The 55,446-nt window shown below is 68.5% G+C and carries 51 protein-coding genes, 1 pseudogene and 1 riboswitch (1 of these 53 only partly in view); of the genes and pseudogenes, 17 read left to right on the top strand and 35 right to left on the bottom strand.

Annotation, left to right across the window (positions count from 1 at the left end; translation table 11 throughout):
- On the bottom strand, positions 1-222 hold a 222-nt coding region (locus BM060_RS28620; RefSeq protein ID WP_177224366.1), incomplete at its 3' end, for a helix-turn-helix domain-containing protein.
- A gap of 372 nt (positions 223-594) precedes the next feature.
- Here BM060_RS28620 and ligB point away from each other — a divergent pair.
- Positions 595-2,259 carry an NAD-dependent DNA ligase LigB gene (gene ligB / locus BM060_RS28625; protein ID WP_074985410.1) on the top strand — a complete coding sequence of 555 codons (1,665 nt, stop codon included), beginning with the start codon at positions 595-597 and terminating at the stop codon, positions 2,257-2,259.
- A 4-nt stretch (positions 2,260-2,263) separates the two neighbouring features.
- Here ligB and BM060_RS28630 read toward each other — a convergent pair whose 3' ends face one another.
- Positions 2,264-3,565 carry a ferredoxin reductase family protein gene (locus tag BM060_RS28630; protein WP_074985412.1) on the bottom strand — a complete coding sequence of 434 codons (1,302 nt, stop codon included), beginning with the start codon at positions 3,563-3,565 and terminating at the stop codon, positions 2,264-2,266.
- A gap of 170 nt (positions 3,566-3,735) precedes the next feature.
- On the opposite strand from BM060_RS28630, the gene BM060_RS28635 reads away from it, so the two are divergent.
- Entirely contained in the window at positions 3,736-4,479 is a 744-nt protein-coding gene (locus tag BM060_RS28635; protein WP_074985415.1) for a metallophosphoesterase, read from the top strand.
- Here BM060_RS28635 and BM060_RS28640 read toward each other — a convergent pair.
- The gene (locus BM060_RS28640) at positions 4,458-5,447 is read right to left on the bottom strand and encodes a CE1 family esterase (protein WP_074985417.1); all 990 of its coding nucleotides are present in this window, start codon (positions 5,445-5,447) and stop codon (positions 4,458-4,460) included. The genes BM060_RS28635 and BM060_RS28640 overlap by 22 nt on opposite strands.
- A 149-nt stretch (positions 5,448-5,596) precedes the next feature.
- Here BM060_RS28640 and BM060_RS28645 point away from each other — a divergent pair, with 149 nt between their 5' ends.
- Complete coding sequence (locus BM060_RS28645) at positions 5,597-5,983, top strand: DUF1090 domain-containing protein (RefSeq protein WP_074985420.1); 387 nt, start codon at positions 5,597-5,599, stop codon at positions 5,981-5,983.
- Between the two features lie 88 nt (positions 5,984-6,071).
- Here BM060_RS28645 and BM060_RS33435 read toward each other — a convergent pair.
- The 4 genes and pseudogenes from BM060_RS33435 to BM060_RS28660 all read right to left on the bottom strand — a co-directional run.
- A pseudogene (locus BM060_RS33435) lies at positions 6,072-6,140 on the bottom strand (hypothetical protein); the annotation flags it as partial.
- A gap of 186 nt (positions 6,141-6,326) precedes the next feature.
- On the bottom strand, positions 6,327-6,785 hold the full coding sequence (locus BM060_RS28650; protein ID WP_074985423.1) for a c-type cytochrome: 459 nt from the start codon (positions 6,783-6,785) through the stop codon (positions 6,327-6,329).
- Positions 6,786-6,916: 131 nt separating this feature from the next.
- Entirely contained in the window at positions 6,917-7,303 is a 387-nt protein-coding gene (locus BM060_RS28655; protein ID WP_074985425.1) for an MAPEG family protein, read from the bottom strand.
- Between the two features lie 119 nt (positions 7,304-7,422).
- Positions 7,423-8,253 carry an EamA family transporter gene (locus tag BM060_RS28660; protein WP_074985427.1) on the bottom strand — a complete coding sequence of 277 codons (831 nt, stop codon included), beginning with the start codon at positions 8,251-8,253 and terminating at the stop codon, positions 7,423-7,425.
- 154 nt (positions 8,254-8,407) lie between these two features.
- Between BM060_RS28660 and BM060_RS28665 the strand changes: the two genes are divergently transcribed.
- Positions 8,408-9,022 carry a LemA family protein gene (locus BM060_RS28665; RefSeq protein WP_009613681.1) on the top strand — a complete coding sequence of 205 codons (615 nt, stop codon included), beginning with the start codon at positions 8,408-8,410 and terminating at the stop codon, positions 9,020-9,022.
- A gap of 2 nt (positions 9,023-9,024) precedes the next feature.
- Positions 9,025-9,915, top strand: a complete 891-nt coding sequence (locus tag BM060_RS28670; protein ID WP_245322946.1) for a TPM domain-containing protein — start codon at positions 9,025-9,027, stop codon at positions 9,913-9,915.
- 3 nt (positions 9,916-9,918) lie between these two features.
- On the opposite strand, the gene BM060_RS28675 is transcribed toward BM060_RS28670, so the two are convergent.
- From BM060_RS28675 to BM060_RS28695, 5 genes are all read right to left on the bottom strand, one after another.
- Positions 9,919-10,695: an ABC transporter ATP-binding protein gene (locus BM060_RS28675; protein WP_043268432.1), complete on the bottom strand. Its 777-nt coding sequence runs from the start codon at positions 10,693-10,695 to the stop codon at positions 9,919-9,921.
- Positions 10,695-11,501 carry an ABC transporter permease gene (locus BM060_RS28680; RefSeq protein WP_009613685.1) on the bottom strand — a complete coding sequence of 269 codons (807 nt, stop codon included), beginning with the start codon at positions 11,499-11,501 and terminating at the stop codon, positions 10,695-10,697. Before BM060_RS28680 ends, BM060_RS28675 begins: the two co-directional genes overlap by 1 nt.
- A 60-nt stretch (positions 11,502-11,561) precedes the next feature.
- Positions 11,562-12,569 carry an ABC transporter substrate-binding protein gene (locus tag BM060_RS28685; protein ID WP_074985432.1) on the bottom strand — a complete coding sequence of 336 codons (1,008 nt, stop codon included), beginning with the start codon at positions 12,567-12,569 and terminating at the stop codon, positions 11,562-11,564.
- Positions 12,570-12,709: 140 nt separating this feature from the next.
- Positions 12,710-13,117 carry an acyl-CoA thioesterase gene (locus BM060_RS28690; protein ID WP_074985434.1) on the bottom strand — a complete coding sequence of 136 codons (408 nt, stop codon included), beginning with the start codon at positions 13,115-13,117 and terminating at the stop codon, positions 12,710-12,712.
- A gap of 100 nt (positions 13,118-13,217) precedes the next feature.
- On the bottom strand, positions 13,218-14,126 hold the full coding sequence (locus BM060_RS28695) for a LysR family transcriptional regulator (protein WP_074985436.1): 909 nt from the start codon (positions 14,124-14,126) through the stop codon (positions 13,218-13,220).
- Between the two features lie 214 nt (positions 14,127-14,340).
- Here BM060_RS28695 and BM060_RS28700 point away from each other — a divergent pair, with 214 nt between their 5' ends.
- The 6 genes from BM060_RS28700 to rhlE2 all read left to right on the top strand — a co-directional run bounded on the left by BM060_RS28700 (position 14,341) and on the right by rhlE2 (position 22,880).
- Positions 14,341-15,522 (top strand): acyl-CoA dehydrogenase, encoded by a 1,182-nt coding sequence (locus BM060_RS28700; protein ID WP_009613692.1) that lies wholly within the window; start codon positions 14,341-14,343, stop codon positions 15,520-15,522.
- 91 nt (positions 15,523-15,613) lie between these two features.
- The gene (locus BM060_RS28705; RefSeq protein WP_074985437.1) at positions 15,614-16,837 is read left to right on the top strand and encodes a CaiB/BaiF CoA transferase family protein; all 1,224 of its coding nucleotides are present in this window, start codon (positions 15,614-15,616) and stop codon (positions 16,835-16,837) included.
- A gap of 149 nt (positions 16,838-16,986) precedes the next feature.
- A riboswitch (S-adenosyl-L-homocysteine riboswitch) is annotated at positions 16,987-17,090 on the top strand.
- A gap of 22 nt (positions 17,091-17,112) precedes the next feature.
- Positions 17,113-18,522 carry an adenosylhomocysteinase gene (gene ahcY, locus BM060_RS28710; protein ID WP_074985439.1) on the top strand — a complete coding sequence of 470 codons (1,410 nt, stop codon included), beginning with the start codon at positions 17,113-17,115 and terminating at the stop codon, positions 18,520-18,522.
- Between the two features lie 123 nt (positions 18,523-18,645).
- Positions 18,646-19,494 carry a methylenetetrahydrofolate reductase [NAD(P)H] gene (gene metF, locus BM060_RS28715; RefSeq protein ID WP_009613698.1) on the top strand — a complete coding sequence of 283 codons (849 nt, stop codon included), beginning with the start codon at positions 18,646-18,648 and terminating at the stop codon, positions 19,492-19,494.
- A gap of 69 nt (positions 19,495-19,563) precedes the next feature.
- Positions 19,564-20,628, top strand: coding sequence for a hypothetical protein (locus tag BM060_RS28720; RefSeq protein WP_074985441.1), 1,065 nt, complete (start codon positions 19,564-19,566; stop codon positions 20,626-20,628).
- 248 nt (positions 20,629-20,876) lie between these two features.
- Entirely contained in the window at positions 20,877-22,880 is a 2,004-nt protein-coding gene (gene rhlE2, locus BM060_RS28725) for an RNA helicase RhlE2 (protein ID WP_135499816.1), read from the top strand.
- Positions 22,881-23,288: 408 nt separating this feature from the next.
- Here rhlE2 and BM060_RS28735 read toward each other — a convergent pair whose 3' ends face one another.
- From BM060_RS28735 to pip, 7 genes are all read right to left on the bottom strand, one after another.
- Positions 23,289-24,023, bottom strand: coding sequence for an amino acid ABC transporter ATP-binding protein (locus BM060_RS28735; protein ID WP_074985446.1), 735 nt, complete (start codon positions 24,021-24,023; stop codon positions 23,289-23,291).
- Entirely contained in the window at positions 24,016-24,978 is a 963-nt protein-coding gene (locus tag BM060_RS28740) for an amino acid ABC transporter permease (protein WP_074985447.1), read from the bottom strand. The genes BM060_RS28735 and BM060_RS28740 overlap by 8 nt, the downstream gene beginning before the upstream one ends.
- A gap of 72 nt (positions 24,979-25,050) precedes the next feature.
- Positions 25,051-25,848 (bottom strand): transporter substrate-binding domain-containing protein, encoded by a 798-nt coding sequence (locus BM060_RS28745; RefSeq protein WP_074985448.1) that lies wholly within the window; start codon positions 25,846-25,848, stop codon positions 25,051-25,053.
- A 236-nt stretch (positions 25,849-26,084) separates the two neighbouring features.
- On the bottom strand, positions 26,085-28,670 hold the full coding sequence (mdoH, locus tag BM060_RS28750) for a glucans biosynthesis glucosyltransferase MdoH (RefSeq protein ID WP_074985449.1): 2,586 nt from the start codon (positions 28,668-28,670) through the stop codon (positions 26,085-26,087).
- A complete protein-coding gene (locus BM060_RS28755) occupies positions 28,663-30,237 on the bottom strand; it encodes a glucan biosynthesis protein G (protein ID WP_135499815.1) in 1,575 nt (524 codons plus the stop codon). Before BM060_RS28755 ends, mdoH begins: the two co-directional genes overlap by 8 nt.
- Positions 30,238-30,452: 215 nt before the next feature.
- Positions 30,453-30,890, bottom strand: a complete 438-nt coding sequence (dtd, locus tag BM060_RS28760; protein WP_074985451.1) for a D-aminoacyl-tRNA deacylase — start codon at positions 30,888-30,890, stop codon at positions 30,453-30,455.
- Positions 30,887-31,858 carry a prolyl aminopeptidase gene (pip, locus tag BM060_RS28765; RefSeq protein ID WP_074985452.1) on the bottom strand — a complete coding sequence of 324 codons (972 nt, stop codon included), beginning with the start codon at positions 31,856-31,858 and terminating at the stop codon, positions 30,887-30,889. Before pip ends, dtd begins: the two co-directional genes overlap by 4 nt.
- A gap of 111 nt (positions 31,859-31,969) precedes the next feature.
- On the opposite strand from pip, the gene BM060_RS28770 reads away from it, so the two are divergent.
- The 4 genes from BM060_RS28770 (at position 31,970) to BM060_RS28785 (ending at position 33,905) form a co-directional block, all read left to right on the top strand.
- Complete coding sequence (locus BM060_RS28770) at positions 31,970-32,404, top strand: hypothetical protein (protein ID WP_074985453.1); 435 nt, start codon at positions 31,970-31,972, stop codon at positions 32,402-32,404.
- Positions 32,401-32,874, top strand: a complete 474-nt coding sequence (locus BM060_RS28775) for an NUDIX domain-containing protein (protein WP_074985454.1) — start codon at positions 32,401-32,403, stop codon at positions 32,872-32,874. Before BM060_RS28770 ends, BM060_RS28775 begins: the two co-directional genes overlap by 4 nt.
- 44 nt (positions 32,875-32,918) lie before the next feature.
- The gene (locus BM060_RS28780) at positions 32,919-33,380 is read left to right on the top strand and encodes a M23 family metallopeptidase (protein WP_167858372.1); all 462 of its coding nucleotides are present in this window, start codon (positions 32,919-32,921) and stop codon (positions 33,378-33,380) included.
- A gap of 93 nt (positions 33,381-33,473) precedes the next feature.
- Entirely contained in the window at positions 33,474-33,905 is a 432-nt protein-coding gene (locus BM060_RS28785) for a hypothetical protein (RefSeq protein ID WP_074985457.1), read from the top strand.
- Between the two features lie 353 nt (positions 33,906-34,258).
- On the opposite strand, the gene hutG is transcribed toward BM060_RS28785, so the two are convergent.
- The 8 genes from hutG to hutU form a co-directional block, all read right to left on the bottom strand.
- Entirely contained in the window at positions 34,259-35,062 is an 804-nt protein-coding gene (gene hutG / locus BM060_RS28790) for an N-formylglutamate deformylase (RefSeq protein ID WP_074985459.1), read from the bottom strand.
- Complete coding sequence (gene hutI / locus BM060_RS28795) at positions 35,055-36,263, bottom strand: imidazolonepropionase (protein ID WP_074985461.1); 1,209 nt, start codon at positions 36,261-36,263, stop codon at positions 35,055-35,057. The genes hutG and hutI overlap by 8 nt, the downstream gene beginning before the upstream one ends.
- Complete coding sequence (gene hutH, locus BM060_RS28800; protein ID WP_043313140.1) at positions 36,260-37,792, bottom strand: histidine ammonia-lyase; 1,533 nt, start codon at positions 37,790-37,792, stop codon at positions 36,260-36,262. The genes hutI and hutH (BM060_RS28800) overlap by 4 nt, the downstream gene beginning before the upstream one ends.
- Before the next feature lie 13 nt (positions 37,793-37,805).
- The gene (locus BM060_RS28805; protein WP_074985463.1) at positions 37,806-38,621 is read right to left on the bottom strand and encodes a quaternary amine ABC transporter ATP-binding protein; all 816 of its coding nucleotides are present in this window, start codon (positions 38,619-38,621) and stop codon (positions 37,806-37,808) included.
- The gene (locus BM060_RS28810) at positions 38,618-39,472 is read right to left on the bottom strand and encodes an ABC transporter permease (RefSeq protein ID WP_061563013.1); all 855 of its coding nucleotides are present in this window, start codon (positions 39,470-39,472) and stop codon (positions 38,618-38,620) included. Before BM060_RS28810 ends, BM060_RS28805 begins: the two co-directional genes overlap by 4 nt.
- A gap of 62 nt (positions 39,473-39,534) precedes the next feature.
- Positions 39,535-40,503 carry an ABC transporter substrate-binding protein gene (locus BM060_RS28815; RefSeq protein ID WP_074985466.1) on the bottom strand — a complete coding sequence of 323 codons (969 nt, stop codon included), beginning with the start codon at positions 40,501-40,503 and terminating at the stop codon, positions 39,535-39,537.
- A gap of 74 nt (positions 40,504-40,577) precedes the next feature.
- Positions 40,578-41,993 (bottom strand): purine-cytosine permease family protein, encoded by a 1,416-nt coding sequence (locus tag BM060_RS28820; protein WP_074985468.1) that lies wholly within the window; start codon positions 41,991-41,993, stop codon positions 40,578-40,580.
- 137 nt (positions 41,994-42,130) lie between these two features.
- A complete protein-coding gene (gene hutU / locus BM060_RS28825) occupies positions 42,131-43,807 on the bottom strand; it encodes a urocanate hydratase (protein ID WP_074985470.1) in 1,677 nt (558 codons plus the stop codon).
- A gap of 535 nt (positions 43,808-44,342) precedes the next feature.
- Between hutU and hutH (BM060_RS28830) the strand changes: the two genes are divergently transcribed.
- Complete coding sequence (hutH, locus tag BM060_RS28830; RefSeq protein WP_074985472.1) at positions 44,343-45,872, top strand: histidine ammonia-lyase; 1,530 nt, start codon at positions 44,343-44,345, stop codon at positions 45,870-45,872.
- Positions 45,873-46,107: 235 nt separating this feature from the next.
- Here hutH (BM060_RS28830) and BM060_RS28835 read toward each other — a convergent pair whose 3' ends face one another.
- Complete coding sequence (locus BM060_RS28835; protein WP_074985474.1) at positions 46,108-46,695, bottom strand: HutD/Ves family protein; 588 nt, start codon at positions 46,693-46,695, stop codon at positions 46,108-46,110.
- Entirely contained in the window at positions 46,692-47,402 is a 711-nt protein-coding gene (hutC, locus tag BM060_RS28840) for a histidine utilization transcriptional repressor HutC (RefSeq protein ID WP_074985492.1), read from the bottom strand. Before hutC ends, BM060_RS28835 begins: the two co-directional genes overlap by 4 nt.
- A gap of 257 nt (positions 47,403-47,659) precedes the next feature.
- On the opposite strand from hutC, the gene BM060_RS28845 reads away from it, so the two are divergent.
- Positions 47,660-49,024: a formimidoylglutamate deiminase gene (locus tag BM060_RS28845; protein ID WP_074985476.1), complete on the top strand. Its 1,365-nt coding sequence runs from the start codon at positions 47,660-47,662 to the stop codon at positions 49,022-49,024.
- A 341-nt stretch (positions 49,025-49,365) separates the two neighbouring features.
- Here BM060_RS28845 and BM060_RS28850 read toward each other — a convergent pair whose 3' ends face one another.
- From BM060_RS28850 to BM060_RS28875, 6 genes are all read right to left on the bottom strand, one after another.
- Positions 49,366-49,926, bottom strand: a complete 561-nt coding sequence (locus BM060_RS28850; protein ID WP_074985478.1) for a lipocalin family protein — start codon at positions 49,924-49,926, stop codon at positions 49,366-49,368.
- A gap of 1 nt (position 49,927) precedes the next feature.
- Positions 49,928-50,182 carry an outer membrane protein assembly factor BamE domain-containing protein gene (gene bamE, locus BM060_RS28855; RefSeq protein WP_009613753.1) on the bottom strand — a complete coding sequence of 85 codons (255 nt, stop codon included), beginning with the start codon at positions 50,180-50,182 and terminating at the stop codon, positions 49,928-49,930.
- 69 nt (positions 50,183-50,251) lie between these two features.
- The gene (locus tag BM060_RS28860) at positions 50,252-50,860 is read right to left on the bottom strand and encodes a DUF924 family protein (RefSeq protein WP_074985480.1); all 609 of its coding nucleotides are present in this window, start codon (positions 50,858-50,860) and stop codon (positions 50,252-50,254) included.
- Complete coding sequence (locus tag BM060_RS28865; protein WP_074985482.1) at positions 50,860-51,870, bottom strand: class 1 fructose-bisphosphatase; 1,011 nt, start codon at positions 51,868-51,870, stop codon at positions 50,860-50,862. Before BM060_RS28865 ends, BM060_RS28860 begins: the two co-directional genes overlap by 1 nt.
- A 169-nt stretch (positions 51,871-52,039) precedes the next feature.
- Complete coding sequence (estP, locus tag BM060_RS28870; protein ID WP_074985484.1) at positions 52,040-53,956, bottom strand: esterase EstP; 1,917 nt, start codon at positions 53,954-53,956, stop codon at positions 52,040-52,042.
- A 134-nt stretch (positions 53,957-54,090) separates the two neighbouring features.
- Positions 54,091-55,446 carry the 3' portion of a DUF3999 domain-containing protein gene (locus tag BM060_RS28875; RefSeq protein ID WP_074985486.1) on the bottom strand. 9 nt of this gene lie beyond the right edge of the window, so 1,356 of the gene's 1,365 nt are visible here — the last part of the coding sequence; its start codon lies off the right edge, out of view; its stop codon occupies positions 54,091-54,093.

Below are 55,446 nucleotides of genomic sequence, written 5' to 3' on the forward strand. Positions count from 1 at the left end.
CTCATGCAAGGCCAGGACAGCGTGCTCCAGGTCCTCGCTGCTACGGCGGGGGCAACTCAAGGGACGCCGGGACTTATCCAGCAATCCCGGTTCGCCTTGCTCTCGGTAGCGTCGAAGCCACTTGTAGGCTGTTTTCGGACTGATCTCGAAGCGCCGGCACAGCTCCCGCACGTTGGCATCAGGCTGTTCTGCCAGGAGAACGAACTCATATCGACTGGACACAGGTGTGCACTCCTTCCACGGCATCGCTCGATCTCCCGATACGGCAATTCCGTGATCCTAAATGCGTTACCTATGTCTCCCGACACCTGTTACCCATGTCTCCCGGCAGAACACAAGCTCAACCCATCCTACGAAAAGCAGCTCGGCGCAGTCGGTGAGACAGTTGCTCCTACGATTCAGGGAAGCTTGGACGTAGGAGCGGACTCTGTCCGCGATTGGATTCACCGCTTGGCGTGAAGTGAAATCACGACGCTCCCTGAATCCTGTTCGCGATAACGCCACATCCCGGAAACCTCCCACACTCCACCCGGCCCCTTCGCGGCGGCGGCGCACCTAGCCTGGAACCCCCTCCAGGCGCAAGGAAGCCCGCCGATGAAAGCCCTGCTCGCCTCAGCCCTGCTGCTCCTCCCTCCCCTCTCCCTGGCCTGCCCCGGCTGGCCCGAACAGCGCGCCGGCGAAGAGCTGCTGGGCCTGCGCCAGCAACTGGATGCCTGGGACCAGGCCTACCACCAGCGCGGCGAAAGCCCGATCGCCGACGAACTCTACGACCAGGCCCGGCAGCGCTTCAGCCTTTGGCGCGGCTGTTATCCACAGCTCGCCATCGAGCCGCCCCCGCCGCTGCCGGCCAGCCGCGGCAAGCTGCGTCACCCCGCGGCCCATACCGGCCTGGACAAGGCCGCCGACGCCAGCGAAGTCCGCCAGTGGATGGCCGGGCGCGAGGACCTCTGGGTGCAGCCCAAGATCGATGGCGTGGCCGTGACGCTGGTCTACCAGGACGGTGAACTGGTCCAGGCCATCAGCCGCGGCGATGGACTCCACGGCCAGGACTGGACCGCCAACGCCCGCCGCCTGCCGGCCGTGCCGCAACGTCTGCCCGCCGCGGGCCGGCTGGTGTTGCAGGGCGAACTCTACTGGCGCCTGCCGGGCCACGTGCAGGCGCAAAGGGGCGGCCTCGGCGCCCGCGGCAAGGTCGCCGGGCTGATGGCGCGCAGCGAGCCGGGCAAACAGGTTTCGCAGGTCGGCCTGTTCGTCTGGGAGTTGCCGCACGGCCCCCAAAGCATGGCGCAGCGCCTGGAGCGCCTGAAGGCGCTGGGCCTTGCTGATAGCGCAGCCCTGACGCTGCCGGTGGCGGGCTTCGAGGACGCCCAGCGCCAGCGCGAGCATTGGTACCGCAGCCCCCTGCACTTCGCCAGCGATGGCATCGTCGTCCGCCAGGGCTCGCGCCCCGCCGCGAAGGCCTGGCAGGCCGGCAGCGCCAGTTGGGTGCTGGCCTGGAAATACCCCTACCGCCAGGCCCTGGCCGAGGTGCGCCGGGTGCATTTCCGAATCGGCCGCACCGGGCGGGTGACGCCGCTGCTGGAGCTGCAACCGGTGACGCTGGACGACCGCCGCATCGCCCAGGTCAGCCTCGGCTCGACGCGGCGCTGGCAGGCCCTGGACATCCGCCCCGGCGACCAGGTGGCCATCGCCCTGGCCGGCCTGACCATCCCGCGGCTGGAAAGCGTGGTCTGGCGCTCGCCGCAGCGCCTTGCGGTAGAGCCTCCAGAGTCCGGGCGCTACCACGCGCTCAGCTGCTGGCGGGCAACGCCCGGTTGCGAAGAACAGTTCCTCGCCCGCCTCACCTGGCTGGGCGGCGAACAGGGTTTGGCCCTGGAAGGCGTGGGACCGGGCACCTGGCAGGCACTGCTGGAAGCCGGCCAGTTATCCGGCCTGCTCGACTGGCTGGAACTGCCGCCGGAAACCCTGCGCCAATTGCCGGGCTTCGCCGAGCACAGTGGCGAACGTCTGCACGCCCAGTTCCGCGCCGCGCGACAGCGTCCCTTCCAGCACTGGTTGCGGGCGCTGGGCGTGCCCCAGGTCGACAGCCTGCCGGCCACCGCAGACTGGGCCGAACTGAGCGCCCGGCAGGCCAGCGACTGGCGCCAGCTGCCGGGCGTCGGGCCGGTCCGGGCCCGACAACTGCAGGCCTTCTTTGCCGACCACGAGGTGCAGCGCCTGGGCGCGCAACTCGCCGCGGCCGGGGTAGCCGGCTTCTGAGCCCTCAGCGCAGGCGGAAGGCTTCCTGGTGGAAATTGCGCGCCGGCATGCCGCGCCGGCCGAGGTCGCGCCGCAGCAGGTCGGCCAGGCCCTGCGGGCCGCAGAACCACAGGCTCGGCCAGCGACCGGAGGCGTCCGGCGCCATGCTCAGGTCGTCGCCGCGCAGGTAACCTTCCTCGGCGCTGTAGTGGACCTTTAGCGCCACGCTGGGCAGGCCGTCGCACAGCTCGCGCAGGCGCCCGGCGTAGATGGCGTCGGCGGGACTGCGCACGCAGTAGTGCAGCTCCACTTCCGGCGCATCGGCCGGGTGCTGCTGCAGCGCCTCCAGCCAGGCCAGGAAGGGCGTGATACCGATGCCGCCGGCGATCCACACCTGGCGCTCGCCGCCGCGGCGGAAGTCGAAGCAGCCATAGGGCCCCTCGACCTTCACCGCATCGCCCAGCGCCAGGGCATCCTGCAGGCGCCGGGTGTAGTCGCCCAGGGCCTTGATGCTGAAGCGCACCTCGCCATTTCCCTGGTCGGCGCTGGAAATGCTGAAGGGGTGTTGCCCTTCCAGGCGGTCGCAGGTGAGGAAGGCGAACTGCCCGGCCTTGTGCCGCCAGTTGCGGCCGAGCCGGCAGGTGACCTCCAGCATGCGCTCGCCGGGCCGCGCCACCGCCACCACCACGCCCTGGTACGTGCGCCGCCGGCCGATGCGCCCGCTCAGGGCGATCAGCGCGCACACCGAGCCCAGCGCCGCGCACAGCGCCAGCAGCCAGCCGAGCGGCTGCGCCCAGTAGCCGGCCGGCGCCAGCACCACGCCATGGAAGGCCAGCACCAGGTAGACCAGCGCCAGCGTTTTGTGCACGTAGCGCCACAGGTGGTAGGGGAAACGCTGCCAGAGCGTCAGCACCAGCATGGCGGCGAGCAGCCAGGCCGACCACTCGCCCAGCTCCTTGGCCGAGCCGCGGAAGAGCTCGAGGAAGGTCTCCACCCGCGGCCCCTTCGCCGGCTTGGCGACGAACTTCGCCAGCAGCGGCCCGCCCAGTTCCAGCAGGTAGTGCAGCAGGCCCAGGCTGATGGCCAGGATGCCCGCCCAGCGGTGCACCCGGTACATGCGGTCGAGCCCGCCCAGCGGCCGCTCCAGCCAGGCCGGGCGCACCGCCAGGAGCATGATCAGCGACATCAGCGCGAAGGCGACGACGCCGCTCAGCAGGATGGCCTGCTTGCGCAGGACCCAGATATCGAAGGTACCCGGCGGATCGAGCACGAGCGCCAGCCCGAACGCCGCCAGCATGGTGGCGATGACGATGCCTACGAACTTCATATGGCCTCCCTGATTGCGAGCCTGGTCCGAGACTGGGCGCTCGGCCTTAATCATCCCTGAAGTTCGTATGGGAATTTTCCGCTGTTCGGCCTTGCCATGATCCAGGTCAAGCGCTGGGCAAGGCCGCGGGCGTGCCGCACAATGCCGGACCCGGCCAGGAGACAACCCGCATGCGTATCCGCGTCCTTTCCGACCTGCACCACGAGCACTTCGGCGGCCGCCGCGAGCTGCCCGCGGTGGACGCCGACCTGGTGGTGCTGGCCGGCGACATCCACGAGCACCTGCAGGGCCTGCACTGGGCCCGCGAGGCCTTCCCCGACACGCCGGTGGTCTACGTCGCCGGCAACCACGAGTTCTACCATTCCGACCTGCCGGAGCTGGCCCAGGCCATGCGCAACCTGGCCCGCGCCCTGGATATCCACTTCCTGGAGAACGACGCGGTGGTCATCGACGGCGTGCGCATCCTCGGCGCCACCCTGTGGACGGACTTCCTGCTCTACGGCGAGGAAAGCCTGCCGCTGACGCTGCAGCGCGCGCTGCGCCTGATGCCCGATTTCAGCTGCATCGACTGGTTCACCGCGCCCTTCACCCCGGCGCTCAGCCAGCAGTTGTTCGAGGCCTCGCGGGACTGGCTGACGGCGCAGCTGGCCGAGCCCTTCGCCGGGCCGACCGTGGTGGTCACCCACCATGCGCCCAGCGCCCGCTCCATTCCGCCGCAATACGTTGGCGACAGCCTGTCGCCGGCCTTCGCCTCGGACCTGGAGCACCTGGTGCAGCAGTGCGACCTGTGGCTGCACGGCCACGTGCACGATGCCCTGGACTACCGCATCGGCCGCGCCCGCGTGGTGGCCAACCCGGGCGGCTACCCGGGCGAGAAGGGCGGCTTCGACGCCTACGGCACCGTGGAAGTCTGAGCCACCGGCAACTGGTTGAAGAAGCGCCAGATCTCCGCCGGCCCGTCCAGTTCGGGGTCGGCAATGCCGAACAGGCGCGGCGGCCGATAGCCCGGCTGCGACAACAGATGGCCGCCGCCGTGCACGCTCACCAGTTCCACCGGCAGCATTCCCTCGCCCTGCCATTGCCAGCGCTCCGACCAGACCGGGCCGGGGCGCGTCAGCGGCTCGCGCTGCGCCGGCGCGCTGATGCCGTTGCGCCGCGCCAGCTCACCGGCCGAAGCCTCGCTGGAGAGCACCTCGCCGCGGTCGCCGAAGCCGAACAGCTTCACCCGCCCGCCGCCGTAGGGGTTGATCGGGTCGCGCGTGCCGTTCATCAGCAGCGCCGCCACCGCCCGCTGCGACTCGCTGCAGGCGTCGTTCGCCGCGCTCGGCAGGCTGGCCGCCACCAGGGCGATGCCGGCCAGCGGCAGCTCGGACTCCGCGGCCATGCGCAGGGCCATCTGCCCGCCGTTGGAGTAGCCGGCGAAGAACACCCGCTGCGGGTCCACCTGGCGCTCGCGCTGGATCCGCCGCACCAGCCGGGTGAGGAAGGCCACGTCGTCGATGTTGCGGGTGCGCGCGCTGTAGCTGGCCACCTTGCGGCAGTCGTTCCAGTGGCCCTCGAAACCGTCGGGGTAGAGCACCAGGAAGCCGTCGCGGTCGGCCAGGGCGTCGAAGCCGAAGCCGCTGTCGCGGCGCATCAGCTGGCCGTTGCTGCGCGAGGCGTGCAGCACCACCAGCAGTGCCGGGTTCGGCGCCAGGTTGGGCGGCACGTAGAGCACGTAGCCGCGGCGCAGGCCGCCGGCGCGCAGGGAGCTGTCCTCGCTCACCCCGGTGAGCATCGGCGGGCGCAGCTGCTCGCCGGGCAGCAGGTACCAGGCGCCCACCAGCAGGGCCGCCAGCAACAGCAGGATCAGCGCCTGAACCAGGCGAATCGCGATACGCATCCAGCCTCCCCCGCTCCGCCCGACGGAGCGCGTTCAATGGATCGACCAGGCCGCGGACTGCCATGGGGCAACCCCCACGCGCGCGCTTAATGGCAAACTCTAGACGTTCGTCAGCATCGATATCTCATTTGGTAACGCAGGACCCGAGAATGTTCCGATCCATTACCCTCACCCTCGCCGCACTGCTCTGCACCGGCGCCTTCGCCGCGCAACCCGAGCAGCCCCTGACCGGCTGCGCCGCCAAGCAGGCGGCCATCGCCGGCAAGCTGGAAGAAGCCCGCGCCCGTGGCGACAAGGGCGCCATCGCCGGCCTGGAAACCGCCCTGGAGAAAGCCCACACCTACTGCACCGACGGCAGCCTGACGCAAAAGCGCACCCAGCGCGTGCTGGACGCCGAGCGCGAAGTCAGCCAGCGCGAAAGCGACCTGCGCAAGGCCATGAACAAAGGCGACGCGGAGAAGATCGAGAAGCGCAAGGACAAGCTGGCCGAGGCCCGCGCGGAGCTGGAGCAGGCGAAGCGGGAGTTGGAGGAGTGAGAGCAGGGCTGGTTGCCTGGCTGGCTACCTGTAGGAGCGCGCCCTGCGCGCGAATCGCGGGCAGGGCCCGCTCCTACGGGGGTGTGCCTTAATCGCGTGGGGCGTAGGCGAAGACGTCGGCGCGCATCGGGTGGGCGTCCATGCCGGCGGCCACCAGTCCCGTAGGATGGGTTGAGCCCCTGCGAAACCCATGCGGTTGCGCTGATGGGTATCGCTTCGCTCAACGCCATCCTACGAGAAGCCGCGCCGGCCTAGACCGTAGGAGCGGAGCTTCTCCGCGATAGCCGTCATCTCCGGCGCGATTCGCGGATGAGATCCGCTCCTACAAAAAGCGGAGCGCCCGTCAAAGCGCCCGGAATTTCTTGTGGCAAGCCTCGCAGGCATCTTCCACCGCGGCCAGGTCCTTGCGCACGCCATCGGTGGTCGGGGTGGCCTGGCGGGTGTTGGCCTCCAGCGCGGCGGCGGCCTGCTGGAAGGTCTTGGCGTCGGCCTGGAATTCCAGCTGGCGCTGCCACAGCTCGTCCCTGGCGCGGCTGTCGCCGCCCTCGTCGGTCGGCTTGCTGGTGGGGAAGTACTGCCAGGGCTGGCTGGCCAGTTCGTTGAGCTTGACCGAATCGGCGCGGAATTTCTCGGCGTCGAAGACGACGCGGCCGCGCAGCATGCCGCCCATGTCCTCGCTGGCGTGGAGCATCTGCTTGAAGATCGCCTGGCGCTTGGCCAGCGGGGAATTCGGATCGAGACGGTGGCAACCGGCCAGGGCGGCACCGGCCAACAGCAGGACGAGCAGGGTCTTCAGCTTCATGAGCGGACTCTTGTAGGACAGGCCAGACACGGGAGCGGCGGATTATCCGCCGCTGCCCGGCATTGATCCAGAGCCCGCGCGCCCGCCTGCGGCCATCCGCCGCAGCGATGCGCGAACCGTTCAGCTGCGGTTCAGGCGGAGACCACAAAGAAGGCAGCGATCAGCGCCATGCCGACGAACCACACCAGCGAACGCAGCAGCGCCAGGTCGGCGAGGTAGAAGATCAGGTAGAGCAGGCGGCTGGTGAGCCAGGCGATGGCCAGGGTATCGAGGGTCGCCGGCTCGGCGTTGCCCACCACGTAGGCCACCAGCACGGCGATGGCGAAGGCCGGGGTGACCTCGAAGCTGTTCAGCTGGAAGACGTTGGCGCGCTTGCGGTAGCCCTCCAGGCTGGCCAGGAAGGTGCGCGGGTCGTGGTTCTGCCGGGGGTCGAAGCCGCCGCCGGTGAACTTGGCGATGCTGGTGCCCAGGTAGGGCAGGAAGAATGCGATCAGGATGCACCAGAAGGCGATGGGCATGAACGGAGGTCTCGTCGGCTGGGAAGGTGGCAGGTTGCCGCCAAGCATAGGCGAACGTCAGTGGCCGGCGGGCGGATGCGTGCGCCAAAGCGGCCAATCTCGCGGCCTGTTCGCCAATTTCAGAGCTTCATTACCAGCATCCCCGCCAACACCAGGCTGCAGGCCAACAGGCGCGGCAGGCCGAAGGGCTCCTTGAGGAAGCGCATGCCGAACAGCACCACCAGCACCACGCTGGTCTCGCGCAGCGCCGCGGCCTCGGCCACCGAGCCCAGCTGCATGGCCCAGAGCACCAGGCCGTAGCTGGCCATCACGCAGATGCCGACGCTCAGGCCGAGCTTCCACTGCGTCTGCCAGAAACGCGCGAAGGCGCGGGTGCGAGCGCTCAGGGCGAGCAGCGGGAAGGGCACGCCGGAGAGCAGCGTCAGCCACACCAGGTAGTCCAGCGGCTGTGGCCAGCGCTTCAGCGCGTGGCCGTCGGTCCAGGTGTAGCTGCCGATGCACAGGCCCATCAGCAGCACCACGGGGAAGGCGATCCAGGGCAGCCGCGAACCGCCGCCGCCCTTGAGCAGGAACAGCATGCCCAGCGGGATCAGCAGGATGCCGAGGACCTGCCGGTCGCTGAGCTGCTCGCCACCCACCAGCAGCGTCAGCGCCAGCACCACCAGCGGCGACAGGCCGCGCATCAGCGGGTAGACCAGACCGAGGTCGCCGACCTTGTAGGCCTGGATCAGCAACACCCGGTAGACCAGCTGCAGGGCCACGGCGCTGCCCAGCCAGGGCCAGACCTCGGCCGGCGGCAGGCTGATCCAGGGCAGCAGGGCGAGGGCCACGAGCAGGCCGACGAGGTCCATGCAGGCCACCACCAGCAGGCGGTCGGCGCTGAATTTGACGAGGGTGTTCCAGGCCGCGTGGAGCACGGCGGCGAGCAGCACCAGGGCGGTGGCGAACAAGGCGGGGCTTCCTGGTATAGACCAGTTGCGATTCTAGCGCCTCGCCCCCCATGCCCGGCAAGCCTCGGAAAGGCCTGAAGTGCGTATACAGCTCCGCACCGAGGGGCATGACTGGTCTAGACTGGGGGTTTCGCGATCGCCAGAGTCCCCTGCCATGCCCCGAATGCTCAAGTTCCTGTGCTGCTACGTCCTCGTCTCCCTGCTCACCGGCTGCGGCTACAACGCCATGCAGGCCGGCGACGAGCAGGTCAAGGCGGCCTGGTCCGAAGTGCTCAACCAGTACCAGCGGCGCGCCGACCTGGTGCCCAACCTGGTCAACACCGTGAAGGGCTATGCCGCCCACGAGGCCGCCGTGCTCACCCAGGTCACCGAGGCCCGGGCCAGGGTCGGCAGCACCACCCTCAACGCCGACCAGCTCGGCGACGCGGCGGCCATGCAGCGCTTCCAGCAGGCCCAGGGCGAACTCAGCTCGGCGCTCTCGCGGCTGCTGGTGGTCACCGAGAATTATCCACAGCTCAAGGCCGACGGCCTGTTCAAGGACCTGCTGACGCAGCTCGAAGGCACCGAGAACCGCATCACCGTGGCCCGCGGCCGCTACGTCAAGGCGGTGCAGGACTACAACGTGCTGATCCGCCAGTTCCCGCAGGTGATCACCGCGAAGATCTTCGGCTACCAGCCCAAGGCCAACTTCAGCGTGGAGAACGAGGCGGCCATCTCCACCGCGCCCAAGGTCGATTTCGGCACGCCGCAGCCGCAACCGGCGCAATGAGCATGCGCGCCTGGCTGCTGGCGCTGGCCCTGCTGTGCTGCGCGGGCCTGGCGCAGGCCGAGGTGGCCGTGCCGCAGCTGAGCGCGCGGGTCACCGACCTCACCGCCACCCTCGACGCCGAGCAGCGCGAGCGGCTGGAGCAGCAGTTGGCGGCGCTGGAGCAGCGCAAGGGCGCGCAACTGGCGGTGCTGATGATTCCCAGCACCGGCGAGGAGAGCATCGAGCAGTACGCGGTACGCGCCTTCGAGCAGTGGAAGCTGGGCCGCAAGGGCGTGGACGACGGCGCGCTGCTGGTGGTGGCCAAGGACGACCGCGCCCTGCGCATCGAGGTCGGCTACGGCCTGGAGGGCGCCGTCACCGACGTGCTGGCCGGGCGCATCATCCGCGAGCAGATAGTCCCGCACTTTCGCGAAGGCGACTTCGCCGGCGGCGTGCAGGCCGGGGTGGACAGCCTGGAGAAGCTGATCGACGGCGAGGCGCTGCCCGAGCCCCAGCAGGCCACCCAGGGCGACGACCTGGGCCTGCCGGCCGGCAGCCTGCTGCCGCTGTTCGCCCTGCTGGCCGGCGTGCCGCTGCTGGGGCGCCTGCTGCCGCTACCGTTCATGCGCCAGCGCAGCTTCGGCCGCTATGTGGTGTGCAGCGTGATCGTCGGGGTGCTGGCCGGCGTGCTCAGCCTGGTGCTGACCTTCAGCTTCGCCGCGCTGGTCAACAACGGCGTCAGCGCCTTCGTCTTCGCCCTCATCGCCTACCCCTTCTTCCTGCTGCCGGCCGGCTTCTTCCGTGGCGGGCGCGGCGGCGGTTTCGGCGGGGGCGGCTTCGGTGGCCGGGGTGGCGGCGGCTTCGGCGGTGGCGGGGGTTCCAGCGGCGGTGGCGGGGCCTCCGGCCGCTGGTGAGCCTCAGAGCACCGCGGCGCCGGCCTCTTCCTCGCGGATCGAGCGCAGCACCTGGCGCTGCAGCTCGATGAACTCGGCGCTGCCGGCCATCTCCTCGCGGCGCGGGCGCGGCAGGTTCACGTCGAAGGTGGTCTTGATCCGCCCCGGGCCCAGGCCCATGACCACGATGCGGTCGGACAGGTAGACCGCCTCCTCGACGTCGTGGGTGACGAACATCACCGTCAGCCGGTGCGTCTCCCAGATGCGCGTGAGCAACTCCTGCATCTGGTGGCGGGTCATGGCGTCCAGGGCGCCGAAGGGCTCGTCCATCAGCAGGATCTTCGGCCGGTAGGACAGCGCCCGGGCGATCGCCACGCGCTGCTTCATGCCGCCGGACAGCTCGGTGGGATAGGCGTCGGCGAACTTCTCCAGCTTCACCAGCTGCAGGTGCTCGGCGGCGATCTCGCGGCACTCGGCGCGCGAGCGGCCGGCGGCCTTGAGGGCGAATTCGACGTTCTGCCGCGCGGTCAGCCAGGGCAGCAGGGTGTAGGCCTGGAACACCACGCCGCGGTCCAGGCCGGGGCCTGCGATGGGCACGCCGTCGACCTTGACGCTGCCGCTGTCGAAGTCCTCCAGCCCCGCGGCGATGGACAGCAGGGTGCTCTTGCCGCAGCCGGAGGTGCCGACGATGGAGACGAACTCGTTGTCCGCCAGGGTCAGGTCGATGTTGCGCAGCACCTCGCGGCGCTCTCTGCCGACCGCGAAGCTCTTGTTCAGGCCGGAAATCTCCAGGGTCGCCATCAGCCGCGCCTCCGGTTGTAGCGGAACAGGACGCGCTCGGCGGCGCGCATGGCCTGGTCGGTGACCAGCCCCAGCAGGCCGAGCAGCAGGATGTAGCCGATGATGGTGTCGGTCTGGAAGAAGCGCTGCGACACCACGATGCGGTAGCCCAGGCCCGAGGTGGCGGCCACCAGCTCGGCCAGCACCAGCCAGGTCCAGGCCCAGCCGAGGCTGATGCGCAGGGCGTCCCAGATGCCCGGCAGGGCGCTGGGCAGGACGATCTTCAGGAGAATGCGCCGGTCGGGCATGCCCAGGGTCCGGCCGAGGCCGACGAAGTCCGGCGGCACGCGCTTGATGGCATCCATCACCATCAGCACCTGCTGGAAGAAGGTGCCGATCCAGATGATGAGGAATTTCTGGAAGTCGCTGGTGCCGGCCCAGAGGATGCTCAGCGGCACGAAGGCCACCACCGGCATGTAGCGCACGAAGTCCACCAGCGGCTCGGTGGCGGCCTTCCAGAAGCCGTAGCAGCCGGCGAACACGCCGATGACGATGGACATCGCCGAGGAAATCGCGAAGGCCACCAGGATGCGGTAGACGCTGACCTTCAGGTCGGCCCACAGGGTGCCGTCGGCGGCCAGCCTGAGCATGCGCGCCCAGACGTCGCCGGGCGCCGGCAGGAATATCTTCGGCACCGCGCCGCTGGCGCCGGCCGCCCACCAGGCCAGGGCCAGCAGGACGAATACGCCGCCGCCGATCAGCAGCAGGTGGGTGCGCGCCAGCGGCTTGCCGATGACGAACAGCGGGGAGGGTTTACGGGCGTTCATGCTGGGCTCGGGGTAGCGAGTGGAACGCGCACCGGCCCTGTGGCCGGCGCGCGGGGTGCGTCACAGCGCCTCGGCGAAGCGCGCGTCGACGGCCTGTTCCGGGGTCACCGGCTGCTGGATGATGCCGGCTTCGGTGGCGGCCTTCTGGATGTGCGCGAAGGAGTCCTTGACGAAGGCGCCCTTCAGCTCGGTCTTGTTCTCGTCCAGGGAATAGAAGCGCACGCCGTCGAAGGCGCTCGCAAGCTCCGCCGGCTCGGCGCCGACGCCCTTGGCGATGGCCGCGCGGCCTTCGGCGGTGTGGGCCTGGTAGTGCTTCAGGCCGGCTTCCCAGCTCTTGAGCAGGGCCAGCACCTGGCCGGGGCGCTGCTTGAGCACCTCGTCGCGGACCACGAAGACGTCGCTGATGATGCCCGGGTCGTCCGAGCCCTTGTACAGCAGGTTCACTTTCGGGTTCTGCTGCCTGGCGGCGCTCAGGTAGGGCTCGTAGGTCACCGCCGCCGGCACCTGGCCTGCGATCAGCGCGGAACCGGCGTTGGCCGCCGGCATCGGCACCGGCTGCACGTCGGCCAGGCTCAGGCCGGCCTTGCGCAGGGCGCTGTGCAGGAGGATGTCGCTGGTGGTGCCCTCTTCATAGGCGACCTGCTTGCCCTTGAGGTCCTTCAGCGTCTTGATCGAGGGGTCGACGATCAGCGCGTCGGCGCTGGTGCTCTGGTCCAGCAGCAGGACGATCTTCACCGGCAGGCCGGCGGCGACCATGGCCATGGCGGTGTGGGTGGCGAGGTTGCCGCCGTCGATCTGGCCGCTGGCCAGGGCGGCATTCATGTCCTTGTCTTCGGTGAAGTTGACCAGCTCGACCTTGTCCAGGCCGTTGGCCTTGAAGGCCCCGGCCTGCTCGGCGACGTACCACTGGCCGTAGCCCAGCCAGGGCTGCATGCCCATCTTGAAGGTGCCGGCCTCGGGCTTGAGGTCGGCCTTGGGCTCGGCGGCCTGGGCGGCGCCGCCCAGCAGGATGGCGCAGCAGGTGGCTGCGACGAGGCGGCGCAGCGTGGATGCGATGGGCGCTTGCATGGTGTCTCCCCGGTCTTCTTCTGTGGTGGTACGACGGGGGAGCGTTGGCCCGCACCCGCCGTGGGCGGGCACAGGCTCACACGAAACCGATCGGATGCAAAGCCTCCGGCGTCGCTGCGGGCCCGGAGGCAGGCCCCGGCTCAGGCCTCGTTGATGTCGTCGTCCTTGAACTGGTCCTTGATGTAGGTGATCTCGGTCTTGCCGTGGGGCGCCGGCAGGCCGTCCGGGCCCATGTTGACGAAGACCATCTTGTCGATGGTGAGGATGCTCTTGCGGGTGATCTTGTTGCGCACGTGGCAGGTCAGGGTGATCGAGGTGCGGCCGAAATCGGTGGCGGTGATGCCCATCTCGATGATGTCGCCGGTGCGCGCCGAGCTGACGAAGTTGATCTCGGAGATGAACTTGGTGACCACACGCTGGTTGCCCAGTTGGACGATGGCGTAGATGGCCGCCTCCTCGTCGATCCACTTCAGCAGGCTGCCGCCGAACAGCGAGCCGTTGGGGTTGAGGTCTTCGGGTTTTACCCATTTGCGGGTGTGGAAATTCATGGGAACTCCTTGCTGGTTGCGCCTCGTGAGCGCGATGACGGGTCGAGCCCCGCCGGCTGCGCAATTATCGCGCGGATCGCCGCTTCTCGCCCGGCCCGGATCAGCCCAGGCCGGCCTCCTCGCGGTAGATGCGCGCCTGTTCCACCAGCCAGTCGCGGAAGGCACGGACGATGGCGGACTCCACCTTGCGCTCGGGAATCATCAGGTAATAGGCGTGCTCGCTCAAATAGGCATGTTGCATCGCCACGATCAGCCGGCCCTCGGCCAGCTCGCGCTGGATCAGCATGGGTGGGATCAGCGCCACGCCCATGCCGAGCATGGCCGCCTGGGCGAGCATGGAGAACAGCTCGTAGCGGGTGCCGCTCATGTCGTGGGCGACGCTCATGCCCAGGGAGCCGAACCACTGGCGCCAGGCGTAGGGCCGGGTGGTCTGCTGCATCAGCGGCAGCGCGGCGATCGCCTCGGCGCTGAGGCTGGCGCGGCCTTCGAGCAGCTCGGGGCTGCACACCGGCACCGGGTTCTCGCGCATGAGGAAGTGCTTCACCGTGCCGGACCAGGCGCCGTCGCCGAAGTACAGCGCGCAGTCGAAGTCGGTGTCGGCGAAGAGGAAGGGCCGGGTGCGGTTGGTCAGGTTCACCGTGACCTCCGGGTACAGCCCCTTGAAGGCCTTCAGCCGCGGCAGCAGCCACTGGGTGGCGAAGGTCGGTACCACCGCCAGCTCGATGCTGCCGCCGCCCTGCTGGCCCATCACCGCCAGGGTGTCGCGCTCCACCGCGTCCAGCCGCGCGGCGATGCGCCGGCTGTAGCCCAGCCCCGCCTCGGTGAGCTTGACGCCGCGCCGCGAGCGGCGGAACAGTTCGACGCCGAGGAACGCCTCCAGCCCGGCGATCTGCCGGCAGATGGCGCTCTGCGTCAGCGACAGTTCCTCGGCGGCCTTGGTGAAGCTTTCATGGCGCGCCGCCGACTCGAAGCTGACCAGCGCCGCGGTGGTGGGGATCTTGCGCCGCATCGAATGCCTCTTGGGAATCTCGTGATCCGCGAAGCCCGGGAAACAGGCCATTCAAACATTCGTTTCATGGGGCCCGGGCGATCACGGAGTGAGAAAATAGCACAACAGCGTGCGAATTAGTCGGTTGCCGCACCGGTCGGCGGCTGACTAGGATCGACCGCACTGCGTCCGCCTAAACTGGTCGGACACCCTGTCACTGCCCCGAGGTAACCCGATGGCCACCAAAGCAAGCTTCAACTGGGAAGACCCGCTGCTGCTGGATCAGCAACTCACCGAAGAAGAGCGCATGGTTCGCGACAGCGCCCAGCAGTTCGCCCAGGACAAGCTGGCCCCGCGCGTGCTGGAGGCCTTCCGCCACGAGCAGACCGACCCGGCGATCTTCCGCGAGATGGGCGAGACCGGCCTGCTCGGCGCGACCATCCCCGCCGAATACGGCGGCAGCGGCCTGAACTACGTGTGCTACGGGCTGATCGCCCGCGAGGTCGAGCGCGTCGACTCCGGCTACCGCTCGATGATGAGCGTGCAGTCGTCCCTGGTCATGGTGCCGATCTACGAGTTCGGCAACGAAGCCACCAAGCAGAAGTACCTGCCGAAACTGGCCAGCGGCGAATACATCGGCTGCTTCGGCCTGACCGAGCCGAACCACGGCTCCGACCCGGGCTCGATGATCACCCGCGCCAAGAAGGTCGACGGCGGCTACCGCCTGTCCGGCGCCAAGATGTGGATCACCAACAGCCCGATCGCCGACGTCTTCGTGGTCTGGGCCAAGGACGACGAAGGCCAGATCCGCGGCTTCGTCCTGGAGAAAGGCTGGGAAGGCCTGTCCGCCCCGGCGATCCACGGCAAGGTCGGCCTGCGCGCCTCCATCACCGGCGAGATCGTGATGGACAACGTGTTCGTCCCCGAAGAGAACGCCTTCCCCGAAGTGCGTGGCCTGCGCGGCCCGTTCACCTGCCTGAACTCGGCGCGCTACGGCATCTCCTGGGGCGCCCTGGGCGCCGCCGAGGCCTGCTGGCACACCGCCCGCCAGTACACCCTGGACCGCAAGCAGTTCGGCCGCCCGCTGGCCGCCAACCAGCTGATCCAGAAGAAACTGGCCGACATGCAGACCGAAATCACCCTGGCCCTGCAAGGCTGCCTGCGCCTGGGCCGGATGAAGGACGAAGGCACCGCTGCGGTGGAAATCACCTCGATCATGAAGCGCAACAGCTGCGGCAAGGCCCTGGACATCGCCCGCATGGCCCGCGACATGCTCGGCGGCAACGGCATCTCCGACGAGTTCGGCGTGGCCCGCCACCTGGTCAACCTGGAAGTGGTGAACACCTATGAAGGTACCCACGACGTCCACGCGCTGATCCTCGGCCGCGCCCAGACCGGCATCCAGGCCTTCTTCTAAAAAAAGCGGCTCCAGGCGGCAGGCTTCAGGCGGCAGGCAAGAGCGCTCCGTCTGAAGCCTGCAGCCTGTGGCCTGCAGCCCAGGAGCTTCTATGTCCGGCGCCCTGTCCCATATCCGCGTTCTCGACCTTTCCCGTGTCCTGGCCGGCCCCTGGGCCGGGCAGATCCTCGCCGACCTCGGCGCCGAAGTGATCAAGATCGAACGTCCCGGCAGCGGCGACGACACCCGCGCCTGGGGCCCGCCGTTCCTCAAGGACGCCGAGGGCCGCGACACCAGCGAGGCGGCCTACTACCTGTCGGCCAACCGCAACAAGAAATCCCTCACCATCGACTTCACCCAGCCCGAAGGCCAGCGCCTGGTGCGCGAGCTGGCGGCCAAGGCCGACATCGTGCTGGAGAACTTCAAGGTCGGCGGGCTGAAGAGCTACGGGCTGGACTACGAGTCGCTCAAGCAGCTCAACCCGAAGCTGATCTACTGCTCCATCACCGGCTTCGGCCAGACCGGCCCCTACGCCAAGCGCGCCGGCTACGACTTCATGATCCAGGGCCTGGGCGGCCTGATGAGCATCACCGGCCGCTCCGACGCCGAGGAAGGCGCCGGCCCGGTGAAAGTCGGCGTGGCGCTGACCGACATCCTCACCGGCCTGTATTCGTCCACCGCCATCCTCGCCGCCCTCGCCCACCGCGACGTCAGCGGCATCGGCCAGCACATCGACATGGCCCTGCTCGACGTGCAGGTGGCCTGCCTGGCCAACCAGACGCTGAACTACCTGACCACCGGCATCCCGCCGCGGCGGCTGGGCAACGCCCACCCGAACATCGTGCCCTACCAGGACTTCCCCACCGCCGACGGCGACATGATCCTCACGGTCGGCAACGACGGGCAGTTCCGCAAGTTCTGCGAACTGGCCGGGCACCCGGAATGGGCCGACGACGAACGCTTCGCCAGCAACAAGGCGCGGGTCGCCCACCGCGACGTGCTGATCCCGTTGATCCGCCAGGCCACGGTGATGCGCACCACTGCGCAGTGGATCGCCGCGCTGGAGCAGGCCGGCGTGCCCTGCGGGCCGATCAACGACCTGGCCCAGGTGTTCGCCGACCCGCAGGTGATCGCCCGCGGCCTGCGCGTGGACCTGCCGCACCCGCTGGCCGGCAGCGTGCCCCAGGTGGCCAGCCCGATCCGCCTGTCGCAGACCCCCGTCGAGTACCGCAACGCCCCGCCGACCCTCGGCCAGCACACCGAGCAGATTCTCGAAAGCGTGCTCGGCCTGGACGCCGCCGCCATCGGCAAGCTGCGCGAGCAGGGCGTAATCTGAACCCGCGCGCCGCCGCGCCAGGGTATTCACGGCCCCTGGCGCGGCGCGGGCGGGCCCGGCGGACGACGGAAAACCTTTGGCTTGCCGCCCGGCATCGCTATAATCCGCAGGCTTCACCGGCCGGCTCCGCTCCGGCCGTTCCCGCCACCCGTTCCGAGGGGCGCTGCAGCAAGCCAAGGCTTGTCAGGCTCGGACGGGGCGCGTCCCGGTCGGCGTCCGCCGGCCGTTAACGCATCAACGGCGCCCATTCGCAGACAACGAATGGAGAGTTACGCATGAGCGCTGTCATGACGCCTGCCGGTTTCACCGACTATAAAGTCGCCGACATTTCCCTGGCCGCCTGGGGCCGCCGCGAGCTGATCATCGCCGAGTCCGAGATGCCGGCACTGATGGGCCTGCGCCGCAAGTACGCCGCCAGCCAGCCGCTCAAGGGCGCCAAGATCCTCGGCTGCATCCACATGACCATCCAGACCGGCGTGCTCATCGAGACCCTGGTCGCCCTCGGCGCCGAAGTGCGCTGGTCGTCCTGCAACATCTTCTCCACCCAGGACCAGGCCGCCGCCGCCATCGCCGCCGCCGGCATCCCGGTGTTCGCCTGGAAGGGCGAGACCGAGCAGGAGTACGAGTGGTGCATCGAGCAGACCATCCTCAAGGATGGCCAGCCGTGGGACGCCAACATGGTGCTGGACGACGGCGGTGACCTGACCGAGATCCTGCACAAGAAATACCCGGCGATGCTGGAGAAGATCCACGGCATCACCGAAGAGACCACCACCGGCGTGCACCGCCTGCTCGACATGCTCAAAGCCGGCACCCTGAAAGTCCCGGCGATCAACGTCAACGACTCGGTGACCAAGAGCAAGAACGACAACAAGTACGGCTGCCGCCACAGCCTCAACGACGCCATCAAGCGCGGCACCGACCACCTGCTGTCGGGCAAGCAGGCGCTGGTGATCGGCTACGGCGACGTGGGCAAGGGCTCGGCGCAGTCGCTGCGCCAGGAAGGCATGATCGTCAAGGTCGCGGAAGTCGACCCGATCTGCGCCATGCAGGCCTGCATGGACGGCTTCGAAGTCGTCTCGCCGTACAAGAACGGCCTGAACGACGGCACCGAGGCCAGCGTCGACGCTGCCCTGCTGGGCAAGATCGACCTGATCGTCACCACCACCGGTAACGTCAACGTCTGCGACGCCGGCATGCTCAAGGCCCTGAAGAAGCGCGCAGTGGTCTGCAACATCGGTCACTTCGACAACGAGATCGACACCGCCTTCATGCGCAAGACCTGGGCCTGGGAAGAGGTCAAGCCGCAGGTGCACAAGATCCACCGCACCGGCAAGGACGGCTTCGATCCGCACAACGACGACTACCTGATCCTGCTCGCCGAGGGCCGCCTGGTGAACCTGGGCAACGCCACCGGCCACCCGAGCCGCATCATGGACGGTTCCTTCGCCAACCAGGTGCTGGCGCAGATCCACCTGTTCGAGCGCAAGTTCGCCGACCAGCCGGCCGCCGAGAAGGCCAAGCGCCTGAGCGTCGAAGTGCTGCCGAAGAAGCTCGACGAGGAAGTCGCCCTGGAGATGGTCCGCGGCTTCGGCGGCGTGGTCACCCAACTGACGCCGAAACAGGCCGAGTACATCGGCGTGACCGTCGAAGGTCCGTTCAAGCCGGATACTTACCGCTACTAAAAAGCCGCTGGAAGCCGGAGGCTGGAGGCTGGACGAAAAAGCGCACCGATCTGCCTTTTCGTTCAGCCTTCAGCCTTCAGCCTTCAGCGATCACGTCCCGACAGCCTCTTGCGGATCTGTTCCATGACGACATCCGATCGCCGCTTCAGCTTCGAGTTCTTCCCCGCCAAGACCGAAGCCGGGCATGAAAAACTGCTGGCCACCGCGCGCCAGCTGGCCGGCTACAAGCCGGACTTCTTCTCCTGCACCTACGGTGCCGGTGGTTCCACCCGCGACCGTACCCTGGTCACCGTCCTGCAGCTGGACGGCGAGGTGAACGTCCCCACCGCGCCGCACCTGTCCTGCGTCGGCGACACCAAGGCCGAACTGCGCGCCCTGCTCGCCCACTACAAGGACGCCGGCATCCGCCGCATCGTCGCCCTGCGCGGCGACCTGCCCTCGGGCATGGGCATGGCCAGCGGCGAGCTGCGCTACGCCAACGAACTGGTGGAGTTCATCCGCGCCGAGACCGGCGACCACTTCCACATCGAGGTCGCTGCCTACCCGGAAGTACATCCGCAGGCACGCAATTCCGAGCACGATCTGGCCAATTTCGTACGCAAGGTCAAGGCCGGTGCTGACAGTGCAATCACGCAGTATTTCTTCAACGCCGACAGCTATTTCCACTTCGTCGAGCGTGCACAGAAGTTGGGCGTCGACATCCCGATCGTCCCGGGCATCATGCCGATCACCAACTACTCCAAGCTGGCGCGTTTCTCGGACGCCTGTGGCGCCGAAATCCCCCGCTGGATCCGCAAGCAGCTGGAAGCCTATGGCGACGACATCGCCAGCATCCAGTCCTTCGGCGAGCAGGTGATCACCGAGATGTGCGAACGTCTGCTGGACGGCGGCGCCCCCGGGCTGCATTTCTACACGCTGAACCAGGCCGACCCCAGCCTGGCACTGTGGAAAAACCTGAAGCTGCCCCGCTAGCGCAACGGCGTTCCGCCGCCCGCAACGGGCGGCGGTTCACCGGCCAGGACGCTAGAGGTTCCACATGGCATGGCACATGCCCCCTCTCTGATCTACCTCGTGTACGGTCGCCAGACCTACCATCAGGAAGCCCTGTTCAGCATCGCCAGCGCCATCGCCCGGGCACGGGAAACGCCGCAGCTGCGCCTGGACATCCAGGTCGTCACCGATGACGGCGCTCCCTACGCCGGGCTGCCGGTGCGGGTGCGCCACATCGACGCAGGCACCCTGGCCGGCTGGTACGGGCCGCACGGCTATCACTTCCGCGCCAAGCACGTGGCCCTGCGCCAGGCGCTCGACGAACTGCCCGCCGCCGTGCTGATCGACACCGACACCTTCTTCCACGTATCGCCAGCCCGGCTGTTCGCCCAGGTGCGGCCCGGCGCCCTGCTGTGCAACGCCGTGCGGCACCGGCTTGGCGACTCGCCGGCGCCCGTCTACCGCCAGCTGATCGAGCCCCTGAAAGCCCGCGGACTGGCCGACGAACGGACGCCGCTGATCAATTCCGGAGTGATCGGACTGACCCGCGAAGACGCCGTCGTACTCGACCGTTCGTTGGAATTGATGGATGACCTCTACCCAATTGCCCGCGCAGCCTATAATCTTGAAGAGTTCGTTCTGGCGATTGCGGCCTACAGACAACTGGAACCCGTCGGTTGTACCGACCTCATCCACCATTATTGGAGCCGCAAGCAGTTGTTCCGGGCGAAAGTCCAGGCCTGGCTGCACAAGCACCGAACGTCCCTTCTCAGCCCCCTGGCTCTCGACGACACCCAACTGGTGACCGACCGCCTGCCGCGTCCACCACGGGCCGCGCGCCTGCTGTACAAGCTGAGAACACTGCCGTTGCCGGTCCCGATGCGCCAGTTCAGCCTGGAGCTGTTCTACGGGTGCCACGACTACGACAACGAGTTCGACCGGGCCTGCGGCCCCGTCTGGTGGGAAAAGGCCGCGACCAATGTCATCGCGCGCCATCCCGACCAGCCGGTGCAAGAGCAGCTCGGTGAATGGCTGAACCACAAGGTGTTGCGCCATCTCCTCGGCCCAAGGCTCGAGGAGATACGCCAGCACCTACGCCAGCAGGACCTGCTCTGAACGGCAGGCCGGCGCTGGCAGCGCCTCTGCCCTTCCGGGGCCGGGCGCAAACCCCAGGCCGGCGGCCCTTGCCGCCGGCCCCCGGAGGAGCCCGCGAGGGCCCCTGCCAGTAGCTCGGCCATGGGTGCATACGCAGCGCCCCGCGCCGTCCCTCTTCCCGCCACGGGAACGAGGGTACAGAGGAGTTCGAAGAACTTGGTGACTTCACATTCGCCGGCCAGCCGCCGGCTCATATAGGAATACCCCGCATGTCCTTTTCCTCCCTCGGTCTCTCCGAGGCGCTGGCCCGCGCAGTAGAGGCGGCGGGCTACAGCCAGCCCACCCCTGTCCAGGAGCGGGCGATTCCCGCCGTATTGCAAGGTCGCGACCTGATGGTCGCGGCCCAGACCGGCACCGGCAAGACCGGTGGCTTCGCCCTTCCGGTGCTCGAGCGGCTGTTCCCCGAAGGCCACCCCGACCGTGAACACCGCCACGGCCCGCGCCAGGCGCGCGTGCTGGTGCTGACGCCGACCCGCGAGCTGGCCGCCCAGGTCCACGACAGCTTCAAGGTCTATGCCCGCGACCTGCCCCTGAAGAGCGCCTGCATCTTCGGCGGCGTCGGCATGAATCCCCAGGTCCAGGCCATGTCCAAGGGCGTCGACGTGCTGGTGGCCTGCCCCGGCCGCCTGCTCGACCTGATCGGCCAGGGCAGCGTCGACCTCTCCCGCGTGGAGATCCTGGTCCTCGACGAAGCCGACCGCATGCTCGACATGGGCTTCATCCACGACGTCAAGAAGGTCCTCGCCAAGCTGCCGCCCAAGCGCCAGAACCTGCTGTTCTCGGCGACCTTCTCGAAAGACATCACCGACCTCGCCAACAAGCTGCTGCACAACCCCGAGCGCATCGAGGTCACCCCGCCGAACACCACCGTCGAGCGCATCGAGCAGCGCGTGTTCCGCATCCCCTCGGTACAGAAGCGCGCCCTGCTGGCGCACCTGGTGACCGTGGGCGCCTGGGAGCAGGTGCTGGTCTTCACCCGCACCAAGCACGGCGCCAACCGCCTCGCCGAGTACCTGAGCAAGCACGGCCTGCCGGCCGCCGCGATCCACGGCAACAAGAGCCAGAACGCGCGCACCAAGGCCCTGGCCGACTTCAAGGCCAACGATGTGCGCATCCTGGTGGCCACCGACATCGCCGCCCGCGGCCTGGACATCGACCAGTTGCCCCACGTGGTCAACTACGAGCTGCCCAACGTCGAGGAAGACTACGTCCACCGCATCGGCCGCACCGGCCGTGCCGGGCGCAGCGGCGAAGCCATCTCGCTGGTGGCCCCGGACGAGGAGAAGCTGCTCAAGGCCATCGAGCGCCTGACCAGGCAGCAGATCCCCGCCGGCGATACCCAGGGCTTCGACCCCGAGGTGGCGCTGCCGGAAGTGGCCCTGCCCGAGCCCAAGGAACAGCCCCAGCGCCAGCCGCGCAAGGACAAGGCCAAGCGCGAGCGCAAGCCCAGGGACAAGGAGCCGCAGCAGGCGCAGCCCGCCGCCGAGGCAGCCCATGCCGACGCCGGCGCCGAGCAGGGCGACAAGCCGGCCGGCAAGCGCCGCCGCCGTGGCGGCCGCGGCAAGAAGAAGGGCGATGCCCAGGCCCAGGGCGAGCAGCAGGCTCAGCAGGCCCCGCGCGGCGACGCCCAGCCCAAGCAGCCCAGGCAACCCAAGCCGGCGGCGCAGGGCCAGAACCGCGATCCCGAGGAGTTCCTCGACGACGACTACGACAACTTCGGCAACCGCGCCGACTACGTCAGCCCCTTCCCGGACAAGGACGTGCAACGCGGCCAGCGCCGTCGCGGCGGCCAGCCCCAGGGCCAGGGCCAGGCGTCCCAGGGCCAGCGTGCCCGCGGTCAGGGCCAGGGCCAAGCTCAGGGCCAAGGCCAGAAGCAGAGCAAGCCGGGCCAGAAAGGCACTGGCCAGGGTGGCCAGGGCGCCCGCGGCAAGAACGCCAACGGCCAGGCCCGCGGCGGCCAGGGCGGCAACGCCCAGGGCAAGCAGCGCGCCGCCCGCAAGCGCGGCGGCAAGGGCCAACCCTCGCTGATGAGCGATGCGCCGCTGCGCGAGCCGAGCGAGTACGGCGCCGCCAAGCCGACCCGCCAGCCGGTGGTGATCAACAAGCGCGACCTGGTCCGCGGCGACCGCTTCCCCACCGCCGAGCAACTGGAAGAACTGGAACCGCGCCGCGACAAGGGCGAACGCCCGGCGCTGCTGACGCGTAACCGTTGAGTGCCAGTTGCTGAAGAAACCGCCCCTTGGGGCGGTTTTTTCTTGGCTGTGCGCAGGGCCTGGTCCTGTAGGAGCGAGCTTGCTCGCGAACCGTGTTTCCCTTTGGCGACGGCGTGTCGGCTCCACTCCGCACCCTCTCCCTAACCCTCTCCCTGAAGGGAGAGGGGACCGTTGGGCAGAGGTGGGTGTTTTAGAGTTAGCCGGTTAGCCCGGCAGGTTCCGGCTGAAACCATTACTTCTCTCGGCACGGACAAGCCCCCTCTCTCTTCAGGGCGGGGCGCGCAGCCGAGGGCTGGGGAGAGGGTGCTCTTCGAAAACGCCTGCCGCGAACCCCATTCGCGAGCAAGCTCGCTCCTACAAGTGACAAAAAAGCCGCCCCAAGAGGCGGCTTCTTCATTCACCAAGCACTCAAAGCACCTGCCGCAAAAAGCTCTGCGCCCGCGGATCGGCCGGCTGTTCGAAGAACTGCGCCGGCGGCGCGTCTTCCAACAACTTGCCGTGGTCGAAGAACAGCACGCGGTCGGCCACTTCACGGGCGAAGCCCATTTCGTGGGTGACGCAGACCATGGTCATGCCTTCCAGCGCCAGGGCCTTCATCACGTCGAGCACCTCGCCGACCATCTCCGGGTCGAGCGCCGAGGTCGGCTCGTCGAACAGCATCACCTTCGGCTCCATGCACAGCGCGCGGGCGATGGCCACGCGCTGCTGCTGGCCGCCGGACAGGCGCGAGGGGTATTCGTTGGCCTTCTGGCCGATGCCGACCTTGGCCAGCAGCGCCTTCGCCTTCTCCTCGCGCTCGGCCTTGCCGCGCTTGCGCACCACCTTCTGCGCCAGGCACAGGTTCTCCAGCACGGTCATGTGCGGGAACAGGTTGAAGTGCTGGAACACCATGCCGACTTCGCGGCGGTAGGCGTTGATATCGGTCTTCGGGTTGGCCAGGTCGACGCCGTCGATGCTCACCGAGCCGGAGTCGAACTCCTCCAGGCCGTTGAGGCAGCGCAGGAAGGTGGACTTGCCCGAGCCCGAGGGCCCGATCACCACCACCACCTCGCCCCTGTCCACGCGGGTGGTCACGTCGTCCACCGCGCGCACCACGTGGCCGCGGGTGTCGAACACCTTGGTCAGGTTGCGGACTTCAATCACTTTGTCCGAGCCTCCGTTCCAGCCGGCTCGCCATATGCGACAGCGGCAGGTTGATGACGAGGTAGAGCGCGGCCACGCAGAACCAGATCTCGAAGGTGGAGAACGAGGTGGTGATGGCCTCGCGGCCGCTCTTGGTCAGTTCGGTGATGGCGATCACCGAGACCAGCGAGGTGTCCTTGACCAGGCTGATGAACTGCCCGGCCAGCGGCGGCAGCACGCGCTTGAAGGCCTGCGGCAGGATCACGTGGCGCATCGACTGCGCCGCGCTCAGGCCCAGGGAGCGCGCCGCCTCGTCCTGGCCGCGGGCGATGGACTGCACGCCGGCGCGGACGATCTCGGCCACGTAGGCGCCGGTGAACAGCGCCAGCGCGGCCACCCCGGCGAACTCGCGGGACAGGTTGAGCACGGTGCCAATGAAGAAGTAGAAGATGAAGATCTGCACCAGCAACGGCGTACCGCGCACCAGCTCGACGTAGAGCGTCGAGAGGTCGTGCAGCGTGGGGTTCTTCGACAGCCGGCAGAGGCCGGTGAACAGGCCGATGGCCAGGCCGATCGCGCCGGAGACGAAGGAGATCCACAGCGTGGTCCACAGGCCCCAGGCCAGCGGGCCGGCGGCCCAGTGGCGTTGTACGCCGACCACGTCGCCTTCGCCGACGTCGTCGTTCTCGGAGAACTGCAGGCTGTCGCCGGCCACGTTCAGCACCTGCTGCCTGCCGTCGTCGTCGACCAGGGTGACGCGGGCCTCGCGGCCGGAATCCTCGATCTTCTCCACCCGCGAGACGGCGTCCGCACGTTGCGGTTCCTCCGCCTGGTAGGCGAAGTACTGGGGAACGCGGTTCCAGCGCCACTCGTAGGAAATCAGCGAGGTGGAATACCAGATGGCCAGGCCGATCAGCAGGAGGATCAGCGCGGTCAGCCCATGCCAGGGCCAGGTGGGGCGTTTGCTTCTAGTCACGTATCTTTACCGTGAAAATGCGAACGCGCAGGCCGGGGCCTGCGCGTCGGGTCGAACAGCGTCGGACGCGGATTATTCCATGTCCTTCAGCCAGTCGGTGCTCTTGAACCACTTGTCGTGCAGACGATCGTAGGTCCCGTCCTCGTGGATCTGCTTGAGGAAGTTGTTGATCCAGTTGATCGAGTCGTAGTCGCCCTTCTTCAGGCCGAAGGCCAGCGGTTCGTAGGTGAACGGCTGGTCGAGGAACACCAGCTTGCCGGCGCCGAACTTGCCGACCGCGACCACGTTGTAGGGCGAGTCGTAGATGAAGGCGTCGGCCTTGCCGTTGACCACGTCCATGACCGCCTCGGGCTCGTTGTCGAAGCCGTGGTACTGGGCCTTGGACAGCTGCTTCTTGGCGACGAACTCGCCGGTGGTGCCGATCTTCGAGGTGATGCGGTACTTGGCGTCGTTCAGGTCCTTGTAGGACTTGATGGCGCCTTCCAGCTCCTTGCGGATCAGCAGGGTCTGGCCGACCACGATGAAGGGATCGGAGAAGTTGACCCGCAGGTTGCGTTCCTGGGTCAGGGTCATGCCCGAGCCGATCATGTCGAACTTGTCGGTCAGCAGCGCCGGGATGATGCCGTCGTAGCTGGTGGAGACCAGCTCCAGCTTGACGCCCATGGCCTTGGCCATGGCCTTGAGCAGGTCGACCTCGAAGCCGACGATCTGGCCACGCTTGTTGGTCATCTCGAACGGCATGTAGGTCGGGTCCATGCCCACCCGCAGGCTGCCGCGCTTGACCGCGTCATCCACCGCGCCGGCCTGTGCCGCGCCCACGCCGGCCAGGGCGCAGACGCCCAGCAGCAGCGATGCCAGATACTTTTTCATTCCCCACACTCCCAGACAGTCGAAATTGAGTCGTGCGCACGTCGGCACGGCATCCAGCTGCGGTCTTTATGCCGCGCGAAGCCTCGCCGGGCGCTGAAGGGTGCGAATCCTACCCTCTGTCGCCGTCCGTCGGGAGTCTTTCTGGATCGATGGCGCAGGTTAGCAGCAGTAAAGCGCCGGGAAAACCGTTGCAAGGCGTTGCCACTCCCCGCCTGGTGACGGGGAGCGGCTCGCGGTCAGGACTGCGCGGCCGGCAGGCCCACGCCGGCGCCGGCCGGCGGCGCCAGCGGCAGCGCCGGGCTGTGCGCGTCGGCCTGCACGGACTTGCGCCAGGGCTCCAGCCAGTTCTCATGGCCGCCTTCCCACACCTGCAGGTGCAGGCGCGACAGCGCCACCGGGTCGCTCAGCAGGGCCAGGCGGGCCTCGCCGGCGACGGCCTGCGGACCGCCTTCCAGGGCCTGCTGCACGCGCCGCTGGCGCGCCGCCTCGATGGCCTCGGAGCGCGCGTGGCGCGCGGTGCCCATGGCGCAGGCCAGGGCGTTGAGCAGCGGGTCGGAAACGCTGCGGACGAAGCCGTCCTTCAGCGCCTGCCAGCGGTTCTGGTAGGTGTACTCGTCGGTGGAGCGCAGCTCGCGCGGGGTGTCGTATTCCTCGGGGATGAGGAACAGCTTCTCGTCGCGCGAGGCCAGGCCCAGGTTGACGCGGCTGGTGATCACCGACACCGGGATGGACAGCATCAGCGAACCGACGATGGGCGACAGCCACCACAGGAAGCGCGGGTTCAGCCACACCACCAGCAGCGCCCAGGCCAGGCCCAGCAGGGTCTGCATGCCGTGGCGGCGCAGCGCCTCGCTCCAGGGCGTGGCGTCGTCGTCACGCTGCGGCGACTTCCACTGCGCTTCCCAGCCGAGGAACGCGGCCAGCACGAAGCGGGTGTGGAAGAGCATGCGCACCGGCGCCAGCAGCACCGAGAAGAGCATCTCCAGGAGCATGCTCAGGGTGACCTTGATCACGCCACCGAAGGCCTTGGCGCCCTTGGCCCAGATCAGCATGACGCTGAGCAGCTTGGGCAGGAACAGCAGGGTCAGGGTGGTGGAGAACAGCGCGATGGCCTTCTCCGGGTGCCACTGCGGCCAGATCGGGAACAGCTGGCGCGGCTCCAGGAAGTACTGCGGCTCCATCAGCTGGTGCACCGCCAGCAGCGCGGTGGACAGCACCAGGAAGAAGAACCACAGCGGCGCCGACAGGTAGGACATCACCCCGGTGAGGAACACCGCGCGGTGCACCGGGTGCATGCCCTTGACCAGGAACAGGCGGAAGTTCATCAGGTTGCCGTGGCACCAGCGGCGGTCGCGCTTGAGCTCGTCCAGCAGGTTCGGCGGCAGTTCCTCGTAGCTGCCCTCCAGGTCGTAGGCGATCCACACGCCCCAGCCGGCGCGGCGCATCAGCGCGGCCTCGACGAAGTCGTGGGAGAGGATGGCCCCGGAGAACGAGCCCTTGCCCGGCAGCGGCGCCAGGGCGCAGTGCTCGATGAAGGGCTTCACCCGGATGATCGCGTTGTGCCCCCAGTAGTGCGACTCGCCCAGTTGCCAGAAGTGCAGGCCGGCGGTGAACAGCGGGCCGTAGACGCGGGTGGCGAACTGCTGCATGCGCGCATAGAGGGTGTCCATGCCTGAGGCCTTGGGCGCGGTCTGGATGATCCCCGCCTCCGGGTTGGCTTCCATCAGCCGCACCAGCTTGGCCAGGCAGTCGCCGCTCATCACGCTGTCGGCGTCCATCACCACCATGTACTTGTACTGGCTGCCCCAGCGCCGGCAGAAGTCGTCGATGTTGCCGCTCTTGCGCTTCACCCGGCGGCGGCGGCGGCGGTAGAACAGCTTGCCGAAGCCCTTGGTCTCCTGGCACAGCTCGATCCAGGCCTGTTCCTCGGCCACGGCGATGTCGGCCTGGTAGGTGTCGCTGAGGACGAAGAAGTCGAAGTGGTCCAGCTCGCCGCTGGCGGCCACCGATTCGAAGGTGGCGCGCAGGCCGGCGAAGACCCGCGGCACGTCCTCGTTGCAGATCGGCATGACGATGGCGGTGCGCGCGTCGGCCGCGATCGGCTCGTTGCCGGCGCTGCTGCCGGAGATGCGGTAGCGGTCGCGGCCGCTGAGCAGCTCCCAGAAGCCCATCAGCGCGGTCCAGAAACCGGCCGAGACCCAGCAGAAGAGGATGGCGAAGAGCAGCAGCACGCCGAACTGGATCAGGTACGGCAGCACCTGCTGCAGGGTCTGCAGCCAGGTCTGGCGGTTGATCTCTTCCAGGTCGATCAGCGCCCAGCCCTGGTACGGCAGGATGCCTTTCATGTAGTAGGTGGCGATGCTGGTCTGGCCGAGCATCAGCAACAGCAGGATCATCCGGCGCAGCGAGCCGACCCGCTGCCAGCGCGCCTTGGGCAGGTCGCGCGCGGGCTTGGACGGGTTGCCGCGGCCGAGCAGGCGGCGCCAGCCGCGAACCAGCACGTTGGTCCGCCAGGGCTCGGGGAGCACCTTGGTACGCTGGATCGGCGGCGCCGCCTTGAGGTAGGCGCGGCCGTTGTCGTCCAGGCCGAGCATGCCGGTTTCCTGCAGCTCCTGGCCGTAGCCGAGCAGCAGGCGCGGGCCGATGGAGCCCAGCGCCGCATCGTCGGTGGCGACCGGCGCGGTGCCGGCCTCCTCCGCCAGGCGCTGGTGCAGGTCACTGAAGGAAGCGCTGCGCGCCAGGCGCTCGCGCCCTTCCGCGGTCAGCGGAAGGTGCTCGAGGTATTCGCCCAGCGGAGCCTTGTGGGTGGTCGTGTTATTCATCGGCAGGCAGCTGGTAGCTCCAGGTTTCGGACAGGGTCTGTCCATCTTTGACCAGGGCCGCACGCATTTCGGTCGGCTTCTTCGGGTCCTTCACCTTGATCCGAAGGGTCAGGCGCCAGCCCTGGGTCACCGGGTTGTAGCGCAGGTTGTTTTCCTTGACCTCGGCGTTGTCGTCGGTGCTCACCTGGGTGGTCACCGCGGCGTCGGCCGGCAGGACCTTGAGGTTGGCGCCCTCGAAGTCCACCACCAGGGCGATGCTGCCGTCGGGCTGGCGGATCAGGTTGGCCTGCTTGACGTCACCCACCGAGCGCAGGGTCTGCTTGACCTGGGCGACCTTCTGCGAATGCAGGGCGTCCTCGTCCATGGTCCAGTGCATGCGGTAGGCGTACTCCAGCGGCTGGCCGGCCTCCGGGCGCTTCTCCGGGTTGAAGAAGGCGACGATGTTGTCGTTGGTCTCGTCCGGGGTGGGGATCTCGACCAATTCGACGCTGCCCTTGCCCCAGTCGCCGCGCGGCTCGATCCACAGGCTCGGGCGCAGATCGTAGCGGTCGTCCAGGTCTTCGTAGCGGCTGAACTCGCGGCCGCGCTGGAGCAGGCCGAAGCCTTTCGGGTTCTCCACCGCGTAGCTGCTCACCGACAGGTGTTTCGGGTTGTTCAGCGGGCGCCAGATCCACTCGTCGTTGCCGGCATGGATCTGCAGGCCGGTGGAGTCATGCAGCTCCGGACGGAAGTTGTGCTGCTCCGAGGGCTGGTTGGAGCCGAACAGGAACATGCTGGTCAGCGGCGCCATGCCGAGCTTGGTGACCTTGTCGCGCAGGAACACCTTGGCCTGCACGTCGACCACGGTGTCCTTGCCGGGGCGCAGAACCAGGCGGTAGGCGCCGGTGGCGCGCGGCGAGTCGAGCAGGGCGTAGATCACCAGGTGCTTGTCCTGGGGCTTGGGCTTCTCGATCCAGAACTCGCGGAAGCGCGGGAACTCCTCGCCGGAGGGCAGCGCGGTGTCCAGCGCCAGGCCGCGGGCGGAGAGGCCATAGACGTGGCCCTTGCCGACCACGCGGAAGTAGCTGGCGCCGAGGAAGGTGGCGATCTCGTCGAGCTTGTCGGCCTTGTTGATCGGGTAGAGCACGCGGAACCCGGCGTAGCCGAGGTCCTTGGTGGCATTGGCGTCGAACTGCAGCGTACCGAAGTCGAAACGCGCGGGATCGTACTTGATCTCCTTGACGCTGGTGGCCGTCACCTCGTTGATCTTCACCGGGGTGTCGAAGTGCATGCCCTGGTGATAGAAGCTGAGCTTGAACGGCTCCTTCTCGTCGGCCCAGTAGGCCTTGTCCATGCGGAAGCGGATCTGCTGGTAGTCGGCGAACTTCATTTCGCTGAATACCGACGGCAGGTTGCTGGTCGGCGCGCTGTACTTCTCGCTGGCCAGCTTCTTCGCCTCGCCGGCGACGTCATCGATGGTGAAAGCCCAGGCGTGAGAGGCGCCCAGGGCCAGGAAAGCGGAGCCGACCAGCATCAGGTCGCGCAGGAAATTACGGGAAGCGGTGTGTTGAACGGAACGAAAAATCACGAGTCCCCCTCGTCCGTGAACTTGAAAAAACCAAGGCCGGCCCTGGCAATGCCAAAGTGCCGGCGATTGAATTCCGACCCCGGTGAGCCCGAATGATTCCCCGCCAACGCGAAGAACCCTTGCCCGGCCTTGTGGCCTGGGCTTCCGGGGAGCCATTGTTCTAGTTGCATGCGAGTTGCCATCATCCTGCGGCCCGGTTACGGACTGCCGCCTGCTCAAGCCTCCAGAAGAAAGGTCACCGGCCCGTCGTTGACCAGGTGGACCTGCATGTTGGCGCCGAACCGGCCGGTAGCGACCAGCGGATGACGGGCTCGTGCCTGATCCACGAGATGTTCGAACAACTCGGCGCCCCGGGCTGGCGGCGCCGCGCTGGAAAAGCTCGGCCGCAGGCCCTTGCGGGTGTCGGCGGCCAGGGTGAACTGCGAGACCAGCAGCAGGCCGCCGCCGACATCGCCCAGAGAAAGGTTCATCTTACCTTCAATATCGGCGAACACTCGATAGTTAAGCAGCTTGTGCAGCAGCCGCTGGGTGCTCGCCTCGTCGTCCTGGGGCTCCACGCCGACCAGCGCCAGCAGGCCCTGGTCGATGGCGCCGACGATTTCCCCGTCGACTTCCACCCGCGCGGCGCTCACCCGCTGGATCAGCGCCTTCATTCGGCCTCCGGGGGCAGGTTGAGCAGGCGCCGGCCGATTTCGTTGGTGGCGCGCACCAGGGCATCGGCGATGCCCGGCTCGCTGGCGGCGTGGCCGGCGTCGCGGACGATCTGCAGCTCGCTGTTCGGCCAGGCCTTGTGCAGCACCCAGGCGTTGTCCAGCGGGCAGACCACGTCGTAGCGGCCGTGCACGATGACGCCGGGCAGGTGGGCGATGCGGTGCATGTCGCGCAGCAGCTGGTCCGGCTCGAGGAAGGCGGCGTTGACGAAGTAGTGGTTCTCGATGCGGGCGATGGACAGCGCGCGGTGCGGGTCGCTGAAGCGGTCGACCACCGCCGGGTTGGGCCGCAGCGTCGCGGTGCGCCCTTCCCAGGTGGACCAGGCGCGCGCGGCGTGCATCTGGGCGATCTGGTCGCTGCCCACCAGGCGCTTGCGGAAAGCCTGCATGAGGTCGCCGCGCTCGTCCGCCGGGATCGGCGCCAGGTAGTCCTCCCAGTAGTCGGGGAACAGCTGGCTGGCGCCCTCCTGGTAGAACCAGCGCAGATCCTGCGGGCGGCACAGGAAGATGCCGCGCAGGATCAGCGCGTGGACGCGCTCGGGGTGCGCCTGGGCGTAGGCCAGCGACAGCGTCGAGCCCCAGGAGCCGCCGAACAGCACCCACTTCTCGATGCCCAGGTGCTGGCGGATGCGCTCCATGTCGGCCACCAGGTGCCAGGTGGTGTTGTCGTCCAGGCTGGCGAAGGGCGTGGAGCGTCCGCAGCCGCGCTGGTCGAAGGTGACGATGCGGTACAGGTTGGGGTCGAAGAAGCGCCTGGACAGGGCGTCGCAACCGGCACCCGGGCCGCCGTGCACGAAAAGCACCGGCAGACCGTCCGGTATGCCGCTTTCATCCACATAAAGGAGGTGCGGTTCATCGACGGCCAGCTGGTGCCGGGCGTAAGGCTTGATTTCCGGATACAAAAGCTGCATGGCGCACTCCTGAATCTTTACGTACGGTCCGTCCCTCGACCGGATACCATCCCTTGCGTGTCGGGCATGATACCTGTGCCCGCGCAAAACCGATAAAGGAGTTCACTCGGGATGCCGAGGAAGTTGTATCTTTGCCTGCTGTGCGTCATTTGTCTGCTGGGCGGATGCAGCAGCGACTCCCCCCAGGACCAGTTGAACGACGCGGTGCGCCAGCTGCAGCGCAACCTCGACGAGCGCGCCACCAGCGCCGTGCTGGCGCAGTTGCACGAGGATTTCCGCGCCCAGGGCGAGTACGACCGCGACTGGGTGCGCCGGACCCTGGCGCAGGTGTTCGTCCAGCAGCCGCGGGTGCGCTTCATCACCCTGGGGCGCAGCAGCCGCGTCGACCGCAACTACGCCGACGTCGGCCATACCCGGGCGGAACTGGCGCTGACCGGCGGCGACGACCTGCTGCCCGAGCGCAGGCGCAACCGCCCCTACAGCGTAAGCCTGGAATGGCGACGCGAGGGTGACACCTGGAAGCTGGCGAGGCTCGACTGGCGATGAACCCACTGCAACACCGCATCCGCGCCGCCGGCCTGCTGATCCGCGAGCAGAGCATCCTGCTGGTGCGCCACGAGGTCGACGGCGACGTCTACTGGATCCCCCCGGGCGGCGGCTTCGAGTCGCACAGCGACCGATCGACGCGCGACACCGTGAAGCGCGAATGCCGCGAGGAAACCGGGCTGGAAGTGGAGGTCGGGCCGCTGGTGTACGTGCGCGAATTCGCCGAGCCGCTGGCCGGGCGCTTCCACATGGAGCTGTTCTACCGCGTCGACGCCTGGCGCGGCGACCTGAGCCTGGACAACCTGCGCGGCCTGGGCGGCGATGAGTTCGCCATCCACGAGGTGGCCTGGGTGCCGCGCGCCGAGCTGGCCGCCCTGCCCTCCTTCTACCCCGCCGAGCTGCTCGACGACGTCTGGGAACGCCTGGCCGCGCCGGCGCCGCTGATCCGCCACCTGGGCCTGCAGGTGTGAAACGCCGCTGGCTCCTGCCCCTCGCGGCGCTGCTGGTCCTGCCGATGTTGTTGCCGGAGCACCCGGTCATCCCGGTGCAGGGCGCCAGCCAGCGCGACTGGAACCGCCGTTCGTTCTGGTACGAGCCCTGGGGCATTTCCGGGGTGCACAAGGGCATCGACATCTTCGCCGACGCCGGCGCCCCGGCGCTGTCGCCGGTGCCGGGGCTGGTGCTGTACCGCGGCGAGATCGGCCTGGGCGGCAAGGTGGTGCTGATCCTCGGGCCGAAATGGCGCCTGCACTACCTGGCGCACCTGCAGGCCTGGAACGTGGCGCCGCTGCAGCCGGTGGGCCGCGGCCAGGTGGTCGGCGCGGTGGGCAGCTCGGGCAACGCCGCCGGCAAGCCGCCGCACCTGCACTACGCGGTGCTGTCGCTGCTGCCGCGGCCCTGGGCGGCCACCGACGAGACCCAGGGCTGGAAGAAGATGTTCTTCATCGACCCCGGGCAGTTCCTCCTGGCGCGCTGAACGGCGAACTTTGGAAACACTCCCGGCGTGGCCGCAAGGCGCGCATCTGCGCTACGGTGCCGGGCTCCCCTTCATCCCGAAAAGGAGTTCGACATGCTGGCCAGGCCCCTTGCCCTGCCCCTGCTGCTGTGCCTCGCCCTGCTCGCCGGCTGCGGCAAGGACGACCCGCAGGCAGCCCTGGAAGCCGCCGTGCAGCAACTGCAGGCGAACATCGAAGCGAAGAAGACCGGCGCCGTGCTCGACCAGTTGGCCGACGACTTCCGCGCCCAGCAGGTCAACGACCGCGACTGGGCCCGGCGCACCATGGCGGTGCTGTTCCTCCGTCACCAGAAGATCGGCGTGCTCGCCCCGGCGAAGAACAGCTGGATCGACCCGGCGGCCTCGCGCCGCGGCTACACCGAGGCCAAGGTCGGCCTGACCGGCGCCGAGGGGCTGATCCCCGACAGCGCGCGGCTGTATGACGTGAAGCTGGAGTGGTGGCTGGAGGACGGCGAGTGGAAGCTGGCGCGGCTGGACTGGGAATAACCGCGCGCCCCGCGCCGAGGCGCTCTTCGTAGGAGCGAACTTGCTCGCGAACGGATTCCGCAGCGGGGTTCATTCGCGAGCAAGCTCGCTCCTACAAAAAAGCGCGATTCGCGGGCAGGGCCCGCTCCTACAGGTTGTCGGGAAGCACGGTATTCCTCCCCCCGTAGGAGCGGACCTTGTCCGCGATAGCCGGACGAACCGGCGCGATTCGCGGATGAGATCCGCTCCTACGCCGCCCCACCCACATCGTCCCCATGTAGGAGCGCGCCCTGCGCGCGATATCGCGGGCAGGGCCCGCTCCTACACCCATCCTACGAAAAGCATCTCGGCAAGCGCCGTGCGCAGGCGTTTCGTCAACGGCCGTAACGCTCCCGCCCCCAGGCCAGGAAGGTCTCCAGCATCTTCCGTAGCACCGCGGCGGTCGGGCCGGCCAGGTCTTCGCGGTAGGCGAAGGGCGCCTGTTCATCCATGTAGTTGCACTGCGCGAGCTCCAGTTGCACCGCGTGCACGTGCTGCCCGGGCTGGCCGTAATGGCGGGTGATGTGGCCGCCCTTGAAGCGCCCGTTGAGCACGTGGCTGTAGCCCTCGGCTTCAGCGCACGCCGCCTGCAGGCGCTCGGCGAGGTCCGCCGGACAGCTGTTGCCGGAGTTGGTGCCGATGTTGAAGTCCGGCAGCTTGCCGTCGAACAGGTGCGGGATGTGCGAGCGGATCGAGTGCGCGTCCCACAGCAGCGCGTAGCCGAACTCGGCCTTCAGCCGCGCCAGCTCCTCGGCCAGCGTTTGGTGGTACGGCGTCCAGACTTCCGCCAGGTAGCGCGCGCGCTCCTCGGCCGAGGGCGCCTGGCCTTCGTGGAACAGCGGGCGGCCGTCGAACAGAGTGTCCGGGTACAGGCCGGTGGTGGCCGTGCTGTACAGCGGCTTGTCGTCGGCCGGGCGATTCAGGTCGATGACGTAGCGCGAGTAGTTCGCCGCCAGGGTGCTGGCGCCCAGTTCGCGGGCGAAGTCGTACAGGCGCGGGATGTGCCAGTCGGTGTCGGCCAGTTCCTTCGCCTCGTCCACCAGGCCGGCTTCCACGGCCGGGGTCAGGCGGGTGCCGGGGTGCGGCATGCTCACCAGCAGCGGCACGCGGCCGCGGCTGAAGCTCAGTACGTTATCCACAGGAGACTTCCTCTGCGTGACGGATGATGCGCTTGGGCAGGTCGCCGCCGAGCCAGTAGGCCAGCTCGGCCGGGCGCTGGATGTCCCAGGCGACGAAATCGGCGAGCTTGCCCGCCTCCAGGCTGCCGTGGTCGGCTTCCAGGCCCAGGGCGCGGGCGGCGTGCAGGGTGACGCCGGCCAGCGCTTCTTCCGGGGTCAGGCGGAAGGCGGTGCAGCCCATGTTCAGCATCAGGCGCAGCGACAGCGCCGGCGAGGTGCCGGGGTTGAGGTCGCTGGCCAGGGCGATGGCCACGCCGTGCTGGCGCAGGGCGTCCATCGGCGGCAGCTGGGTTTCGCGCAGGACGAAGAAGGCGCCCGGCAGCAGCACCGCGACGGTGCCGGCCCTGGCCATGGCGATGGCGTCTTCCTCGGTCATGAATTCCAGGTGGTCGGCGGACAGCGCCTGGTAGCGCGCAGCCAGGCTGGAGCCATGCAGCGACGACAGTTGCTCGGCGTGCAGCTTCACCGGCAGCCCCAGCGCCTTGGCGGCCTGGAACACCCGCTCGACCTGCGCCGGGGAGAACGCCAGGTGCTCGCAGAAAGCGTCCACCGCGTCCACCAGCCCTTCCTGCGCCAGCGCCGGGAGGATTTCCATGCAGATCAGCTCGATGTAGTCGTCGGCACGCCCGGCATATTCCGGCGGCAGGGCATGGGCCGACAGGCAGGTGGCGCGCACCGTCACCGGCAGCACCTCGCCCAGGCGCCGCGCCACGCGCAGCATCTTGCGCTCGCTGGCCAGGTCCAGGCCGTAGCCGGATTTCACTTCCAGCACGGTCACGCCATCGGCCAGCAGCGGCCGCGCGCGCTTGATGGCGCTGGCCAGCAGTTCTTCCTCGCTGGCCTCGCGGGTGGCGCGCACGGTGCTGGCGATGCCGCCGCCGGCCGCCGCGATCTCCGCATAGCTGGCGCCCTGCAGGCGCAGCTCGAACTCGGCGCTGCGGTCGCCGCCGAACACCAGGTGGGTGTGGCAGTCGATCAGCCCCGGGGTCAGCCAGGCGCCGCCCAGGTCGTGGCTGCGCTGCACCTCGTGCAGCGGCAGTTCGGCGCGGGGGCCGATCCAGTGGATGCGCGCGCCCTCGGTGAGGATCGCCGCGTCCTCGATGATCGAGTACTTGCCGCCGGCCATGGTGGCGGCGTGGCAGTTGTGCCAGAGCTGTTTCATTGCAGTCTCCCGATGCTCGCGCCGACGTTCTGCAGCGCCCGGCGGTCGGCCAGCAGCGCGGCGGCGCGGGCGATGTCCGGGGCCAGCCAGCGGTCGGCGTCGTAGGCCGGCACCTGCTCGCGCAGCAGTTCCCAGGCGCGCTGGGTGCCGGCGCCGAAGCGTTGTTCCTTGAGGAATTCGAAGGCCTGGGCGGCCAGCAGGTATTCGATGGCGAGAATCTGCTGGCAGTTGCCGATGCAGCGGCCGAGCTTGAGCGCGGCGCTGGTGCCCAGGCTCAGGTGGTCTTCCTGCAGGCCGGAGGTGACGTAGTTGTCGACCACCGCCGGCTGCGCCAGCTGGCGGTTCTCGCCGGCCAGGGCGGCGGCCACGTACTGCACGATCATCATCCCCGAGTTGACCCCCGGCTGGCTCACCAGGAACGCCGGCAGGCCGCTGACCAGCGGGTTGATCAGGCGGTCCAGGCGGCGCTCGGCGACGCCGCCCAGCTCGGCCACGGCGATGCACAGCAGGTCGGCGGCCATGGCCACGGATTCGCCGTGGGGGTTGGCCTGGGACACCACCCGGTAGTGCTCGGGCGTGCCCAGCACCAGCGGGTTGTCGTTGGCCGAGTTGAGTTCGATCTCCACCTGGCGCGCGGCGTGGGCCAGCTGGTCGCGGCAGGCGCCGTGGATCTGCGGCATGGAGCGCATGCTCAGGGCGTCCTGGGTGCGGATGCCGCGGCTGCTGGCGAGCACTTCGCTGCCGTCGAGCAGCGCGCGCAGGTTCTCGCCCACCAGCTGCGCGCCGGGGTGCGGCTTGAGCGCGAGGATTTCCGCGTCGAAGGCGTCGGTCTGCCCGCGCAGGGCCTCGAAGCTCATGGCGCCGATCACGTCGGCCCAGTGCGCCAGGCGCGTCGCGTCTTCCAGGGCCAGGCAGCACAGGCCGGTCATGCAGGGCGTGCCGTTGACCAGGCTGAGCCCGTCCTTGGCGCCCAGTTCCACCGGCGCCAGGCCCTCGGCGCTCAGCGCTTCGGCGGCGCTGACGATGCGCCCCTGGTAGCTCACCTCGCCGACGCCCAGCAGCGCCACGCCGACATGGGCCATGTGCGTCAGGTAGCCCACCGAGCCCTGGGCCGGCACCCGCGGGGTGATGCCGCGGTTGAGCAGTTCCAGCAGCGCCTGCACCACGCGGCGGTGCAGGCCGGACTTGCCGAGGCTGTAGTTGGCGATGGCGACGCAGATGATCGCGCGCGTCTGCTCGTCCTTCAGCGCCTCGCCGACGCCGCAGGCGTGGCTGAGCAGGGTGTTGCGCGACAGCTGGGCCAGCTGCTCGCCTTCGAGCACCACGTTGCACAGGGCGCCGAGGCCGGTGCTGATGCCGTAGGCGCGCTCGCCGCGTTCGACGATGCGTTCGACGATGCCGCGGGCGTTGTCGATGCGCGCCCAGGCCGCCGCCGAAAGCTCCAGGCGCGCGCCGTGGCGGGCCACGGCGACCACGTCCTGCCAGTGCAGGGGCGCGTCGCCGAAGGTGATGATGGAAGCGGAGGACATCGAAACTCCCGGACTACAGGTTGGCCACGCGGCGCTGGACGAAGCGGTCGACGTACTCGTCGGCCGGCTGGTGGAGGATTTCCCGCGGCGCGCCGACCTGGATCAGCTGGCCGTCCTTGAGGATGGCGATGCGGTTGCCGATGCGCACCGCCTCGTCGAGGTCGTGGGTGATGAAGACGATGGTCTTGTGCAGGGTCTTCTGCAGTTCCAGCAGCTGGTCCTGCATGTCCGCGCGGATCAGCGGGTCGAGGGCGCTGAACGCCTCGTCCATGAGGATCACGTCGGTGTCGGCGGCCAGCGCGCGGGCCAGGCCGACGCGCTGGCGCATGCCGCCGGAAAGCTGGTGCGGGTAGGACTTCTCGTAGCCCTTCAGGCCCACGGTGGCGATCCAGTGCAGCGCGCGCTCCTGGCACAGCACCTTGCTCTCGCCGCGGACCTTGAGGCCGTAGGCGACGTTGTCGAGCACGCTCTTGTGCGGCAGCAGGCCGAAGCTCTGGAACACCATGCTGATCTTGCGCCGGCGGAAGTTCTCCAGCTGGCGCGAGTCGTAGCGCAGGATGTCTTCGCCGTCGACCAGGATTTCACCGCTGGTGGGGTCGATCAGGCGGTTGAAGTGGCGCACCAGGGTCGACTTGCCGGAGCCGGACAGACCCATGATCACGAAGATTTCACCCGCCTCGATCGACAGAGACAGGTCGTTCACCCCGACCACGCAGTCGGTGGCAGCCAGCACCTCGGCCTTGCTCTTGCCCTGGCGGATCATCGCCAGCGCGGCGTCGGCGCGGGCACCGAAGATCTTGTAGACGTTCTTGACCTGGATCTTGCTCATTTGCTGGCCTCGTGGTGACGCGAGCGGCCGTAGGCCTGGGTGATGCGGTCGATGACCACGGCGAGGATGACGATCGCAAGACCGGCCTCCAGGCCCTTGCCGACGTTGAGCGTCTGGATGCCCACCAGCACGTCCTCGCCCAGGCCGCGGGCGCCGATCATCGAGGCGATCACCACCATCGACAGGGCCATCATGGTGGTCTGGTTGATGCCCGCCATGATGCTCGGCAGGGCCAGCGGCAGCTGCACGCCGAACAGCTGCTGGCGGCGGTTGGCGCCGAAGGCGGTGACCGCTTCCATCACCTCGCGGTCGACCTGGCGGATGCCCAGGTCGGTGAGGCGGATCAGCGGCGGCGCGGCGTAGATCACGGTGGCGAAGATCGCCGGCACCTTGCCCAGGCCGAACAGCATCAGCACCGGGATCAGGTACACGAAGCTGGGCATGGTCTGCATGATGTCCAGCAGCGGCAGCAGGATGGCGCGCAGGCGGTCGCTGCGGGCGGCAAGGATGCCCAGGGGAATGCCGATCAGCACCGAGATGAGGGTGGCCACCATCATCAGCGCCAGGGTCTGCATGAGCTTGTCCCACAGCCCCACCGCGCCGACCAGGAACAGCAGGCCGGTGATCACCAGGGTCGGCACCAGGCGCCGGGTGGCGTGCCAGGCGATGCCGGCGACGATGGCCAGCATCAGCCACCAGGGCGTGGCGCGCAGCAGGCTTTCGAGGTTGACGATGGCCCACAGCAGGGTGTCGGAAATGTGCCGGAAGACGTCGCCGTAGTTGGTCACCAGGGCGTCGACCCAGCCGTTGACCACGTCGGCGATGGAGAAGGTGAAGCGTTCAGGGAACATGGCTCGTACTCGCAAGGATTAGGCATCGCCGGGGAGGCCTGGCCTCCCCGGCTCGGGCAGCGTCAGAGCGCGGCCTGGATCTTCTTCGCGGCGTCCTCGCTGACCCAGGCGGTCCACACCTCAGGGTGCTCCTTGAGGAAAGCCTTGGCCAGTTGTTCGGAGGACAGTTTCTCCTTGGCCATCTTCGCCAGGTTCTGGTTCAGCAGGTCGATGGGCAGGTTGACCTTCTCCAGCACCGCGACCAGTTCCGGCGCCTGGTCATGGAAGCTGCGCGACAGGCCGACCTGGATCTTCACGTCCTTGTTCACCCCCGGCTCGTCCAGCTTGACCAGGTCGGCCTGGCCCATCAGTGGCGTCGGCGACCAGTAGTAGAAGAGGATCGGCTCCTTGCGCTTGTAGCTGGACAGCACCGCGGCATCCAGCGCCGGGCCGGTGCCCGGGCGGAAGTTGGTGTACTTGGCCTCCAGGCCGTACTTCTTCAGCATCTCGGAGTTCTCCAGCTCGCAGGTCCAGCCGGCCGGGCAGTTGTAGAAGCGGCCCTTGCCCGGCTCTTCCGGGTCGCGGAACAGCTCGGCGTACTGGCCCAGGTCGGTGATCGCCTTCAGGTTCGGCGCCTTGGCCTCGATGCCGCGGGCCTTGTCGCCCTCGATCACGAAGCGCGGCACGTACCAGCCCTCGGTGGCGCCGACGATGGGCGCGCCCACGCCGACCACCTTGTTGGCGGCGGCGGCCTTGTTCCAGGCGTCGCTGCGGCCGATCCACTCTTCGCTGAAGATCTGGATGTCGTTGTTGGCCAGGGCCTGCTCCATGGTGATGGAGTTGCCCGGCAGGCTGTCGGTCTCGCAGCCGTAGCCGTTCTTCAGGATGAACTGCATGACGTCGGTGAGCAGCATGCCGCTCTCCCAGTTCAGCCCGGCGAACTTCACCGGCTTGCCGCTCTCGCACCAGCCCGCCGCCTGGGCCGATGCCATGGAACCCAGCAACCCGGCGGAAAGGATCAGGCCCAGCAGCGTCTTCTTGGAATTGTTCATCTGATGCTCCTAAAAGTGGAAAGGGAGTTGGGCAGTACAAGGGCCGCGCCCGTGCGGGGCGCGGCCGGGCCGGTTCAGGTACGGGCCGGCAGGATCAGCCGGTCCGGCACCGCCCGGCTGCTGCGCCGGGCGACCAGGTAATAGAGGACGGCGGGCACCACCAGGCCGATGATCCAGGAGATGTCCACGCCGCCCAGGTAGTCCACCAGCGGGCCGGTGTAGAACTTGGTGGAGATGAACGGTAGCTGAACCAGCACGCCGATCACGTACACGCTGATCCCCGGCAGGTTCCAGCGGCCGTAGCGGCCGTCCGGGTCGGCCAGCGCCGGCACGTCGTAGCGCTCGCGGGTGATCAGGTAGTAGTCCACCAGGTTGACCGCGCTCCACGGGGTGAAGAAGGCCAGCAGGAACAGGATGAAGGACTTGAACGCGCCGAGGAACGAATGCTGGCCGAGCAGCGCGACCAGGGTGGCGGCGCCGACGATCAGCAGCACGAACACCAGGCGCTGCCGGGGCGTGACTTCGACGTGGCCGCGGAAGCCGCTGATGATGGTGGCGATGCACATGAAGCTGCCGTAGGAGTTCAGCGTGGAGATGGTCACCTTGCCGAAGGCGATGCTGAAGTACAGCAGCGCCGCGGTGGCGCCGCTGCCGCCCAGGCCGACGATGTAGGCGACCTCGCGGCCGGCGAACTGGCCGTTGGCCATGGCCGCGGCGAACACCCCGAGGACCATCGCCACCTGCGCGCCTATCACCGAACCGGCGCCGACGGCGAGGAAGGTCTTCACCGACGAGGTCTTGCTCGGCAGGTAGCGCGAGTAGTCGGCCACGTAGGGGCCGAAGGCGATCTGCCAGGACGCGGCCAGGGACACCGCGAGCAGGAAGCTGCTCCAGCTGAAATGACGGATCTGCAGCAGCGCGCCGACGTCGGTCTGGGTCATCAGGCGGCTGAACAGGTAGACGAAGGCGATCACCCCGATGATGCTGGCGAGGCGGCCGATGAAGTGGATCACCCGGTAGCCGAGCACGGTCGCCAGGACGATGACGCTGGCGAAGATCAGGATGCCGGCGCTGTCGCTGACACCGAACAGCTGGCCCAGCGCCTGCCCGGAAAGCACCGTGCCGGTGGCGGTGAAGCCCAGGTACATGAGGCACACCAGCACGATCGGGATGGCCGCGCCGTAGACGCCGAACTGCACGCGGCTGGAGATCATCTGCGGCAGGCCCAGCTTGGGCCCCTGGGCCGCGTGCAGGGCCATGACCGCGCCGCCGAGCAACTGGCCGATGAGCAGGCCGATCAGCGACCAGAACACGTCGCCGCCCAGCACCACGGCCAGGGCCCCGGTGACGATGGCGGTGATCTGCAGGTTGGCGCCCAGCCACAGGGTGAACTGGCTGTAGAGCTTGCCGTGGCGCTCGGCCTCGGGGATGTAGTTGATCGAGCGCCGCTCGATCAGCGGCTTGCTGGAGTTCTCACTGGCCTGGGACATCGCTTTTCTTCTCCACCCCGGCGCCGGGCCGGGGTTCTTGTTGTGTCAAAGGACGGATTCCGCTCGGCCCGACCGCCGCGCCCCCACCCGCGCGGCGGTTCCTCCCTGGCCCGGGGCGGCGGGGCCGCCCCTGTGCCTCACTTGCCGGTGATCATCGGCAGGTTCAGGCCCTGTTCCTTGGCGCAGTCGATGGCGATCTGGTAGCCGGCGTCGGCATGGCGCATCACGCCGGTGCCCGGGTCGTTGGTCAGCACGCGGGCGATGCGCGCAGCGGCTTCGTCGGTGCCGTCGCAGACGATCACCATCCCCGAGTGCTGCGAGAAGCCCATGCCCACGCCGCCGCCGTGGTGCAGCGACACCCAGGTGGCGCCGCTGGCGGTGTTCAGCAGGGCGTTGAGCAGCGGCCAGTCGGACACGGCGTCGGAGCCGTCCTGCATGGCCTCGGTCTCGCGGTTCGGGCTGGCCACCGAGCCGGAATCCAGGTGGTCGCGGCCGATCACGATCGGCGCCTTCAGCTCGCCGCTGCGGACCATTTCGTTGAACGCCAGGCCGAGCTTGGCGCGCTGGCCCAGGCCGACCCAGCAGATGCGCGCCGGCAGGCCCTGGAAGCTGATGCGCTCCTTGGCCATGTCCAGCCAGCGATGCAGGTGGGCGTCGTCGGGGATCAGCTCCTTGACCTTGGCGTCGGTCTTGTAGATGTCCTCGGCGTCGCCCGACAGCGCGGCCCAGCGGAACGGGCCGATGCCGCGGCAGAACAGCGGGCGGATGTAGGCCGGGACGAAGCCGGGGAAGTCGAAGGCGTTGGCCACGCCCTCTTCCTTGGCCATCTGGCGGATGTTGTTGCCGTAGTCGAAGGTCGGCACGCCCTGCTTCTGGAACTCCAGCATGGCCTTCACGTGCACGGCCATGGACTGCTTGGCGGCCTTGACCACGGCGGCCGGTTCGGTCTGCGCGCGGTCGCGGTACTGCTCCCAGCTCCAGCCGATCGGCAGGTAGCCGTTGAGCGGGTCGTGGGCGCTGGTCTGGTCGGTGACCATGTCCGGGCGCACGCCGCGACGCACCAGCTCCGGGAGAATCTCGGCGGCGTTGCCCAGCAGGGCGATGGAGATGGCCTTGCCTTCGGCGGTGTACTTGGCGATGCGCGCCAGGGCGTCGTCCAGGTCCTTGGCCTGTTCGTCGACGTAGCGGCTGCGCAGGCGGAAGTCGATGCGGCTCTGCTGGCACTCGATGTTCAGCGAGCAGGCGCCGGCCAGGGTCGCGGCCAGGGGCTGGGCGCCGCCCATGCCGCCCAGGCCCGCGGTCAGCACCCAGCGGCCCTTGAGGTTGCCGGCGTAGTGCTGGCGCCCGGCTTCGACGAAGGTTTCGTAGGTGCCCTGGACGATGCCCTGGCTGCCGATGTAGATCCAGCTGCCGGCGGTCATCTGGCCGTACATGGCCAGGCCCTTGGCGTCCAGTTCGTTGAAGTGTTCCCAGGTGGCCCAGTGCGGCACCAGGTTGGAGTTGGCGATCAGCACGCGCGGGGCGTTGGCGTGGGTCTTGAACACGCCGACCGGCTTGCCGGACTGCACCAGCAGGGTCTCGTCGTCGTTCAGTTCCTTGAGGGTGGCGACGATCCTGTCGTAGCACTCCCAGTTGCGCGCGGCGCGGCCGATGCCGCCGTACACCACCAGTTCCTTGGGGTTCTCCGCGACTTCCGGGTCGAGGTTGTTCATCAGCATGCGCAGCGGGGCTTCGGTCAGCCAGCTCTTGGCGTTCAGCTGGGTGCCGCGCGGGGCGCGGATTTCGACGTCGCGGAATTTGCTGGATTCGGTCACGGCAGGCTCCTTCAAGGCAGTCTTGGGCTCGGATGCGAAAGCCGGGGCGTTCGGCTTCCGGCAACGGGATTCGGGTTGGGCATCGGTGCAGGAAGCGGTGCCGCCTGTCACGTATATGCTTGTACATACAAGTATAAGCAAAGGAAAGGCCAAGTCCCCCGCCGGGCGCTTCGGGCATGCTGAAAATAGAATTCAAGTAATTGATTTAAAAATGATTAATAGAAGGATTCGTACAGCGGAGCGGGTCCAGGAAGGCAGCTACATCTGTCGGTCATACGCACCAGAACGGTGATCGCCTGCTCCATTTCGTAGCATCCGGTAACACCTCGCCGTTACAGCTCGCCTCATTTCCCGGGGGCGCCGCTACCCTTCCTTATTTCCCACAGAGGGACGCCGCGCCCCGCTCTCGCGCGCAGGCATGGCGTCGGCGCAATCCGGCCCAATGGAATGGCTCGCTTATTGCTCATACTTGTATATACAGGAATAGATAGTCTCGCCGCCGAGCGCGGTAACACTCCGGAACACGGGAGCCGTCATGTCCGAAACCCTGCAGATCACCCCCGGCCAGTTTTCCCTCGACCAACTGCGCGCCATCCACCAGCGGCAACCCGCGCTGCAACTGGATGCAGCCTGCCGCGCGAACATCGAGAACAGCGCCCGCACGGTCAGCCAGATCATCGCCGACCAGCGCACCGTCTATGGCATCAACACCGGCTTCGGCCTGCTGGCGCGCACCTCCATCCCCGAGGATTCGCTGGTCACCCTGCAGCGCAACCTGATCCTCTCGCACTGCACCGGCACCGGCCCGTTGCTGGACGACGCCAGCGTGGCGCTGATCATGGCGCTGAAGATCGGCTCCCTGGCCCGCGGCTTCTCCGGCGTGGGCATGGCGGTCGTCGACACCCTGCTCAAGCTCTACCAGGCGCGCGTCTACCCGTGCATCCCGTCCCAGGGCTCGGTGGGCGCCTCCGGCGACCTGGCGCCTCTGGCGCACATGTCCTCGGCGCTCATCGGCGTCGGCCAGGTGCGCCACCAGGGCCGCGTCATGGAGGCCAGCGAAGGCCTGGCCATCGCCGGCTGCCAGCCGCTGGTGCTGGGGCCCAAGGAGGGCCTGGCGCTGATCAACGGCACCCAGGTGTCCACCGCCCTGGCCCTGCGCGGGCTGTTCGCGGCGGAGAAGCTGTTCGTCTCGGCGGTGGTCGCCGGCAGCCTGACGGTGGAAGCGCTCAAGGGCTCCTACGTGCCCTTCGACGCGCGCATCCAGGCGGTCCGCGGTCAGCCCGGGCAGATCGACGTGGCGGCCTTCTACCGCGAACTGCTGCACGACAGCCAGATCAACCAGTCGCACATCGACTGCAAGCGCGTGCAGGACCCCTACTCCCTGCGCTGCCAGCCCCAGGTGATGGGCGCCTGCCTCGACCACCTGCGCTTCGCCGCCGGGGTCTTCCTGCGCGAGGCCAACGCGGTGTCGGACAACCCGCTGGTGTTCAGCGCCGACGGCGACGTGCTCTCCGGCGGCAACTTCCACGCCGAGCCGGTGGCCATGGCCGCCGACGTGCTGGCCCTGGTCATTGCCGAGATCGGCGCCCTGTCGGAACGGCGCATCGCCCAGCTGGTGGACCCGGCGCTGTCCGGCCTGCCGGCGTTCCTGGTCAAGGAAGGCGGGCTCAACTCCGGCTTCATGATCGCCCAGGTGACCTCGGCGGCCCTGGCCTCGGAGAACAAGACCCTGGCCCACCCGGCCTCGGTGGACAGCCTGCCGACCTCGGCCAACCAGGAAGACCACGTGTCCATGGCCACCTTCGCCGCGCGCCGCCTGCAGGACATGGCCGGCAACAGCTCGGCGGTGGTCGCCATCGAACTGCTGGCCGCCGCCCAGGGCGTGGAATTCCACGCGCCGCTGCAAAGCTCGCCGCAGTTGCAGGAAGTGCTGAAGATGATCCGCGCCCAGGTCCCGGCCTACGAGCAGGACCGCTACTTCGCCCCGGACATCGCCGCGGCCCGCGCCTGGGTGGAGGAAGGCGCGCTCAGCCGCTGGCTGGATTACTCGCGGCTGTACGGCTGATCGGACGACGGTGGCGTTCTACGCTACCGCAGACGTGGCCCGCGCCTACACCGCCTTGCCGAGGTGCTCTTCGTAGGATGGGTTGAGCGAAGCGATACCCATCACCATGGCGCGATGGGTATCGCAGGCTCAACCCATCCTACGGGGTGTCGTGTTTGCTGGGCCATGCCCGCGAAAGCACCTGCAAGGCGCTTCTCCCACTAACGAAAAAGGGCTCCCCCGGCAGTCTTTTCCCTCAGCGTGATTCGAGTTCGATCACGCAGATGTCGGCACTTCCCGCCACACTCAGCCGCCACTCCCGCAGCCGCTCCTCGCCCTCGGCAAGCAGCGTGTCATGCAGCCCCAGCACAGCAGCGGCCCCGCCATCCTGGCTGACGTGAACCCCCTCGCCCGCACTGAACAGCAGCACGGTCGAAGCGCTGCTGAAGAAGTGCGCCTCACCGCCCACCCGCAGCCACTGCAGCCGCGCGCGGTAACGCGCGGGCGCATAGATCAGGTTGAAGTCGCGGATGGCGCCGCCGAGCAGCTCGCAGTCCACCGCGCTGGCGCCATCGAAGGCGAAGGCGTCCAGGGCGCGCAGCTCGCGGGACGGCTCGCCATCGACGGTCAGGCGCATGCCCTCGCCTTCCAGCACGGTGATCACCCGCTGGTAACCGCTGAAGGCGGAGAACGGCCCCGGCGCGCCGACGTCAGCGATCGACAGACGCCAGCCGAAGCCCTCCAGGCCGTCGCCGGCGTCGCGGAGGATTTCGCGGGTGCTGCCCGCGCCGTTCTTCCAGGGCATCACCGGGTAGTCGGCGGCCCGCAGCAGGCGATGGTTCATGAAGAGAAGCGTCCTTCCAGGCGATAGCGCGAGCCCGGGTAGAGCAGGCGCGCGCTGGTCACGGTGTTGCGCCCCGACCAGGTGCGTCGGCGGATCATCAGGCAGGGCTCGTGGCGGTCGATATTCAGCAGCCTGCATTCCTCGGCATCGGGCAGCACCGCCTCGACCACGTGCTCGCCCTCGCTGAGCGGCGCCACCTGGGTGAGGTAGGCGAACGGCGTCTGCCCGGAGAAGTCCTGCTTGAGGTAGTCGGGGGCCACGGCGGCATTGACGTAGCGGTCCTCGATCTGCACCGGCACGTCGTTCTCGAAGTGCACGATCAGCGAATGGAACACCCGCTGGCCTTCGCGCACGTCCAGCGCTAGGGCTCGCTCGGCGCTGGCCTTCTCCTCTTCCAGGCGCACCACCACGCAATGGTGGCGATGGCCGCGCGCCTCGATTTCCTCGGCTATGTTCTGCACCTGGAACAGCGCCGACTGGCCCTTGGGTTCGGCGACGAAGGTGCCGACACCCTGCATGCGCACCAGCAGGCCGTCGTTGGTCAGCTCGCGCAGGGCGCGGTTGATGGTCATGCGGCTGACGCCCAGCTCGCTGACCAGCTCGCTCTCCGAGGGCACCCGGTGGTGCGGCGGCCAGGCGCCGGACTGGATCTGCTGGATGATCATCTGCTTCACCCGCGCGTACAGCGGGGCGGGCAGATCGCCCATCTGCGAGGCCAGCGAGGAGCCCTCCGCGGGCGGGGTGGGCGTGGACGATGCGGGCACGGGGGTACTCCTTGTCGGGGCGACGGTGGGCAGTGGCGGGAAGGCAGCGGCGCGATGCGCTCTTGTCCTCCGGCATGTACCGGAATCGACCGGTGCATACAAGTCCCGCGGCGACCGCCGGGCACGTCTCGTAGTTTACGGCCATCCTAAACGTCTGTATATGTATATACAAATTCGAAGAGCCCTGCGAGGACCCCAGCATGCCTGCCCTGTTCGCCGAACACGCCCTGCTCCCCAGCGGCTGGGCCCGCGATGTCCGTTTCGAGGTTGCCGCCGACGGCCTGCTGACGCGGGTCGAGGCCAACGCCAGCGCCGAAGGCGCCGAGCGCCTGCGCGGGCCGGTGCTGCCGGGCATGCCCAACCTGCACTCGCACGCCTTCCAGCGCGCCATGGCGGGCCTGGCCGAGGTGGCCGGCAACCCCAACGACAGCTTCTGGACCTGGCGCGAGCTGATGTACCGACTGGTCGGCCGCATCACCCCGGAGCAGTTGCAGGTCATCGCCCGCCAGCTGTACATCGAGATGCTCAAGGCCGGCTACACCGGCGTCGCCGAATTCCACTACGTGCACCACGACCTGGGCGGCCAGCGCTACGCCGAGCCGGCCGAGCTGGCGCTGCGCGTCAGCCAGGCCGCGCGCGAGGCCGGCATCGGCCTGACGCTGCTGCCGGTGCTGTACAGCCATTCCGGCTTCGGCGGCCAGCCGCCCAGCGAAGGCCAGCGCCGCTTCATCAACGGCACCGACGCCTACCTCGAACTGATCCACGGCCTGCAGCCGCGCCTGGCGGCGCAACCGGCGCAGCGCATCGGCCTGTGCTTCCACTCGCTGCGCGCGGTGACGCCGCAGCAGATCACCGAGGTGCTGGAGTCCGACAGCAGCGAAGGGCCCATCCACATCCACATCGCCGAACAGCAGAAGGAAGTCGACGACTGCCTGGCCTGGAGCCAGCGCCGGCCGCTGCAGTGGCTGTACGACAACATCGAGGTGGACGAGCGCTGGTGCCTGGTCCACGCCACCCACGCCGAGCCCGACGAAGTCGCCGCCATGGCTGCCAGCGGCGCGGTGGCCGGCCTGTGCCTGACCACCGAGGCCAACCTCGGCGACGGCATCTTCCCGGCGGTGGACTACCTGGCCCGCGGCGGGCGCCTGGGCATCGGCTCGGACAGCCACGTGTCGCTGAGCGTGGTGGAGGAACTGCGCTGGCTGGAATACGGCCAGCGCCTGCGCGACCAGAAGCGCAACCGCCTGTACCGCAACGACCAGCCCAACATCGGCCAGACGCTCTACGAAGCGGCTCTCCAAGGTGGTGCCCAAGCCCTGGGCCAGCCGGTGGGCGAACTGGCCGCGGGCCGCCGCGCCGACCTGCTGGTGCTCGACGGCAACGATCCCTACCTGGCTACGGCCAAGCCCGAGACCCTGCTCAACCGCTGGCTGTTCGCCGGCGGCGACCGCCAGGTGCGCGATGTGATGGTCAACGGGCAGTGGGTGGTGCGGGAGCGCCGGCATGCGCTGGAAGAGCAGAGCGCCGGGGAGTTCGCGGGGGTGTTGCGGGAGTTGTTGGGGTAGGGCGCTCCGTGCTCGGCACCGAGCAGCCTGGGGCCGAGGTCAAACGGCGGATAACGCGGAGCGTTATTCGCCCTACGCCTGGCTTTCGTTGATTGTGGTGTTTGCCGGCAGATTCATCTCCGGGGCAAGCCCTTTTCCCTCTCCCTAACCCTCTCCCTGAAGGGAGAGGGGGCTAGTCCGTGCCGAGAGAAGAAATGGTTTCAGCTGGAAACCACCGGAGCTGCCGGCTGACTCCAGAATCCCCAACCCTGCCCAACGGTCCCCTCTCCCTTCAGGGAGAGGGTTAGGGAGAGGGAGCGGAGGTAAAGTAGCGCACCTACGTTACCGGCAGGCACCGTCCCTCAATTCCCCGCGATCGCGCTGTCCTTACTCCGCCAGATCAGATCGCTCGTGTCATACCCCTTGCGATTGGCCTCGGCCAACAAACGACGCAACGTCGCCGCGGGCAGGCTGGTCTGCCGCGCCAGCAGCCACAGGTGGTCGCGATCGCGGTTGCCGACCAGCGCGGTCTGGTAGTCCTCGTCGACGTAGAGCACCTGGTAGTCGCCGCGCACCACGCCGGGGAGCAGCCGCGACGCCCAGTTATCGAAGCGCACCCAGAAGGCATCGGTGCTGCCCGGCGTCTGCGGGGTGGCCGTGCCGGTCACCTGCTTCCAGCTGCCGTCGGCGGTGCGGCAGCGGTTGAGCAGGCCGATGCTGCCATCGGCGCGCACGTGGTAGTGGGCCTCGGACTGCAGGCAGGCGCGCTGGAAGAACATCGGCTTGCGCGCCAGCTCGTACCAGGTGCCGGCGTAGCGCTGCGGGTCGACCTGCATCGTTTGCGGCCGCTCCTCGGCGTGCCCGGCGCAGCCGCCGATGCCGGCCAGCGCGACGGCGGCGAGCACCCGCAGCGCGGCGTTCATCTCACTTCAGGCCCTGGCCGGAGAACATCAGCACCTTGTCGCCGGCGTACTGCACGCTGATGAAGGTCTTGTCGTCGCCCCAGGTGCAGCTGGACACGCCCAGCGCGCCGGAGCACTCGGTCGGCTTGCCGAGCAGGGCCTCCACCTCGGCCTTGTCCATGCCGGCCTTGAGCTTGGAATAGTTTTCCTGGTTGAGCTTGCTGCAGGCGGCCATGGCGATGCAGACGGCGATCAGGGCGATACGGCGGAAGGACATGGGCAACTCCATTGTCGGATGGTCCATTGGACAAGCGTGGCACAGGCCACGCGAAACGCACCCTTGGAGTCAGAAACGCGAGCCGGGTTCCTTGAGGAAGGCGACTTCCTCGGCGCTGGATTCGCGGCCAAGGATGGCGTTGCGATGGGGGAAGCGGCCGAAGCGCGCGACCACGACGCGGTGGCGCTCGGCGTAGTCGAGGAAATCGGCGAACAGCGCCTTGTCGTCCTCGGCGGCCTGCTCGTGCAGTTCGGCGAAATGCTGCACCGCCTGTTCCTGCTGTGCCAGGTCCTCGGCGTGCTCAAGCACCAGGTAGACGAAGACCCGCTCGATGGGCTGCAACTGGCGGTCCAGCCCGGCCGCAAGACCGCGGCGCACCAGCGCCTGGGCGCGGGCGTCGCCGTCATAGGCGCGCGGCGTGTCGCGGAAGATCATCCGCGGCAACTGGTCCAGCAGCAGGATCAGCGCCAGCCAGCCCTGGGCCGAGCCGGCCCAGTCGGCCAGCCCGCCGTCCAGGGCCTGGCGCACCAGGCCGCCGAAGCGGTTGTCCGAGGCCATGTCCTCGCAGGCGCTCTTGCCGAACCACAGGCCGTTGCGCTGGGCGGCGACGTCGCTGGCGCGCAGGGCGTCGCCGAACCACCAGTCGAGCAACGCCTGCCAGGCGGGTGCCGCGCTCATCAGGCCTGGTGGTAGCCGGTGACGCGCTCGACCTCTTCCTTCGAACCGAGGAACACGGCCACGCGCTGGTGCAGCGAATCCGGCTGGATGTCGAGGATGCGCTGGGTGCCGTTGGTGGCGGCGCCGCCGGCCTGCTCGATGATGAAGGACATCGGGTTGGCCTCGTACATCAGCCGCAGCTTGCCGGGCTTCTCCGGCTCACGGGCATCGCGCGGGTACATGAAGATGCCGCCGCGGGTCAGGATGCGGTGCACGTCGGCCACCATGGAGGCGATCCAGCGCATGTTGTAGTTCTTGCCCAGCGGGCCTTCCTTGCCGGCCAGCAGTTCGCTGACGTAGCGCTGCACCGGGGCTTCCCAGTGGCGCTGGTTGGACATGTTGATGGCGAACTCGGCGGTGCTGTCCGGCACGCGGATGTTGTCGTGGGTGAGCACGAAGCTGCCCAGCTCGCGGTCCAGGGTGAAGCCCTTGACGCCGTCGCCGAGGGTCAGCATCAGCATGGTCTGCGGGCCGTAGATGGCGTAGCCGGCGGCGACCTGCTTGGTGCCCGGCTGGAGGAAGGCCTGCTCGTTGAGGCTGTCGTTCTGGCTCAGGTGCTGCTCGGGGCAGCGCAGCACCGAGAAGATGGTGCCGACCGAGACGTTGACGTCGATGTTGCTGGAGCCGTCCAGCGGGTCGAACACCAGCAGGTAGGCGCCCTTGGGGTACTTGCCGGGGATCTGGTAGGCGTTGTCCATCTCCTCGGAGGCCATGCCGGCCAGGTGGCCGCCCCACTCGTTGGCTTCCAGGAGGATTTCGTTGGACATCACGTCCAGCTTCTTCTGCACCTCGCCCTGCACGTTCTCGGTGCCCATGCTGCCCAGCACGCCGCCCAGGGCGCCCTTGGACACGGCATGGCTGATTTCCTTGCACGCACGCGCCACCACCTCGATGAGGAAGCGCAGGTCGGCCGGGGTGTTGTGGCTGCGGGTCTGCTCGATGAGGTAGCGGCTGAGGGTAACGCGGGACATGGAAGGGCTCCGGGGGAGAGGTAGGAAAAAAACTGCGCGCATTCTAGCGTGGAATCGGCCACGCCGCCTCCCGTACGGCGCGTCCGTCCTGAGGTTGGAGCGCGCCGCCGGTGGTCGGTTCCCTCGTCGCTGCGGCCGTCAGTCGCGGCGGCTTGCTGGCGTACCGGGCTTAGAAGTCCAGGCTCAGCGCCAGGCTCACGCCCTGCTGCAGGTCGTCGTCGCTGCGGTGCGCGCTGTAGCCGCCACGCAGCGAGAGTTCCGGGGTCAGCTTCTGGGCGAAGCCCAGGGTCGCGCGCTGCAGGTGGCTCTGCGGGGTGTAGCCCTGCAGGGTGAAGCCGTTGGCCGGCAGGCTGGTGAAGGCCATCCCGATGTTCTGGGTGTCGTCGGCGTATTCACGCTCCACCGCCACTTCACCGAACAGTTGGGTCTGCTCGCTGAGCGCGTACTTGCCCTGCAGGCCGGCGCCGAGACGGCGGGAATAGCGCTTCTGCTCGTCGAACGACAGCGAGGTGGAAGCGTTGCCCTCGTCGTAGCCGTCCACCTTCACCCGCGCCCAGTCGGCGCTGACGAAGGGCGACAGGTGCCAGGCCTCGCCGCCCTGGGCGATGTCGTAGCCGATCCGGCCGCTGAAGGCGAGCAGGTTGCCGTTGGTGTCGCCCTTCTCCTCGACGGTGCGCGGGCCGATGGCGAACTTGCGGTTGGCCTCGTCGTAGTCGAGGTAGCCGCCGGTCACCGCGGCGTCGCCCCACCAGCGATCCTGCTGGTACTGCACGAAGAGGCTGCCCAGGTAGCTGTTGAGCTTGTAGTCGGAATCCTCGGCGCCGGCCTCCAGTTTCTGCCGGTAGAAACCGGCGGCGATGCCGGCGCGCCAGGCGTCGTCCAGGCGCAGCGAGCCGCCCAGGGTCAGGTTGTAGCCGAAGCCGTCGCCGCTGGCGGCGCTGTCCTGGTCGTCGTAGTCCAGGTGCTGGCCGCCGCCGGTGACGAAGCCACGCCACTGGCCGACGCCCTGCCAGTTCTCCCAGTCGGCCAGCCACTGGCTGCGCAGCTCGTCCTGGTAGGCGCGCAGGGTGCCGTGGGCCATTTCCGGCAGCAGGGTGGCTTCCCAGGGCGCGGACAGCACCGAGTAGGCGTAATCGGCGATCAGCGTCTGGCCGGCGATGGTCGGGTGCACGCCATCGTTGAAGATCAGCTTGGTCGGGTCGGCTCCGGCGCTGCCGCCGATGCCATAGACGGGGTTGACCGGGCAGCCGTCGCCGCTGAAGCAGGTGCCCACCAGGTTCTGTCCGGTGGCCAGGCCATAGGCGCCGGGGTTGGCCAGCACTTCCTTGAGCATCAACGGGATGTTCAGCGGGATCACGTTGGCGCCGCTGCTGGCCAGCTGACTGACCAGCTCCTCGTTGAAGATGCCGCTGAGCTGGGTGCCCAGCTCCTCGAAGCCGGTGCCATTGGTGGCCGGGGTCAGGCCCAGGTCGGGCAGCAGCCAGACCATGATGTAGCGCGCGCCGGCCTGGCTCAGGGCCTGGGCGCTGTCCACCAGGCGCCCGGCGGCGGCGCGGGCGGAGGGGTCGTCGGTGATGCGGAACTGCAGGAAGTCGTTGCCGCCGCCGGTGAGGTAGTAGAGCGCGTTGGGGTCGGCGAGGCGGCCGACCAGGTAGCCGTCGCGGGTGCGCGTCTGGCCGTTGGCGCTGACCACCGAGCCGCCGGCGGCGGTGATGGAGTCGTAGATCTGGTCGGTGCGGTAGCCGCCCACCGCCCAGTTGTTGCCGTCCGGCAGGCCTTCGGCGGCGTTCACCAGCGAGGTCGAGGGGCCGAGGTCGCCGGCGGCGACGCCCAGCTTGCCGCCGAGGATCATCGCCGCGGTAGGCCCGAAGACCTCGCCGCTGCCGTCCAGATAGGTCGGGCCCACGCGGTTGGTGAAGCGGGTGGAGGCGCCGGCGGGGCCGTCGGCGTCGGGGAACTGGCCGGCGTCGCTGAGGCTGTCGCCGAACACCACCAGGGTCGAATACGGGGAAGGTGACGCCAGGGCCTGGCTGGCGATGCCGAGCAGGCAAGCGGCGGCCAGGGGTGAAAGCACCTGTTTGATCATGCGGCTGACTCCATGCTTGTTCTTATAGGTAGAGTGCAACGCCGTTAACAGTATCAGAACAATCGCGCAGAGTAGCGTTCTTGACGCATTTCCCTACATAAGCTGGCGTAATTTCTCCATTTCCCGGTATTTGCTCATTGGCCGGCGCGCTGCCCGCGCAACAGGCTGAAGGCCATGCCGCCCAGCAGCAGCACCCCGCCCAGCAATACGGCCCACAGGCCGATACGCTTCCAATTGCCGTCGCCGGCGCTGGCGGCTTCCGCCGGGGCGGCCTGCAGGACCCCGTCCAGGCTGGCCTGGCCGACCTGCGCCGGCTTGTCCGGCTGGTAGCCGGGGATCAGCACGCTCAGCGGCAGGCTGGCGGAGGTGGCGTCGCGCTTGCCGAGGGCCAGTTGGTAGGGCGCGCTGCCACGCACCAGGAACACCAGCTCGCGGGCGCGCATGGCCACCCGCAGGTTGGGCGCCGTGTCGCCCAGGCCGGTACCGCGCGCGTCGGTGACCAGGCGCAGCTGGCGCACCGGCTGGCCGGCCAGCAGCAGTTCGTCCTGGCGCACCTGGCGGCCGTCCACCGGCAGGTCGTAGAGCACCCCGCGGGCCAGCGGGTACCAGTCCTCGCGGCTGCCCTGCCCCGTTGCGTTGCGCGCGGACAGCGCCACCGGCGCCATCAGGTGCTGCGCCGCCGCGCCCAGTTCGAAGCGCACCCGCTCCAGCGGCAGCGCCTGGGGCAGGTCCCAGCGGTAGCTGCCGTCCGCCTCGCGGCGCCCGGCGATGGGCTCGGACCACACCAGCGGCGTGCTCGCGGCCTGGTCGGTGCGGCCCAGCAGGCGCGCGCCCTTGAGCGTCACCGCCGCGTTGCCGGCCGGCCACGACAGGCGCAGGTAGCGCGCCTTCTGCCCAGGCAGGGCCACCTCGCTGACGTCCATGCGCTCGCCGTTGAAGCTCAGGCGGGCGAGCTGGCCGTCGCCCCAGTTGCGCCAGCGCTGCAGGTCGTCGCTGGCCTCGATGCGGAAGTGCTGGAAGCCCTCGGCCTCGCTGCTCCAGTCCAGGGCCAGGCGCTCGAAGGGGAAGTCGGCGTCGCCGGCGTCCAGCAGCCAGCCGCTGCGCCGCTCGCCCGTTGGCGCGGGCGCCGCGTCGGGCAGCACTTCCACCAGGGTGCCGGTGGTGCTGCGCTGGATACGCAGGCCGGCCTGGCGGCCGGGGTCGGCTTCGGCGCCATACAGCGGGAACAGCCGGGCCGCGGCTTCATGGGCGGTGCTGCTGCCCTGCACTGCCGCCGCGCTCAGCGCGTAGGGCAGCGCCTCGCCTTCCTTGTCGAACACCCGCAGGTCGCGCAGGTCGGCATGGGCGGCGGCCAGTTGCACGCTCATCGGCAGTTGCAGGCGGTACCAGGGGCCGTCGCCCTGCAGGCGCAGGGGCACCTGCTGCGGGTAGTCGGCAGGGTTTTCCGCGGCCTGGGCCAGCCCGGCGGCCAGGCAGAGGATGAGGGAAGC

The sequence above is a fragment of the Pseudomonas citronellolis genome (assembly GCF_900112375.1).
Lineage (GTDB): Bacteria > Pseudomonadota > Gammaproteobacteria > Pseudomonadales > Pseudomonadaceae > Pseudomonas > Pseudomonas citronellolis.

What these genes read in the sequence shown, in the direction of transcription:
- BM060_RS28655 (WP_074985425.1), bottom strand. Translation starts at nt 7,303, where the DNA reads ATGCCCATCGCCTTCTGGTGCATCCTGATCGCATTCTTCCTGCCCTAC.
- BM060_RS28850 (WP_074985478.1), bottom strand. Translation starts at nt 49,926, where the DNA reads ATGAACGCCGCGCTGCGGGTGCTCGCCGCCGTCGCGCTGGCCGGCATC.
- dtd (WP_074985451.1), bottom strand. Translation starts at nt 30,890, where the DNA reads ATGAAGGCGCTGATCCAGCGGGTGAGCGCCGCGCGGGTGGAAGTCGAC.
- hutH (WP_043313140.1), bottom strand. Translation starts at nt 37,792, where the DNA reads ATGTCCTCCGCTTCCATCATCACCTTCGGCGACGCGCCCCTGCACTGG.
- BM060_RS28785 (WP_074985457.1), top strand. Translation starts at nt 33,474, where the DNA reads ATGCTGGCCAGGCCCCTTGCCCTGCCCCTGCTGCTGTGCCTCGCCCTG.
- BM060_RS28680 (WP_009613685.1), bottom strand. Translation starts at nt 11,501, where the DNA reads ATGAACGCCCGTAAACCCTCCCCGCTGTTCGTCATCGGCAAGCCGCTG.
- BM060_RS28690 (WP_074985434.1), bottom strand. Translation starts at nt 13,117, where the DNA reads ATGAATTTCCACACCCGCAAATGGGTAAAACCCGAAGACCTCAACCCC.
- BM060_RS28820 (WP_074985468.1), bottom strand. Translation starts at nt 41,993, where the DNA reads ATGTCCCAGGCCAGTGAGAACTCCAGCAAGCCGCTGATCGAGCGGCGC.
- BM060_RS28835 (WP_074985474.1), bottom strand. Translation starts at nt 46,695, where the DNA reads ATGAACCATCGCCTGCTGCGGGCCGCCGACTACCCGGTGATGCCCTGG.
- BM060_RS28865 (WP_074985482.1), bottom strand. Translation starts at nt 51,870, where the DNA reads ATGTCCCGCGTTACCCTCAGCCGCTACCTCATCGAGCAGACCCGCAGC.
- BM060_RS28700 (WP_009613692.1), top strand. Translation starts at nt 14,341, where the DNA reads ATGGCCACCAAAGCAAGCTTCAACTGGGAAGACCCGCTGCTGCTGGAT.
- BM060_RS28630 (WP_074985412.1), bottom strand. Translation starts at nt 3,565, where the DNA reads ATGAAGTTCGTAGGCATCGTCATCGCCACCATGCTGGCGGCGTTCGGG.
- hutH (WP_074985472.1), top strand. Translation starts at nt 44,343, where the DNA reads ATGTCCGAAACCCTGCAGATCACCCCCGGCCAGTTTTCCCTCGACCAA.
- hutC (WP_074985492.1), bottom strand. Translation starts at nt 47,402, where the DNA reads ATGGGCGATCTGCCCGCCCCGCTGTACGCGCGGGTGAAGCAGATGATC.
- hutI (WP_074985461.1), bottom strand. Translation starts at nt 36,263, where the DNA reads ATGAAACAGCTCTGGCACAACTGCCACGCCGCCACCATGGCCGGCGGC.
- BM060_RS28845 (WP_074985476.1), top strand. Translation starts at nt 47,660, where the DNA reads ATGCCTGCCCTGTTCGCCGAACACGCCCTGCTCCCCAGCGGCTGGGCC.
- BM060_RS28695 (WP_074985436.1), bottom strand. Translation starts at nt 14,126, where the DNA reads ATGCGGCGCAAGATCCCCACCACCGCGGCGCTGGTCAGCTTCGAGTCG.
- BM060_RS28640 (WP_074985417.1), bottom strand. Translation starts at nt 5,447, where the DNA reads ATGCGTATCGCGATTCGCCTGGTTCAGGCGCTGATCCTGCTGTTGCTG.
- BM060_RS28810 (WP_061563013.1), bottom strand. Translation starts at nt 39,472, where the DNA reads ATGTTCCCTGAACGCTTCACCTTCTCCATCGCCGACGTGGTCAACGGC.
- BM060_RS28860 (WP_074985480.1), bottom strand. Translation starts at nt 50,860, where the DNA reads ATGAGCGCGGCACCCGCCTGGCAGGCGTTGCTCGACTGGTGGTTCGGC.
- metF (WP_009613698.1), top strand. Translation starts at nt 18,646, where the DNA reads ATGACGACATCCGATCGCCGCTTCAGCTTCGAGTTCTTCCCCGCCAAG.
- rhlE2 (WP_135499816.1), top strand. Translation starts at nt 20,877, where the DNA reads ATGTCCTTTTCCTCCCTCGGTCTCTCCGAGGCGCTGGCCCGCGCAGTA.
- bamE (WP_009613753.1), bottom strand. Translation starts at nt 50,182, where the DNA reads ATGTCCTTCCGCCGTATCGCCCTGATCGCCGTCTGCATCGCCATGGCC.
- BM060_RS28685 (WP_074985432.1), bottom strand. Translation starts at nt 12,569, where the DNA reads ATGCAAGCGCCCATCGCATCCACGCTGCGCCGCCTCGTCGCAGCCACC.
- BM060_RS28780 (WP_167858372.1), top strand. Translation starts at nt 32,919, where the DNA reads ATGTTGTTGCCGGAGCACCCGGTCATCCCGGTGCAGGGCGCCAGCCAG.
- BM060_RS28770 (WP_074985453.1), top strand. Translation starts at nt 31,970, where the DNA reads ATGCCGAGGAAGTTGTATCTTTGCCTGCTGTGCGTCATTTGTCTGCTG.
- BM060_RS28705 (WP_074985437.1), top strand. Translation starts at nt 15,614, where the DNA reads ATGTCCGGCGCCCTGTCCCATATCCGCGTTCTCGACCTTTCCCGTGTC.
- BM060_RS28650 (WP_074985423.1), bottom strand. Translation starts at nt 6,785, where the DNA reads ATGAAGCTGAAGACCCTGCTCGTCCTGCTGTTGGCCGGTGCCGCCCTG.
- BM060_RS28665 (WP_009613681.1), top strand. Translation starts at nt 8,408, where the DNA reads ATGCCCCGAATGCTCAAGTTCCTGTGCTGCTACGTCCTCGTCTCCCTG.
- BM060_RS28670 (WP_245322946.1), top strand. Translation starts at nt 9,025, where the DNA reads ATGCGCGCCTGGCTGCTGGCGCTGGCCCTGCTGTGCTGCGCGGGCCTG.
- estP (WP_074985484.1), bottom strand. Translation starts at nt 53,956, where the DNA reads ATGATCAAACAGGTGCTTTCACCCCTGGCCGCCGCTTGCCTGCTCGGC.
- mdoH (WP_074985449.1), bottom strand. Translation starts at nt 28,670, where the DNA reads ATGAATAACACGACCACCCACAAGGCTCCGCTGGGCGAATACCTCGAG.
- BM060_RS28645 (WP_074985420.1), top strand. Translation starts at nt 5,597, where the DNA reads ATGTTCCGATCCATTACCCTCACCCTCGCCGCACTGCTCTGCACCGGC.
- BM060_RS28775 (WP_074985454.1), top strand. Translation starts at nt 32,401, where the DNA reads ATGAACCCACTGCAACACCGCATCCGCGCCGCCGGCCTGCTGATCCGC.
- ahcY (WP_074985439.1), top strand. Translation starts at nt 17,113, where the DNA reads ATGAGCGCTGTCATGACGCCTGCCGGTTTCACCGACTATAAAGTCGCC.
- BM060_RS28805 (WP_074985463.1), bottom strand. Translation starts at nt 38,621, where the DNA reads ATGAGCAAGATCCAGGTCAAGAACGTCTACAAGATCTTCGGTGCCCGC.
- BM060_RS28815 (WP_074985466.1), bottom strand. Translation starts at nt 40,503, where the DNA reads ATGAACAATTCCAAGAAGACGCTGCTGGGCCTGATCCTTTCCGCCGGG.
- pip (WP_074985452.1), bottom strand. Translation starts at nt 31,858, where the DNA reads ATGCAGCTTTTGTATCCGGAAATCAAGCCTTACGCCCGGCACCAGCTG.
- BM060_RS28635 (WP_074985415.1), top strand. Translation starts at nt 3,736, where the DNA reads ATGCGTATCCGCGTCCTTTCCGACCTGCACCACGAGCACTTCGGCGGC.
- ligB (WP_074985410.1), top strand. Translation starts at nt 595, where the DNA reads ATGAAAGCCCTGCTCGCCTCAGCCCTGCTGCTCCTCCCTCCCCTCTCC.
- BM060_RS28720 (WP_074985441.1), top strand. Translation starts at nt 19,564, where the DNA reads ATGGCACATGCCCCCTCTCTGATCTACCTCGTGTACGGTCGCCAGACC.
- BM060_RS28745 (WP_074985448.1), bottom strand. Translation starts at nt 25,848, where the DNA reads ATGAAAAAGTATCTGGCATCGCTGCTGCTGGGCGTCTGCGCCCTGGCC.
- BM060_RS28675 (WP_043268432.1), bottom strand. Translation starts at nt 10,695, where the DNA reads ATGGCGACCCTGGAGATTTCCGGCCTGAACAAGAGCTTCGCGGTCGGC.